The organism is Pleionea sp. CnH1-48 (assembly GCF_024124665.1).
Taxonomy (GTDB): Bacteria; Pseudomonadota; Gammaproteobacteria; order Enterobacterales; family Kangiellaceae; genus JAMXSB01.
The window spans coordinates 115,343-173,013 of the sequence record NZ_JAMXSB010000001.1 but is presented as its reverse complement, the minus strand read 5'-3'; the positions used below and the strand labels follow the sequence as shown (position 1 = coordinate 173,013).

At 42.2% G+C, this 57,671-nt stretch carries 51 protein-coding genes (1 of these 51 cut by a window edge); 26 read left to right on the top strand and 25 right to left on the bottom strand.

Going from position 1 to position 57,671, the window contains the following annotated elements; genetic code table 11:
• Nucleotides 1–118 precede the first annotated feature (118 nt).
• The 3 genes from NH399_RS00785 to NH399_RS00775 all read left to right on the top strand — a co-directional run bounded on the left by NH399_RS00785 (nucleotide 119) and on the right by NH399_RS00775 (nucleotide 3,361).
• Nucleotides 119–1,378 (top strand): threonine/serine exporter ThrE family protein, encoded by a 1,260-nt coding sequence (locus NH399_RS00785; protein WP_253036504.1) that lies wholly within the window; start codon nucleotides 119–121, stop codon nucleotides 1,376–1,378.
• Nucleotides 1,379–1,643: 265 nt separating this feature from the next.
• Complete coding sequence (locus NH399_RS00780) at nucleotides 1,644–2,174, top strand: hypothetical protein (RefSeq protein WP_253036503.1); 531 nt, start codon at nucleotides 1,644–1,646, stop codon at nucleotides 2,172–2,174.
• A 452-nt stretch (nucleotides 2,175–2,626) separates the two neighbouring features.
• A complete protein-coding gene (locus NH399_RS00775; RefSeq protein ID WP_253036502.1) occupies nucleotides 2,627–3,361 on the top strand; it encodes a PEP-CTERM sorting domain-containing protein in 735 nt (244 codons plus the stop codon).
• A gap of 66 nt (nucleotides 3,362–3,427) precedes the next feature.
• Here NH399_RS00775 and NH399_RS00770 read toward each other — a convergent pair whose 3' ends face one another.
• The gene (locus NH399_RS00770) at nucleotides 3,428–6,004 is read right to left on the bottom strand and encodes a hypothetical protein (protein ID WP_253036501.1); all 2,577 of its coding nucleotides are present in this window, start codon (nucleotides 6,002–6,004) and stop codon (nucleotides 3,428–3,430) included.
• A 494-nt stretch (nucleotides 6,005–6,498) separates the two neighbouring features.
• Here NH399_RS00770 and NH399_RS00765 point away from each other — a divergent pair, with 494 nt between their 5' ends.
• Complete coding sequence (locus tag NH399_RS00765; RefSeq protein ID WP_253036500.1) at nucleotides 6,499–6,840, top strand: DoxX family protein; 342 nt, start codon at nucleotides 6,499–6,501, stop codon at nucleotides 6,838–6,840.
• Nucleotides 6,841–7,151: 311 nt separating this feature from the next.
• Nucleotides 7,152–7,715, top strand: coding sequence for a Slp family lipoprotein (locus NH399_RS00760; protein WP_253036499.1), 564 nt, complete (start codon nucleotides 7,152–7,154; stop codon nucleotides 7,713–7,715).
• A 17-nt stretch (nucleotides 7,716–7,732) separates the two neighbouring features.
• Here the strand turns inward: NH399_RS00760 and NH399_RS00755 are convergent, their stop codons facing one another.
• The 3 genes from NH399_RS00755 to NH399_RS00745 form a co-directional block, all read right to left on the bottom strand.
• Nucleotides 7,733–9,079, bottom strand: coding sequence for an MATE family efflux transporter (locus NH399_RS00755; protein ID WP_253036498.1), 1,347 nt, complete (start codon nucleotides 9,077–9,079; stop codon nucleotides 7,733–7,735).
• Nucleotides 9,080–9,323: 244 nt separating this feature from the next.
• On the bottom strand, nucleotides 9,324–11,387 hold the full coding sequence (locus NH399_RS00750; protein ID WP_253036497.1) for a sensor histidine kinase KdpD: 2,064 nt from the start codon (nucleotides 11,385–11,387) through the stop codon (nucleotides 9,324–9,326).
• 9 nt (nucleotides 11,388–11,396) lie between these two features.
• Nucleotides 11,397–12,107, bottom strand: coding sequence for a response regulator transcription factor (locus NH399_RS00745; RefSeq protein ID WP_253036496.1), 711 nt, complete (start codon nucleotides 12,105–12,107; stop codon nucleotides 11,397–11,399).
• Between the two features lie 145 nt (nucleotides 12,108–12,252).
• Here NH399_RS00745 and NH399_RS00740 point away from each other — a divergent pair, with 145 nt between their 5' ends.
• The 5 genes from NH399_RS00740 to NH399_RS00720 all read left to right on the top strand — a co-directional run bounded on the left by NH399_RS00740 (nucleotide 12,253) and on the right by NH399_RS00720 (nucleotide 15,648).
• Nucleotides 12,253–12,783 (top strand): PspA/IM30 family protein, encoded by a 531-nt coding sequence (locus NH399_RS00740; protein WP_253036495.1) that lies wholly within the window; start codon nucleotides 12,253–12,255, stop codon nucleotides 12,781–12,783.
• Complete coding sequence (locus tag NH399_RS00735; protein WP_253036494.1) at nucleotides 12,780–13,343, top strand: hypothetical protein; 564 nt, start codon at nucleotides 12,780–12,782, stop codon at nucleotides 13,341–13,343. Before NH399_RS00740 ends, NH399_RS00735 begins: the two co-directional genes overlap by 4 nt.
• Before the next feature lie 11 nt (nucleotides 13,344–13,354).
• Nucleotides 13,355–13,960, top strand: a complete 606-nt coding sequence (locus NH399_RS00730; RefSeq protein ID WP_253036493.1) for a vWA domain-containing protein — start codon at nucleotides 13,355–13,357, stop codon at nucleotides 13,958–13,960.
• Nucleotides 13,961–14,109: 149 nt separating this feature from the next.
• The gene (locus NH399_RS00725) at nucleotides 14,110–14,670 is read left to right on the top strand and encodes a hypothetical protein (RefSeq protein ID WP_253036492.1); all 561 of its coding nucleotides are present in this window, start codon (nucleotides 14,110–14,112) and stop codon (nucleotides 14,668–14,670) included.
• 162 nt (nucleotides 14,671–14,832) lie between these two features.
• A complete protein-coding gene (locus tag NH399_RS00720) occupies nucleotides 14,833–15,648 on the top strand; it encodes a M48 family metallopeptidase (RefSeq protein ID WP_253036491.1) in 816 nt (271 codons plus the stop codon).
• A 55-nt stretch (nucleotides 15,649–15,703) separates the two neighbouring features.
• Here NH399_RS00720 and NH399_RS00715 read toward each other — a convergent pair whose 3' ends face one another.
• Nucleotides 15,704–16,378 (bottom strand): hypothetical protein, encoded by a 675-nt coding sequence (locus NH399_RS00715; protein ID WP_253036490.1) that lies wholly within the window; start codon nucleotides 16,376–16,378, stop codon nucleotides 15,704–15,706.
• A gap of 222 nt (nucleotides 16,379–16,600) precedes the next feature.
• On the opposite strand from NH399_RS00715, the gene NH399_RS00710 reads away from it, so the two are divergent.
• Both NH399_RS00710 and NH399_RS00705 read left to right on the top strand, forming a co-directional pair.
• A complete protein-coding gene (locus NH399_RS00710; protein ID WP_253036489.1) occupies nucleotides 16,601–17,146 on the top strand; it encodes a sigma-70 family RNA polymerase sigma factor in 546 nt (181 codons plus the stop codon).
• Nucleotides 17,143–17,658, top strand: coding sequence for a cupin domain-containing protein (locus NH399_RS00705; protein WP_253036488.1), 516 nt, complete (start codon nucleotides 17,143–17,145; stop codon nucleotides 17,656–17,658). The genes NH399_RS00710 and NH399_RS00705 overlap by 4 nt, the downstream gene beginning before the upstream one ends.
• A 291-nt stretch (nucleotides 17,659–17,949) precedes the next feature.
• Here the strand turns inward: NH399_RS00705 and NH399_RS00700 are convergent, their stop codons facing one another.
• Nucleotides 17,950–18,918 (bottom strand): transposase, encoded by a 969-nt coding sequence (locus NH399_RS00700; RefSeq protein ID WP_253036487.1) that lies wholly within the window; start codon nucleotides 18,916–18,918, stop codon nucleotides 17,950–17,952.
• Between the two features lie 297 nt (nucleotides 18,919–19,215).
• Between NH399_RS00700 and NH399_RS00695 the strand changes: the two genes are divergently transcribed.
• Nucleotides 19,216–20,232 carry a GGDEF domain-containing protein gene (locus tag NH399_RS00695; protein WP_253036486.1) on the top strand — a complete coding sequence of 339 codons (1,017 nt, stop codon included), beginning with the start codon at nucleotides 19,216–19,218 and terminating at the stop codon, nucleotides 20,230–20,232.
• Between the two features lie 42 nt (nucleotides 20,233–20,274).
• Here the strand turns inward: NH399_RS00695 and NH399_RS00690 are convergent, their stop codons facing one another.
• From NH399_RS00690 to NH399_RS00650, 9 genes are all read right to left on the bottom strand, one after another.
• Entirely contained in the window at nucleotides 20,275–20,898 is a 624-nt protein-coding gene (locus NH399_RS00690) for an imm11 family protein (protein ID WP_253036485.1), read from the bottom strand.
• Between the two features lie 55 nt (nucleotides 20,899–20,953).
• Nucleotides 20,954–21,880 carry a J domain-containing protein gene (locus tag NH399_RS00685; protein WP_253036484.1) on the bottom strand — a complete coding sequence of 309 codons (927 nt, stop codon included), beginning with the start codon at nucleotides 21,878–21,880 and terminating at the stop codon, nucleotides 20,954–20,956.
• Nucleotides 21,880–23,577, bottom strand: a complete 1,698-nt coding sequence (locus NH399_RS00680) for a molecular chaperone HscC (protein WP_253036483.1) — start codon at nucleotides 23,575–23,577, stop codon at nucleotides 21,880–21,882. Before NH399_RS00680 ends, NH399_RS00685 begins: the two co-directional genes overlap by 1 nt.
• A 175-nt stretch (nucleotides 23,578–23,752) precedes the next feature.
• The gene (locus NH399_RS00675; protein WP_253036482.1) at nucleotides 23,753–24,322 is read right to left on the bottom strand and encodes a DUF3365 domain-containing protein; all 570 of its coding nucleotides are present in this window, start codon (nucleotides 24,320–24,322) and stop codon (nucleotides 23,753–23,755) included.
• A 12-nt stretch (nucleotides 24,323–24,334) separates the two neighbouring features.
• Complete coding sequence (locus NH399_RS00670) at nucleotides 24,335–25,687, bottom strand: ammonia-forming cytochrome c nitrite reductase subunit c552 (protein WP_253036481.1); 1,353 nt, start codon at nucleotides 25,685–25,687, stop codon at nucleotides 24,335–24,337.
• Nucleotides 25,688–25,706: 19 nt separating this feature from the next.
• Nucleotides 25,707–27,686 carry an FAD-dependent oxidoreductase gene (locus NH399_RS00665; RefSeq protein ID WP_253036480.1) on the bottom strand — a complete coding sequence of 660 codons (1,980 nt, stop codon included), beginning with the start codon at nucleotides 27,684–27,686 and terminating at the stop codon, nucleotides 25,707–25,709.
• 317 nt (nucleotides 27,687–28,003) lie between these two features.
• Nucleotides 28,004–28,528 (bottom strand): hemerythrin domain-containing protein, encoded by a 525-nt coding sequence (locus tag NH399_RS00660; protein WP_253036479.1) that lies wholly within the window; start codon nucleotides 28,526–28,528, stop codon nucleotides 28,004–28,006.
• A 299-nt stretch (nucleotides 28,529–28,827) separates the two neighbouring features.
• Nucleotides 28,828–31,095, bottom strand: coding sequence for an RND family transporter (locus NH399_RS00655; RefSeq protein WP_253036478.1), 2,268 nt, complete (start codon nucleotides 31,093–31,095; stop codon nucleotides 28,828–28,830).
• Between the two features lie 162 nt (nucleotides 31,096–31,257).
• Nucleotides 31,258–32,475 carry an acyltransferase family protein gene (locus NH399_RS00650; RefSeq protein WP_253036477.1) on the bottom strand — a complete coding sequence of 406 codons (1,218 nt, stop codon included), beginning with the start codon at nucleotides 32,473–32,475 and terminating at the stop codon, nucleotides 31,258–31,260.
• A 168-nt stretch (nucleotides 32,476–32,643) separates the two neighbouring features.
• Here NH399_RS00650 and NH399_RS00645 point away from each other — a divergent pair, with 168 nt between their 5' ends.
• From NH399_RS00645 to NH399_RS00630, 4 genes are all read left to right on the top strand, one after another.
• The gene (locus NH399_RS00645) at nucleotides 32,644–33,510 is read left to right on the top strand and encodes a LytTR family DNA-binding domain-containing protein (protein WP_253036476.1); all 867 of its coding nucleotides are present in this window, start codon (nucleotides 32,644–32,646) and stop codon (nucleotides 33,508–33,510) included.
• 33 nt (nucleotides 33,511–33,543) lie between these two features.
• Complete coding sequence (locus NH399_RS00640; RefSeq protein WP_253036475.1) at nucleotides 33,544–34,053, top strand: GNAT family N-acetyltransferase; 510 nt, start codon at nucleotides 33,544–33,546, stop codon at nucleotides 34,051–34,053.
• 19 nt (nucleotides 34,054–34,072) lie between these two features.
• Complete coding sequence (locus NH399_RS00635) at nucleotides 34,073–35,116, top strand: mechanosensitive ion channel domain-containing protein (protein WP_253036474.1); 1,044 nt, start codon at nucleotides 34,073–34,075, stop codon at nucleotides 35,114–35,116.
• A gap of 105 nt (nucleotides 35,117–35,221) precedes the next feature.
• Nucleotides 35,222–35,986 carry an ABC transporter substrate-binding protein gene (locus NH399_RS00630; RefSeq protein ID WP_253036473.1) on the top strand — a complete coding sequence of 255 codons (765 nt, stop codon included), beginning with the start codon at nucleotides 35,222–35,224 and terminating at the stop codon, nucleotides 35,984–35,986.
• Nucleotides 35,987–36,009: 23 nt separating this feature from the next.
• Here the strand turns inward: NH399_RS00630 and NH399_RS00625 are convergent, their stop codons facing one another.
• From NH399_RS00625 to purB, 5 genes are read right to left on the bottom strand one after another with little or no spacing between them, the layout of a single operon-like run.
• Nucleotides 36,010–36,762, bottom strand: a complete 753-nt coding sequence (locus tag NH399_RS00625; RefSeq protein ID WP_253036472.1) for a hypothetical protein — start codon at nucleotides 36,760–36,762, stop codon at nucleotides 36,010–36,012.
• The gene (locus NH399_RS00620) at nucleotides 36,759–37,265 is read right to left on the bottom strand and encodes a hypothetical protein (RefSeq protein WP_253036471.1); all 507 of its coding nucleotides are present in this window, start codon (nucleotides 37,263–37,265) and stop codon (nucleotides 36,759–36,761) included. Before NH399_RS00620 ends, NH399_RS00625 begins: the two co-directional genes overlap by 4 nt.
• A 30-nt stretch (nucleotides 37,266–37,295) precedes the next feature.
• A complete protein-coding gene (locus tag NH399_RS00615) occupies nucleotides 37,296–37,751 on the bottom strand; it encodes a GNAT family N-acetyltransferase (RefSeq protein ID WP_253036470.1) in 456 nt (151 codons plus the stop codon).
• Between the two features lie 16 nt (nucleotides 37,752–37,767).
• Nucleotides 37,768–38,979: a cupin domain-containing protein gene (locus NH399_RS00610; protein ID WP_253036469.1), complete on the bottom strand. Its 1,212-nt coding sequence runs from the start codon at nucleotides 38,977–38,979 to the stop codon at nucleotides 37,768–37,770.
• A gap of 30 nt (nucleotides 38,980–39,009) precedes the next feature.
• Nucleotides 39,010–40,374 carry an adenylosuccinate lyase gene (purB, locus tag NH399_RS00605; RefSeq protein WP_253036468.1) on the bottom strand — a complete coding sequence of 455 codons (1,365 nt, stop codon included), beginning with the start codon at nucleotides 40,372–40,374 and terminating at the stop codon, nucleotides 39,010–39,012.
• Between the two features lie 546 nt (nucleotides 40,375–40,920).
• Here purB and acnB point away from each other — a divergent pair.
• The 8 genes from acnB to NH399_RS00565 all read left to right on the top strand — a co-directional run bounded on the left by acnB (nucleotide 40,921) and on the right by NH399_RS00565 (nucleotide 53,419).
• Complete coding sequence (acnB, locus tag NH399_RS00600) at nucleotides 40,921–43,515, top strand: bifunctional aconitate hydratase 2/2-methylisocitrate dehydratase (protein ID WP_253036467.1); 2,595 nt, start codon at nucleotides 40,921–40,923, stop codon at nucleotides 43,513–43,515.
• A gap of 121 nt (nucleotides 43,516–43,636) precedes the next feature.
• Nucleotides 43,637–43,996 (top strand): hypothetical protein, encoded by a 360-nt coding sequence (locus NH399_RS00595; RefSeq protein WP_253036466.1) that lies wholly within the window; start codon nucleotides 43,637–43,639, stop codon nucleotides 43,994–43,996.
• A gap of 21 nt (nucleotides 43,997–44,017) precedes the next feature.
• Nucleotides 44,018–44,455 (top strand): hypothetical protein, encoded by a 438-nt coding sequence (locus tag NH399_RS00590; protein ID WP_253036465.1) that lies wholly within the window; start codon nucleotides 44,018–44,020, stop codon nucleotides 44,453–44,455.
• 709 nt (nucleotides 44,456–45,164) lie between these two features.
• The gene (locus NH399_RS00585) at nucleotides 45,165–47,249 is read left to right on the top strand and encodes a winged helix-turn-helix domain-containing protein (protein ID WP_253036464.1); all 2,085 of its coding nucleotides are present in this window, start codon (nucleotides 45,165–45,167) and stop codon (nucleotides 47,247–47,249) included.
• Nucleotides 47,250–48,174: 925 nt separating this feature from the next.
• Complete coding sequence (locus NH399_RS00580) at nucleotides 48,175–50,304, top strand: winged helix-turn-helix domain-containing protein (protein ID WP_253036463.1); 2,130 nt, start codon at nucleotides 48,175–48,177, stop codon at nucleotides 50,302–50,304.
• Between the two features lie 106 nt (nucleotides 50,305–50,410).
• On the top strand, nucleotides 50,411–50,632 hold the full coding sequence (locus NH399_RS00575; RefSeq protein WP_253036462.1) for a hypothetical protein: 222 nt from the start codon (nucleotides 50,411–50,413) through the stop codon (nucleotides 50,630–50,632).
• Between the two features lie 387 nt (nucleotides 50,633–51,019).
• The gene (locus NH399_RS00570) at nucleotides 51,020–53,143 is read left to right on the top strand and encodes a winged helix-turn-helix domain-containing protein (RefSeq protein ID WP_253036461.1); all 2,124 of its coding nucleotides are present in this window, start codon (nucleotides 51,020–51,022) and stop codon (nucleotides 53,141–53,143) included.
• A 108-nt stretch (nucleotides 53,144–53,251) separates the two neighbouring features.
• Nucleotides 53,252–53,419, top strand: a complete 168-nt coding sequence (locus NH399_RS00565; RefSeq protein WP_253036460.1) for a hypothetical protein — start codon at nucleotides 53,252–53,254, stop codon at nucleotides 53,417–53,419.
• Between the two features lie 59 nt (nucleotides 53,420–53,478).
• Here NH399_RS00565 and fabR read toward each other — a convergent pair whose 3' ends face one another.
• Nucleotides 53,479–54,078: an HTH-type transcriptional repressor FabR gene (gene fabR, locus NH399_RS00560; RefSeq protein WP_253036459.1), complete on the bottom strand. Its 600-nt coding sequence runs from the start codon at nucleotides 54,076–54,078 to the stop codon at nucleotides 53,479–53,481.
• A 276-nt stretch (nucleotides 54,079–54,354) separates the two neighbouring features.
• On the opposite strand from fabR, the gene NH399_RS00555 reads away from it, so the two are divergent.
• Nucleotides 54,355–55,482 carry a fatty acid desaturase gene (locus NH399_RS00555; protein ID WP_253036458.1) on the top strand — a complete coding sequence of 376 codons (1,128 nt, stop codon included), beginning with the start codon at nucleotides 54,355–54,357 and terminating at the stop codon, nucleotides 55,480–55,482.
• 83 nt (nucleotides 55,483–55,565) lie between these two features.
• Here NH399_RS00555 and NH399_RS00550 read toward each other — a convergent pair whose 3' ends face one another.
• From NH399_RS00550 to mnmA, 4 genes are all read right to left on the bottom strand, one after another.
• On the bottom strand, nucleotides 55,566–55,733 hold the full coding sequence (locus NH399_RS00550; RefSeq protein ID WP_253036457.1) for a DUF3012 domain-containing protein: 168 nt from the start codon (nucleotides 55,731–55,733) through the stop codon (nucleotides 55,566–55,568).
• 49 nt (nucleotides 55,734–55,782) lie between these two features.
• Nucleotides 55,783–56,427, bottom strand: a complete 645-nt coding sequence (locus NH399_RS00545) for a lysoplasmalogenase (protein WP_253036456.1) — start codon at nucleotides 56,425–56,427, stop codon at nucleotides 55,783–55,785.
• A gap of 115 nt (nucleotides 56,428–56,542) precedes the next feature.
• On the bottom strand, nucleotides 56,543–57,157 hold the full coding sequence (hflD, locus tag NH399_RS00540) for a high frequency lysogenization protein HflD (protein ID WP_253036455.1): 615 nt from the start codon (nucleotides 57,155–57,157) through the stop codon (nucleotides 56,543–56,545).
• Between the two features lie 3 nt (nucleotides 57,158–57,160).
• Nucleotides 57,161–57,671 carry the end of a tRNA 2-thiouridine(34) synthase MnmA gene (gene mnmA, locus NH399_RS00535; RefSeq protein WP_253036454.1) on the bottom strand. 587 nt of this gene lie beyond the right edge of the window, so 511 of the gene's 1,098 nt are visible here — the last part of the coding sequence; its start codon lies off the right edge, out of view; it ends in the stop codon at nucleotides 57,161–57,163.

Genomic DNA, 57,671 nt, shown 5'->3' with positions numbered 1-57,671 from the left:
AGTCTGGCTCAAAGCGTTAGTCAGTTTTTGCTCCCTCTATTATATAAGTCAGTCTTATTTGCTTAATTATCTTAAAGTCGCTACTCTCTAATTTCTGATCTCTTCCCTTTTGTATTCTATGATTTCTGAATTATTCGATGCTCACTCTTTAGACGAGCAGCCTAATTTTCCTGATCGTTCTTTACCTATTGGATTTATGTTGCGTCTTGCTAAGGCGTTGCACACTTATGGTATGACGGCATACGAATTAGAAAAAGCCATGAAGCGTGTGGGGAACAAGCTGGGCTTTGGTGTTCAATGTTTGTCGCAGCCGACGAATATTATTATGAGCTTTTCTCATCCTCAAGAGCCTGAACCGAAAACCTATGTATTTCGTGTTGATCCCGGAGACATACATTTAGAACGACAAATTCAGGTATCCGAAGTTGTATCTGCTGTTTTGTCAGAACAAATGAGTGTTGAAGAGGGCGCCGATCAACTGAAGAAAATTGCCACCACACCATCACGTTATGGTGATGGATTAGTGACGCTAAGCTACGGTCTTGTTTCTGGCGCTATCGCTCGTGTATTCAATGGCGCGGGCGCAGAAATTATTGTCGCTTTTGTGATTGGTATTATCACAGGCTTTATGATTACCAAACTATTAAAGTCTGAGTCGGCTCAATTTTTGTTTCCTACACTGTCTTCTATGGTAGCGGCTTTATTAGCCTCTATTGCCAATCATCTGGGCTTTTTGTCATCGCCTTATATCGCGACCTTGGCGGGCGTTATTATTTTGGTGCCGGGATTGTTATTAACAACGGCGGTATCTGAGTTAGCACAAAATAATACGGTGTCGGGAACGGCTCGTTTGTTTTCTGCTGGCACTATTTTTATGCAAATTGGATTTGGTGTCGCTATTGGTAAAACATTGGGTCTTGCTTTATTTCCTGCGGCTCCAGAAATTCAAACCATTCCTTTTGCTGCTTGGACGGTCTGGTTGGCGATTGCTGTGGCCAGTTGCGGTTTGTTCGTGTTGTTTTATTCTCGACCCAAGGATCTACACTGGGTCATACTGGCTGGCATGATTGCTTATGGTTCTACTGCTTATAGCACTGAGCAGTTTGGTCCTATTTTTGGAGCTTTTGTTGGTGCGTTTATCATGGGAGTCGCGGCTAATGTTTTTGAACGTCTACTAAAGGTAACACGCTCTGTTATGTTATTACCGGGCATTATCTTGTTAGTTCCCGGTAGTGTGGGTTTCCACAGTTTGTCGTTGTTGGTCGAACATGATGTGGTGGCAGGACTCGATACGGCTTTTAAAATGGGATTTGTCTCTATTGGATTAGTGACTGGATTACTACTGGCTTCTATGTTTGTTCCCGCGAAAGATATATAAGCTCTAAACTTCGATTAACAGTGAAATCTTTTGGACGATAACGTAAAGGTAAAACAAGTGTATAAGATAATGGCTAAGTTAATTGGAGAGTTTTTTTTAGTCTCTTTGTGAAGATGTTTAGCCATTATCTATTTTGTTGTACGATGAGTTTTATTTTAGTAAAAGCTATTTTTCTTTGTATTTTGATATGAGATTTTTTCGGGCGGCAGATACATTTCTATGTGCTAGTATTAATGCTACTTATAAGCCAAAATAAAGGTAGCGGATGTCTCAGGCACGAGAGTTGATATACGAGTTGTATGAGCGTAGTTTTATTGAGCTTTTTGAAGATTTTGACTTTAAGGTTAGCCGAGTTCCAAGTGATATAAAAACCGTTAATCGCTGTTTTGTTGTTTCGATCGATGCTGGCTCGAGCGATATTGAGTTGGTCATTTATTTATATGTCACCACAACGATGTTGGCTTTTACTCATCCAGAAAAAGAAGATGTATTAGAAGTCGATGAAAAAAAATTAGAAGATTGGGCCATGGAACTGTCGAATCAATTGATGGGGCGGCTTAAAAATAAATTACTCAGTTATGATTGCACTTTGCAGATGGGATTGCCGGATAGTCATTTTGACGAGTCTTCTGAGAAACTATTAAAAGAGAATGCAGAGTTTTCTGAATGGGTTTTTATGATCGAGGACGAAATGGTTGGCAGTCAGTTGTCGGTTAATATGATCAATAGTATCGATTTGGTGAAGCAGGAAGAAAGTGGCGATGATGTCGATACAGGAGAGCTGGAGTTTTTCTAGTCGCAATTTACTAAGCTATTTATTTCTTAAATTTATTATTCTATTAAATGCTTGTCGGTGGATTTTACAGTAGAGTTATTGATGTATTGTACTTATTTATAGCTTAAGCGCGATAAAATCTCTTGTTTGCGATTAAATATAAAGAGTGTTATCAGGGCTGAAATTGATTGGGTTTTTATTATAAATCAATAGGTTAAATCGTTATGTAGCCTCCTTTCGTCTTAAAGAACATCCTTAAATTAACTATTTATAAATATCTCTTTTTGTGTAGTCAATCTGACAAATGTCTACCTCTTTTACATTATCTTTATTAGCTATGTCTTGAATTATTGCAAAAAGAGTATAAAAAGTGTCATAAACCGCCTTTTTTAGATGTTTTTTCTATCTGGCACGCTTCATGCTTGATGGAGAATTAAACCAATGTTAAAAAACACACACAGGAGTTAAGAAGGATGAATAAGTTTGTTAAAACCCTACTTGCGGCTTTTGCCCTGGTCTCTACAGCTGCGTTTGCTACGCCAGTTTATGTAAGTGACAGCCAGGGTAATTTAGGTACGGTTGAAGCTGACGGTACTGTTAATTTAATAGGGAATTTAGGCGTTACTATGTTTGATATCGCTGTGGATAGCAGCGGCGGTCTTTGGGGTATCACTCCTAGCCACCTTTACTCTATTGACGCAAACAACGGTAATACAACTTTAGTTGGAGCGCTGGGTTCATTCGCTAATGCATTAGTGTTTGCTGATGACGGTACTTTGTATGCAGCCGGTGGTACTAATTTATTTACTATCGACACAAACTCTGGTCTGGCTTCATTAGTGGGTAATACTGGTTTTGGTTCTGGTGGTGACTTGGCCTTTGATGGTTCTGGTCAGCTTTACCTAAGTGATGGTTCAGGTAACCTGATTGCTGTTGATGAAAATACAGGTGCAGGTACTCTGGTTGGTGCGACGGGTATCAACAGTGTTTATGGTTTGGGTTTTGCCGATGGCAACATGTATGCTTACTCAGGCACTAACATTTATGATTTAGATTTAAACACAGGTAACGCAACTTTCTTGGCGAGCTATGCGGGTCAAGGTTTAGGTGCTGCTTATGGTGCTGCAGTTAATGTTCCAGAGCCTGCAGCCATTCTTATATTTGGTTTGGGTTTGTTAGGTTTGGTTCGTCGTCAGCGCCGCGCTTAATAATAAACCTTTTAAGGAAAGGCCATTTTCTCCCGGAAATGGCCTTTTTCTTTTGCTAGTTCTTAACTATTGGCGTGGCACAATCGCGTAGTTAGGATAGTAAGAATAATCTGGTTTTGCACTCCTGCCCAAAAACCTCTTCCATGCATCTTCGGCGTTTGGAATGCCTGAATTAACGGCAGCGGCTAACGCAATTTGTAAGTTCGATGGGAACCCTGTCGGCGAACTTGAGTAACCGATCATTTCTCCTGCTTGTAGTCCTAATGCTATCGCTTGCTCTTCGCTAGCACACTCTGTTCCTGCATCGTCAAAGCCTCCGCCCCAGGGAATGTCCTGACCATTGGTATTTTGGTAAACATCAGCAATGCTATTGAACATCTGTGCGTTTTCGGCAGGTGCAATTAAAACATGGTAGGCCGAAGCAAAGATCCAGCAATAGTCACCATTGTTCTGTGAACCAAAGCCCATACGTTGAACAGAAAACTGTGCTTTCCAATCCAGCAGCGGTTTAGCTTCGGTAAAGTCGAGATCAACCAGCGAGCTGATGGCCCAGGTAAAAAAATCATCCATCCACGGAGATGCAGTAGGATGAGAATAGTTAGGAATCAAAGCGCCATAGGCGTTAGGGTTTCCGATAACGTAATTGAAGGTGTAGTTACGAATATTGTTATCCAGAATTTGAGAAAAGTAGACTTTCATTGGATGATTATCTGGCGTAATAAATGCAGTTTGCCCCAGCGTTCTCATTGACCAGGCTTGAGCACGATCTTGCATATCAACACTGAACAACCCTTGAGCATAACGACGATAGACTGGATTCATTTCGAGTAAGTTATAGTTGGCCCAGAAGTGAAGTTCTTCTAGAAAATAATGATCACCAGTCACCAGATAAGGAACATAAGCCAAAGAAGGTTGGTGTGCTGTATCTGGAAGATAGGGAACAACACAATCCTCGGGAGTCGAAGTGCAAAGGGCGGTGTGTTCGTTCATACCCGTGTCTGGATTATAAGACAAAAAGGTATTCCAGAAAGACGATGCATAAGGATAATCAATAATGGATAAAGGTAGTCCTGTATTCTTGTCGCGGTAATGGATGGGCCAGGAGGCTGCTTGATTACCCATGCCTATGGCGGCTTTCTTCGCATGGCGATCCTGGCTTAATAAATAAGTGGCGGCCCAACGTGGAAGTGGACCTATGTCGGGTCTTGCTCCGGTGTTTGGCATATCAGGATCGGCCAGGCCAATTCCCATAGGACCAATTTTATTGTAGGTAAACTCGTAACCGCCATTGTCAACAAAGGTTCGATAGCCATCGGCATTCACCGCCAGAGTGATGTTTTCGTCTTGCCATTCATCGGCGTAATAATCTAAATGAAATTGCGCGATGCCATTAATGAGTGCTGAATCATAGTTAGGTACAGCTCCGGTTGTGAGTAAGTAATGAGTGTCATGTGCAATATGCAGTTGAGGAGTTGAGGCTGTCCAGAATTGTTTTCTCCAACGTGCATTGCGCAAGTGGGTCAGTTGTTCTTCACTGTGAACTATTTGGTTATTAATAGAAATGGTTGCATCATAGGTGATGTTTTTGGGGCCTTCTTGGTAAGCCCAGTTGTTTTCAATGGATGCGCTGACCCAGATATTATCCAGATTTCCATAGCTTCGAATGTTGAAGGTAGCAGCCAGATGAGGATGTTCGTTATGGCCATTATTAAAACTTCCATTAACGTACCATTCGTTGGCAATTGGACCGGCTAACCAAGTGTGCGCCTGAGTTTGCAAAAACTCTTTTGCAGAAGCGGTATAAGTAACACCGTCAAGTTGCAATGAAATTTTGGCGTCAAAGTTACTCGACAATAAATCAGTCAAGCTAACCGCTGCTGTGGTGGAGGGCGTCGCGGCTGGGATGAGTTCTGCATGAATGGTTTCGTTAGCATTCAGTTGAGGAATGATTGTCGAAAAAACAGCATGACGTAAAGAGCCATCTTTGTAAGTTGCTTTAACGTCGGTTTGAAGATTGACTGTTTGCCCATTAGCAAGTGCTAAAGCAAAGGCTTGACCCGCTTCGAATTCGCCTTTTGCAAATACCTGGGCGAAGGTCGTTGGTATTGAACTCTGTGCTGAGTTTTTTAAGTGAGTGAATGTGAGTTGAATACCAGGTTCTGCTTGTGTGATTTGAATGCTCTGACGATTAACAGAGCTGTTGTTGCGACCATCGTTGACGACTAACAGTAAATCATATTGACCGGATTTATCTGGCGTAAAATGAGTGATAGCGGTGTTGGTTTTTGTCAGCTGACTGCGAGAACCAGAAGGCGTTATTAGTTGCCATCGATAACTTAAATCTTTGCGTTCAGGATCAAAGCTTGGTGTTGCATTGGCAACAACGGCTTTGTTCGTGTTGTCTGAATAGTGCATTGAAAAAATGGCTTTGGGAGGTGAGTCGATAGTCATTCCTCCACCTAAACCGCTAACACCTCCGGGGCTTAGATATCGACCTCCTGGACTCGTCGCTGAGCCAGAGGGGGTGAATCTTTCGCCTCCAATTTGGTGGTTATGGGCATCCGTTCCACGAGCCGAGTTTGAGAACGTTATTGTTGAACTCAGGAATACAACTGCAAATACTGCAAAACCTTTATTGAACATAGTTAACCTCGTTTCGTTACTTCTTGGTGAATACCGAAAGGGGTTATCGACCAGCTTCGAATTATTTAACTGCTCAAAATGTCAGCTTGTGCGCTACAGCACGATTTTCCCAAAGTCATCTCGCAAGCGAGAACTGGGTCACAATTTGCTTGGATTTTGATAAAAATAAGATAATTGAAGGCATTTTTATAGAACCTTTGCTTCTATAGGCCCTCTTTGGGTTAATTATTTATGCTATAGAATCAAAAGGTTTGTGAGAGTGTTCACATTATGTCTAGGTTGGTAACAAGGGGATATTTTTGTTGAAAGTTCAACAAGGCGTCACTTAAATGCCTCATTTGCCAGCGCCAATCCCATTTTTTGCTTTGCTGCGTTAGAATGAGGCTTAAGAGGGTAACAAAGCTTGTGCATTTTGCCTTAAAAATAGGGCTGGGTGGTGGCTTTAAACTAAAGGCCGACAGACTTTAATTACTGTTTGCCAAAAGGTGTTTTTTATGTGGCTTGATAAGATACTGCTAGGAATTGTTGGTCTGATCTTTTTGCTGTCTGGTGGTGCTAAACTGGCTGGATTGGATTTTGAATTGGCTGCATTTGAACGCTGGGGCTACCCCTTATGGTTTATGTATCTAACAGGGGGGTTAGAAGTGGTTGGTGCCGCCGGGTTAATGCATAACAAGCTACAGAAGCTGGCTGCTCCAGGGCTCGCATTATTAATGGTTGGCGCCATGGCGACCCATATTAAGTTTGGCGAATGGCCCGCTTTAGCGGTTGCTGGCGTTATTTTTCTAGTAACCTGCGTGCTTTGTTATCGACTGTTAACCCTTTCTAAGCACTAAATTTATTAGGGGCAGCGTCAACAATTTATTGTTTTCTGCGTTGTTAGATAGAGAAACTGAGTCATTGTTATCACATTCAATGCTGTTCTGAACGAAGAGTATATTTGTGGTAAAAAAAGAGCGCTAATCGGGTGACGTGGCAGTAGGCGATACCTTTTATTTGAGCGTTTCTTCTGCTCAGTTTATCCGTTAGACTGGGCATAATGGTTCAGTAGAAGTTTAAAAATAATGAAGTAACCCATGATGGTGGTGAGCAAAACAATCAACAACAATGGGTTTTAAGAAAAAGGTTATTAGAGTAGGTGGTCTATATGAAAAATAAATGCTGGATGCTGGTTCCTATGATGTTGTTGCTATCGGCATGCAACACTATCCCTAAAGCTGTGCAAGGAGATGTGACGGCGGTTGCTGTCGCAGAAGGGCGAAGTGCTACCAACGCGCAAAAAGTTCGTTGGGGCGGGGTGATCGCACGAGTAGAAAATAAAGAAAACCAAAGTGTCATAGAAGTGGTGGCTAAACCTCTGGGATCGTCAAGTCGCCCTCAAAGTGTGGACTCAACAGGCGGTCGTTTTTTAGCTATTTTGCCACAGTTTATTGATCCGGTTGTTTATGAGAAAGGCAGAGAAATTACCGTACTAGGTGATTTGAAAGCACCGCTGGAAGGAAAGATAGGTGAAATGAAATATATTTTCCCTGTTGTTGAAGTGGCTGGTCATCACTTATGGAAGAAAAGATCAGAATACAAAGATCGTTATGTTTATCCAGTCGGTTATTGGCACTTCCCTTATCATTATTATCACTACCCGCACTACTGGCGTTACCATCCAAAGAAGAAAACTTCTGGACCCAAAAAAACGTCTTCCTCAGGTAAATAAATTCCGTCAACCGCTCCTTATGAAAGAGGAGCGGTTTGCGGCAACTTACTAATACGATAAAAACGTACGCTTAACAGCAAAGCAGAAGCTGATAATCCCGCAATTAATCCAATCCAGTAACCTTGTGCTGACATCTGTTGCCATTCTGCCAGATAGTACCCGAGAGGGAAGCCTATTCCCCAGTAAGCGATGACGGTAATGATCATAGGGATCTGGGTATCCTTAACTCCTCGCAAAGCGCCCATCATTGATACTTGAGTACCATCAGAAAGCTGGAAGATCGCGGCCAATAAGATCAAGCTGGTCGCATGAGCAATCACATCGGGATCTTTCGTGTAAAAACCTGTGAGGAGTTCCGGCAAAGTAAACATTGCCAGAGCCGAAAAGCAGGCAAAAACCAATGCCATCCACACACCATGATAACCTGCGGTTCGTATGCCTAGTGGTTCATTAGCACCGGCATAAAAACCAACGCGAGCAGTAATTGCGATAGAAAGCCCTAAAGGCACCATAAAGGCCAGAGACGCAATGTTCATCGCAATTTGATGGGCAGCGATGATTGCAATCGGGTAACTTGCTATAGAAAGACCAACCACGGCAAAAATACCTACTTCCATGCCGACACTGACCGCCATAGGCAAACCGATTTTAAAAATTTCTTTCAGGTGCGGCCAATCCAGCCCGTGCCAGCGAGAGAGAATATTAAGATCGGCAAAACGTTTGGCGAAGGCTGTGTGTAATAGCATGCAGCTAAACATCACAAACCACACCAAACTGGTTGCATAGCCAACGCCAACAGCACCCATGGCAGGTATGCCTAGTCCACCCCAGATAAACCAATAGTTACACACTACATTAAAGGGTAAAGCCGCGAGTGAAGCTACCATTACGATCTTGGTCGAAAACAATCCTTCATTGCAAAAACGCAGGGCCAGAAAGCCAAAGAAGAAAACCAAACCCCAGGTGCAGGCTGTCAGATAGCCGTGGGCAAGTGGGATAATGGAGCTTTGAATATCGAGCATTTCCATAAAATCGGCAGTGTTTCTCAGCAAGATGATGCAGGGGATCGCAAATAAGACGGCAAGCAGTAACCCTTGCTGGAACAGCGATGAAATCTTGTCTTTCTGATTGGCTCCCGCTAGGTGAGCGACCATTGGGTTGAGTGCCAGAAAAATGCCCATGATAAAAACTTGCACGGGATTAAGCAGGTTGGTTCCGACTGCAATGGCTGCCAAGGATTCGGCATTAACACTACCGGCCATCATGGTGTCAATAACACCCAGTGCCATTTGTGCCAATTGAGCGGCAATAGCGGGTAATCCCAACTTTAATAACTCGCGCCATTCGGGAGTGGTAGACTTCATTAACGATCTCAAAAATTTCAACTAGGTAAACAAACGTCTGGAGAATGAAAATAGGGTTCTTCTCCACCGATCCGTCGGGAGTAAGGGCGGCAAGCCCTGTTCAGTAAGACACTGTACCGATGGTTGGATATTATAGGATGATTTTGGGTACAGCGCCTATAGATTAATAGAACAATTTGTTGTTATCGCCATAGTGCATCGTTTTGAATGCTGCCAACATCGGAACCGATTGAGCGGGCATGGCTTACTTCTCGTTTGAGGCTGAATGCGTAGGCAGCGTGATGCGAAACTCAGCCCCAGGCGAATGGTTATAGGGTTGAATCGTACCATCCATTGCGTCCAGCAATTGTTTAACCAGAGCTAAACCAATACCTGTACCAACGGTTTCTCGGGTGAGTTCGTTTTCTGACCGGTAGAACAGTTGGAAGATTTTCTTCATTTGATTTTTGGCAATACCGGCACCATAGTCTCGCACCGAAAAGCAGAGATTTTTTTGACTCAGCGAAAGGTGAAGTTCAATGATCTTGTTGTCGCTCTTGGCGCTGAATTTTAACGCATTGTCTATCAAGTTAATGAATACTTGAATCAGACCGTCTTCGTCGATGTTAACCATTTGCTCAAGTGCTGCTGGTTCGTAGCTTTGTTTAAGTTGAAAGCCTGCCGTTTCGACCTGAGAACTGATACGTGATTCAATATTGTGCATTAAAGTTTGAACTGACAAGGGTTTTAAGTTCACTTGAATATCATTGCGACTCATTTTGGCCAGCTTTAAAACGTTTGATATCAAACGCGATAATCGTTCGCTTTCGCTGCAGATAAAATCGTAGTACTCCGTTTTCTTTTGTTGATTAACCCAGTCTTCTTTGAGGAGCTCGCCATACATTCGTATGGATGTGAGTGGTGTTTTTAATTCATGGCTAACGGCAGAGACAAAGTTTTGTTGTTGCAGATTGACTGAACGCTGATAGAGAGCCAGACGGTACATTAGATAAGTACCCACGATAAGAACCAGAACTAAAATCATGACGATCATGTCGACAATGTCACTTGCGGCAGAGTCAGGGATATGAGTAGCCTTGTAGTTAAGTTTGAGTTGACTAAGTGGTGGAGATAAACGGCTTTCATATAAAGCTATACTGGCTATTTTCTGTTCTCGGGGCCTTACAATCTTTCGACTGGACCAAGGACTGTCGTCAGATCTTAGGTATTGCAATGTATCTTTGCCATGGGTGACAGAAAGGTGACTCATAGTCGATAACTGTGACCCTGAAAATTGTGCTTCCAATGCAGCGGCTAGCATCTCACTGGTATCAATGAGTACACCCTGAAAATAGATTTTGCCTTCGCGCCAAACTTTACGAAACAGAATAGAATGTCCACTTTTTAACAAGCTAAATTCAAAAGGCGATACTTCGCTTTCAAAAATCTTAATGGTAGCGGGCGCACCTTCTTGTTTGCTTTCTCTTTGACTGTCTTGTGATCGCGCCGGGCTTGCTGCCAGAGCGCGTCTTTCTAACAGCGCATTTTGTTCTTTTCGAACGGCTCGTTTTTTTGCTGCTTGTTTTGATAAGTTTGATATGGCTTGTTGAGCCATTGAGTCGGCTGACATTAATTCTTCTTCGAGGGCTGGGGTGTTACTGCTGGCAACTGAAGAGTCCTCCTTATCATATTCTTGATCATAACTTTGTTGAATCAAGGCCTCAAAAGACTGAGCAGAAGATTTGGCTTTTTGCCTGGGTGATGAAAAATAGTCGGACTCCTTAGCAACGGCGGCCGGTTGTTCTGCTACTTCAGACAGGGTATCTGCAAGTTGAGGTTCAATCAGCTGGTTTGCACTTAGAATGTCATACAAAGATTGCTGTAAATCCTCTCTCTGTTGTTGCTCTGATGGGCTAATACCGTAACGGGAAGACGTTGCCGGATTACTCGGCAATAGCGGGGTAGTAAACTGTCCCTGATTATCAACCTGAAAATAGCCTAAGGCACCAGGGATAGGTGAGCTAACCGGAAATTGAGACAGCGGCGAGGGTTGTTGGTATCGTGCAGAAGGATCGCCTGATACAACCAGAAAACGATAATCCGTAAATTGACGTTGCTCTTCTTGCTCGATCCATTGATACAGTTGTTGATCGATGCGCTGAGTAATTTCGGCGGCATCGGACTGATACTGGTGAAAGTTCTCCCACTGGATTTGACGATAGGTATGCCAGGCTAGTAAGGCTACTGGAATAATGATCGCCGCAAAAAAGGTGAGGAAAATAAGACGTAGACGCAGTGTGCTGTGATGATTAAGCCATTCGTTTAGCATCAAAGGGTCCTAGTCATCATGGCAACAAAGACGATAGCCAGCACCTCGAACAGTGATCAAGCGCTGAGGATCTTTGGGGTTGTCTTCTATCTTTCGGCGTATTTTGGCAATGTGGATATCGACGGTGCGGGTTTCTAAATCCAGTTGCTTGTCGTACCCCCAAACTTTATTGAGCAGTTCTTCTCGTGGTACAGGACGCTCTTTGTGTTGATAAAGGTATTGCAGTACTTCGACTTCTCGTCGGGTAAATACCTGTGTGTTATCACCTTTTGTGAGGGCCAGGTTTTGGATATCGATGACGGTTTCTTTATCGATTTCTAATTGGTTGCTGTCGTTATCTAGTTGACGTGAACGACGTAATACAGCTTCGACACGCAGCTTAAGCTGAGCCACACTAAAAGGCTTGGCTATATAGTCATCGGCACCCAACGTTAATCCTTGTACGATTTCTTCATCGCTGTTTTTGGCGGTGAGCATAATGATGGGTTGCTCTTTATCCTGCTGCCTGATGTTTTCGCAAATATCGTAGCCGTTCATGCCAGGAAGCATCACATCCAGCAAAATAAGGTGGTACTGGCCTGATAGCGCTTTGCGCAAACCTTCGTTGCCATCACCGGCAGCATCAACCTCGTAACCATGGTAAACAAACAGGTCAATAAGGCCGGTTCTGATGGCCACTTCGTCTTCAACAATAAGGAGCTTGGCTTTTTTAGTCGTCATGGTGACAGTTTATCAATCCATACAGTGTTAAAAGTAAACTTAATGTAAATTATCCGAATGGGGTTTTACGCTTTTTAGTCTACAGCAGCTATGCCGACTTATCTATAGTGAAGTCTACTCATGACTATTTAAGGAACTACCACTTATGACGCTGTTACGACGAATATCAACGCTCTTTAAGGCCGACATGCATGCCATGCTTGACCACATTGAAGATCCTCAAGCTTTATTGCAACAATCGTTAAGAGAGATGGACGCTGTTATACAAGAACAGCTGCATAAACAGCAATCTTTAGAGAAAGATTGCCTGCGTTTGAACAAACAAATTGAAGCAACGCGAAGTGAATTGTCTCGATATGAGGAGGAATTAGATCTTTGCTTTGCTCAACAGCAAGATGAACTGGCGAAGAACATTGTTGCGCGTAAGTTGACTGCAGAACTGCGCTTACAAACTGGCTTACGGCAACTAGAAGAGAGTGAAGCCCAGCAGGAAGAACTGGTTAAGCGCCTTGCTGAGATGCAGCAGCAGTATCGTCAACTGCAACAACAGGCTGAGGTGTTTGTCGATGAAGCTGCCAAAGAAACTGTTACCTCGGAGAACCTTGGCGTTGCACTCGATGCTCATGCTATTGAAGTCGCATTTTTGAAAGAGAAACAAAAGAGGGCAAACTCATGAGTTCATCTCAATTTATGACCCATGCTCTTGTGGGATTTGTGTTGGCTATTGTTGCACAACTCAGTGTATGGACACTCAAAGTATTTGTTCCTCCTTTGTTGGTTTATGAAACGACATTTTGTTTGTTGGCATTATTTTATTTGTTGTATCTAATCAGTCAGTCTCGACATCGTTCGGGTAGTCTGATTGTACTGTCAGCTTGGTTAGTAATCTGTCTTGTTTGTTGGGGCTGGAATGATACTTTTGCTTTGGTACTAGGATTAACAGGGCTGGTTTCTTTTACGCGATTCTTGTTTTTTCATCGACGCTGGCTCGCGTTTTGTGCTGATATTTTATTGTCGATTACAGCTCTTGCTCTAGCGGTTGCAACGCTCGCTCATACTCAGCAAATATCACTCGCTGTTTGGTGTTTCTTTATCGTGCAGGCTTTGTTCTTATTTATTCCTGGTCAAAAAGGTTTAGCGAGAAATGGAGCACTAGGTAATACGTCTGATGAAGCGTTTGATAAAGCTCGAGTGCGAGCTGAGCAGTCTTTGCTTGCGATTATGCGACGTTCATAGGAGTGATGAGTATGTCAAAGCCAATAAAAAAAGCCGTTCTATTATTGATGATGACCTTTGTTGTTATCGTTGCTTATCCTTACGCGGACTCATGGCTTTCGGTGCGTCAATCAGTGCCTGTGATACCGAACACTCAACTACCACTTTCTTACAAAGGAAGTAGAGATATTGTTTTTGTTCTTGATGCCAACAGCGCTTCTCAAAGTCAACTGAATCAAGTTAAAGAACAGATTAAGCAGTATCAATTGGCATTCCCTCTGTCGCGTATTGGTTTGGTTGCTTATCGGAGTTCGCAAGATCAGTTTGCGACATTGGCTTTTGACTTTTCTTCGGAATCTAATTTGTTGGAATCTCAATTGGCACGTATTGCGGCCAGTGGTAGGAGAGGCATCACTTCAAGTATTGACGAGGCTTTGTTTGATGCACTTTATACGCTGAGTTGGCGTAAAAACTTAAGTGTTCAGCATAACATTGTGTTGGTATCTGATAATCAACATGATGTGCAACAAGTGAAGTTAAGCGCGCAAAGAGAGCAACGGCCTTTGTTATCGCATCCCGTAAAATATCATACTTTTGCACTAAAAGAGTTCATGTCCTTGTCGTTCATAGGGAGGTAGTTTGGGATTTTATTAGGCCAATCTGGATGGTGAATTGCATATTGAAATGTAATGAGAAAAAAGTGGCATATTTCCTTGTTCCATTTAACTCCAATTAAGTAGACTTCCATTGGGTCAGACGACCTTAACTATCATACAAGGAGAATCACATGATAATACGTTGGAAACGATATGTAATGTTAACTATGGGACTACTGATGAGCTTGCCTGGTTTGGCAACACCTATTGACCCTTCTGAGTTTAATACAACGGGGGGAGGCAGTTATGCTAATGGTGTATTTACTCTAGATGGAAACAGCGCGCCTGTTGCCAGTTTGTATTTGGATACTTTTAGTATCGGAACTGGGGCTACATTATCTTTTGACTTATTTTTTCAGGGGGATGATGGCAATCCGTTCTTTGGTAGGAACATCTTAAGCTTTAGAGTATTTACTGATAACCAATGGCAAGATTTGTGGTTGAGCTCAAGCCAGTATGATGAGTGGGTGGCCTACGAGCATCAGGGAACAAGCTATTTTGGCAGTTATACCATTGATCTCAGTGCATTTGCTAATGATGTTGTTGCAATGGGTTGGAGCTATATTTCTGACGGCCCAGAGACCTCTTATGTTGAGCTTTCTAATTTCCAATATACTGCTGTGCCAGAGCCTTCTTTGTGGATTCTGTTTGTATTAATGTTGGGTTGGATGTATCAGCGTCGTTTGGCGTAATTGAGTGAAGCAATAGCAATCTTACTTATAAGGTTGCTATTGTCCTTGATGTCTTCTAGTTTTTGCACTTCAGATAATTCTTATTTCATAAAACACTTTTAAATTGCCACCAGTTTCAATATCCTTTCACTCAGATTTATTGATTATTTGGGTGCTTATTTTATGAGTCATAAAGTTTACACAATAATAACCATTGCGATTTTGTCTTTACTGATAGCCAGTTGTGCTGTTTCTCCTACAGGTAGGAAGCAGATGCTTATTTACTCTAAGGGGCAGATGTCTCAAATGGGTATAACGGCTTACGATTCTATGAAAAACGAAGGCAAGCTGGTTAAAGATGCACGCGTTAACCAGTATGTTCGCTGCGTCACAGATGCGTTATTGCAACATATTCCAGCGGGATTAAGTGGCGAAAACTGGGAAGTCTCAGTGTTTTCTGACGATACGCCCAACGCCTTTGCCTTGCCGGGTGCAAAAATAGGTATTCATACCGGGATGCTTAAGGTTGCAGAAAAGTCTGGTCAGCTGGCGGCGGTCGTGGGTCATGAAATTGGCCACGTATGGGCCGATCATGGTAATGAGCGCATGAGCCAACAGACCTTAGCACAAGCTGGGCTACAGATGGTGGCGGTATTGGCGGGTGAGCCAAGCACTCAGAAGAATATGGCCATGAGCGCGCTCGGTATTGCTACACAAGGGGTGGTGTTAAAGTTTAGTCGTGACCAAGAGAGCGAGGCTGACACCATTGGATTAGAAATGATGGCTAAAGCAGGATTTAATCCTCAAGAGGCGGTTAACTTGTGGCGTCGTATGGCTGAGCAGTCTCAAGGCTCTAATGTGCCTGAATTTATGTCTACTCACCCGTCAGAGGCAACGCGTATTGAGCGTTTGAGCCAGCAGCTTTCTAAAGTTATGCCACTGTACCACCAGGCAAGAGGCGTGGGCGCTAACCCTCAGTGTCGTCCTCCTAAAGTTTAGTTTGAGTAAGATGGCTATTCCCTCGGCCTGAAACTCTAGCCGAGGGATGCTTCTATTATGCCGCTTTCTTTGAAACCTTCTTTTTACATCCAATAATAGCTGCTGCCGTTGCAGGCCCTGCGCAGAGCAAAAAGGCTGCTACGCCGACCCCTGGCGCGATTAGTAATCCTCCGCAGGATAGAAACGTTAACCCCAAGGTTGCAAACAAACAGGCTTTGTTATATTCCTGCTTCTCGTTGGATGCCAGAAAAACCATGGTTGAAATGGGATCAAGTTTTGCCACCTCCTCGTCAGGAATCTCCAGAATATTTGGGCAGGATTTTACAACGGCATTCTTTTCGAGATCCAAAGTAAATGAGATGTTTGGTGTGTCGGGGATCTCGGGTTGGCGAATAGTGGTACTGACCTCTACCTGATTACCATGTCGTTTAACAGCAATGGTGTAGTCAAACATTTCTTGATTAATTTGCCCCACAAATTTGCGCTCACTCCAATCCTCTGTGGATGCGTTTTCACTAAAAGAAACCATTTTAAAATGATCGAAAGAAGCGCCGTTAACATCTCCTATCAAGCGATGAACTACTGGATCTTTGTCACCGAAATTCATTTGATTGCCCCAACTGAAATCGGGCAGGTTGGCAGCGAGTTCACCCATAATATCAGAGGCCGGGATGGATACCGTTTTTACGTTAGGTAATTTAAGTTGAGAGCCGCAGCATAGAGTTTCCATGGTATTTCTCCTTAGTGGATGCTTAAAGTTTGGTGTTGCGAAAAACGGTGGCTACCAAAGTCAGATTGTTTAGGCACCGGTGTTATTGATACGGGGCAGCTTTAAAAAAAGTTCGAATAATTTATTTTTGTTTAGAAGCTCTGTATTGAAAACATGGACGTAATAACAAAGAAAGGAAGATATCGATGCGAAAGATAATGCATCAGCCTACGGAGACACTAAATGATTGATTCAGTTATTGTGATGGAAAGGGTAAAGCAAGGGGATAAACAGGCATTAAGCCAATTATACGATATATATGCTGAGCGATTGTTTTCTGTTGCATGTTCAATTTTACGTGATAGAGAAGATTCTGAAGACCTTATTCATGATGTTTTTTTGGAAGTCTGGAATAAAGCCAGGCATTATGATGCAAAACGTGGCAGTCTTAACAGTTGGCTAGTAATGCTCACTAAAAGCCGTGCCATTGACCGGTATCGAGCATTGAAGCATTTACGAGAAAGTAAACGAGAGCCTTCCGATTTTTCTATGCCGATAGTTGACAAAAACATGAACTCATTACTTGAAAATAGAGAAGTATCCAAAGCACTTAGAAAATTAACAGTAAGTCAACAAAAGATGATTGAGCTAAGTTATTTAAAAGGACTCACTCATCAAGAAATTGCCTCGCAATGTAACTTACCTGTAGGAACCGTTAAGTCTCGGCTATCTGCTGCTCTAAATGGTCTGCGTCGATTAATGAAAGTAATGGTGGAGGTGAAGTCATGACACATTCCTCTTGGCAAGAAAACAAAAATATGTCGATTAGTCATAAAATGACTTCTGGCAAAAAAGTTAAAGAGAGACTGCTGAGTTCTATCACTGAGCCTGCGACCTATTTTGCTTATTTACATCGACTGGCTTCCTTGTTCGAACTGTCAGAAGAAAAGATGCAGCAAGTGTTGAATTCTATTGAGTCCATAAGTCAGTCGTTAGCGCCCGTTGGAGATTGGCGTAAGCTTGGGAGTCATCCTATTTTTTATCGACATTTTCAGGGTGGGGATGCAAGTAAAGAGTGTGGTTTGGTTTATCTTAAGTGCGGCTGCGAATTCCCTCATCATCACCATATTGGACGAGAAGTGTCGATCTTAATTCAAGGAGAGTTAGAAGAAGACAGCGGTACACGATATCAAGCTGGGGACTTGATTGTTAAGCTGCCCGGCAGTCAGCATGCATTTCGCTGTTGTGGTGAACAGGATGCCATACTATGTGTGCTACTGGATGAATCTGTTCGCTTTTAATTGTCAAAACAATAAACTCCGGACACCCAACAAGACAATAAAATCCAGACACCCAAGTTAGCAGAGGCGGTAATAGCTATCTTCCAAAGGAACTTCGATGTAAATTGAACCCTATGGAACTGATTGTTGAATCGAGGGCCACTTAAAGCTGAGTCAGTTTGATACTTTAAGTATCATTGAGACCAGAAGTCATTTTTTGGGAGGTTCGAAGTTCTTTTTAGTCAGATTGCAGGCAGGTTGTTGCTTCATGGAGCATGATGACTGAGTTAAGAGTGCTCGAGAGTTAGCTCGTTAAGCATTAAATAAGATGCTGGCTGCCCTAATTCCCTTCATCCAGTATTGCGAGAGTTGCTTCGCTCTTCGTCGAAGACTTTTTACACTCCCAATGGCTCGATAGAATCGTGAAGGGCTATGTCCAACTTGAGGTATCCATCTATCAGGATGGATATTAAGCCTGTCAAAAAGGGGAATAATGTCTTTGGGGATCACGGCTTTGTCAGGATGTGTGATGGCTTGTCCTGTCCATTCTACCAGCCGTAGGTAGTCTTTCAGTGAAGTACTAAGTAGAGGGAGTTTTTCTGATTGAAAGACAGGAGGTAAGGGTTGGTCGAGACAAGGATTACTACCCCTGCTTGCCATTTTTATTTGCTGCAAGCGATACCGAATGGAAGTATGCAGAGAGTCTTCCAGTTTTTCAGTAAGTCCCGCTCGAATGGGGTTGAGGTCGACATAGGCGAGACAAGCCAGAATAGCGCCTTCGTCTAAAAGCGCTTGAGACTTAAATCTTCCCTCCCAAAACCGTCCTGTACAGAAGTCTTCTTTGTTAGAACGACGGGCCAGAGGTTCGTTGATGGCTGCCATGAGCCAGGAGAGATTGCCCAGCCGTTCCCGGTAGGTTTTGAGTTTGACTTTATCTGCGAGAATCATATTGAAGCGAAGCTCTTGATGTTTTTCTTTTCCTGGATACAACAATAGCCATCGTTGAGCTACTTCTTCGTCAGACCATTGTAGAGGGCGTTGAGGGTCCATATGGACGACTAAGTGATAGTGGTTAGACATGACAGCATAACCGTAGATGTCGGCAGCGAAAATGGAAGAGAGATTGTGAATGCGTTGTTCAATCCAGTGTTTGCGATGGTCGAAGGATTGTTGAGTGACGGGGTCTTGGCCACAGAGGTAAGCCCGACGGACGCATCGACTGATGCAATGATAGAAGCCTGGATTGTGAAAATCGACGATATGCTGTCTAGCAGTTGGCATGTTACTTCCTTGCTGTTGGTTTTAATGCGCTGCATTCCTTGCAGTGGTGGATACTTTATCAAAGTAGGGTGGTTAAATATTTAAGATATATACAGATGTTGGTGTGAGTGTTTGGCTATGTTGTGGGTGTCTGTGGTTTTCATCTGTGGTTTTCTCTAATTGTGAAGTGTATCTGGTATTACCTTTGGGATTTAAGGGTTTTATCTCAATTAGGCTATACTTTCTTAGCAGGCTAAAGGGCCCTGACCACCCAATAAATATTTTGCTGTATCAATTAGACGATGAAGATGTAACCTATTGAATGAAATAGAAAAATATCGGTTAAAAATACGCACTTACTTGACCTCTGTCGCTGTGCTGGCAGCGTTGGTTTTCACATGGATAAAATTTTTTGACCGTGAGTACCTCGGCAGTTTTATATCGTTAATGTGCGCAATTCACTTTGCAGCGGTTGTTTATCTCTTGGTTAAGGAGCAGCGATATTTGTGGCATGGACGTGGGTATGCTGTTGTTCTGTCTCTTGCCTTGCTAAATACCATAGCAAATGATCCTGACTATGGTGTTTTCTGGGCCTATGTGATGATTACCTATATCTTCGTTTTAATGAAGTGCAAAGAGGCGTTGGTTGTTTCATGCATTTTTGTGGCCTTCACTTTTTACTTCGTTAGTTCCTATTACACGACTCAAGTGCTTATTCGAATATTCGCTACCGTCATCTTGGCGGGTATGTTTGGATTTTTATTTTCTTCCCTCATTGAGAAGCTGCTTATAAAAGTAGACACACTGATTACAAAAGATCCTCTCACTAAAGCACTTAACCGAAATACTTTTCATGCATCAATTGACAGTGCTTTGAGTTCTTATCATCGTTATAAAGCTCCTGCCACTTTGTTTATTTTCGATTTGGACTTCTTTAAAAACGTCAACGACACCTATGGCCATCAAACAGGCGACAGAGTTCTTAAAGCCGTTTCAAATATTGTTCTAAAACGATTACGAGATTCTGATCAGTTATTCCGATATGGAGGAGAGGAATTTGCTGTTCTCCTTAGCCAGACGAATCAAGAAAGTGCGTTAAGGTTAGCAGAGGAGTTACGCCAGCTAATCAAAAGGCATAACTATGAATTAGAGCAAGATATTACTATCAGCGGAGGACTCGCACAAGTCGATAAGTCTGACACTTCTTCATCTTGGATTGAACGTTGCGACAAGGCTCTTTATAAAGCTAAGAAGAGTGGCAGAGATAGGATTATTGCTTGTGACGAGAGGTCTGCGGATAATGATAAGTTAGAATTATCAAAACTTTTAAGTTAACTAAGAACTTTTTAAGCTTATAGTTAGTCAGTTTTACCTGACTTAGATATTGTGCTGATCGCCCTCAGTAAACTCTGAAACTTTAAAAAACTGAATGCCTGTATAGTCGCTATCTAACAAATGACTAACAATCTTTTGATGAACGAAAATATAAGCGCTGGAGCTTCCTCCGATTTTAAAGATCAATCTTTTCTCTTCAGGTATGGCCTCGAGTATCGCAGCGTTGAGTGAAAATTTATCTACAATAGCCTCTGCTTCTTCGTCTTCTTCATCAAGTTCATATTCTGAGGTGCTCCTGTCCCAGCAGTCCAGGCGATTATAGATATTTAAATACCAGTAGTGGTTATGCCTGCTTTCGTTGTCATCGATAATCTCGGCAGGGTAGAGCTGGAGTGATTCTATATCGAATGTTGATAAATAATCTCTTATTTCTTTTGTGACGACAAAGCTTGCTCCATCAGACATAGTATCCGTTAACTTTCGTTGGTTTCCTGTCTGTAAATCTCGCTCTTTGAAAGCATTGCTGAAGACTAACGCTGGTCCATCGGTATTAAGTTTTCTATATCGATAGCGTCTGTCGGCTGCTTTTTGGTCTGGTTGCAAATGAAACTGACTAGAGTCGAATGATGCATGAGCGATGTAGTATTCGTTATTAAATGGATTCATCCTGTTTCCTTTGATGGCTATTTATCCTTAAGTAAGTTTTTCAAGCCTCAAGTATTTAAATGTCAGATTGTGGTGATCGTTCGATGTCTTTTCGCTGATAAACCCACTGAGTTTTATTGTCTAGTGTATAGTACTCACTACTAAATTTCGGATCATCGCGAGTTAAAAATTGCATAAATTTTACCAGCGCAAAAATGAGTATGAACCAGAATAAAAAACCGTAACGGGTAGATCCGTCTTTTTCTTCGGCTTGTGTTTGGTTCGCATTTTCTAGCCTTTGAGAATTTCGAGAACCTACAGATGCTAGTACGGCTTCGATTTGATCAAATTGAAAATGCCGAGTCAGCGACACTTCGTCATCTTTCCAGCCAAAAAAGTCAGAGTAGGTATGGCGGGCTTTTTCGGGAATGGTAATAGGGCGAATTTGCTGTTGATCGTACAAAATGCTCTGGCTGAAAAAATAGAACACTTCATAGCGTAGAACTTCTTTCACCTCAAGGTAGTCCAGCATAGGATCTTCAAGCAACTGAACCCATTGCTCGCTGTTGGTGCGGCGCTGCTCGTCATTAGCAAGGGTTTCTAATGCACTCATAAAGGATTCGATAAAACGATCAATGTTAGCCTCTTCTGAGTTTTCTTCTTCAACTTGAACATCGTTAGAAGAAAGAGTGATTGCTTCTGCTTCTTCTGAGGTTGTTTTTGTAGTTGCCAGATTACTCTCGGATTCTTCGGAAGTATGAGTGGACGCTTCCGAAAACAGAGTTTCATTGGTATCCTCGGCGGTTACTGCTTCGAGTGGTTCGGCTTCTTCTAGCTCAATATAGTGGCTTAGGGTGAGTGCTTCTTTGTAGGCTTCTGATAATTGCTGGAAAGCCTCGGGATCTTGTTCGGGATGCGTTACTTTTAGTTTTTTTGCATAAGCTCGTTTTATGTCGCGCCGATTGTTGGTGGCTTCAATTTCCAATACATCCCAGCATTGCATCAAAAAACATCCTCATCCAGACTGTCTATGACTTTTTCGAACTCGTCTTTAAAGGATTCAATTTCTTTCGGGTTTTGACGATCTAATACAGCTTCATACTGAGCAATGATACTGGCCAGGTAATGACGCTTATCGCCAAGAGATTCTTCATAAAGGCGTTCTGCTTTAGCCAGCAATAGGCGGTTTTCTGCATTGTCGCGAGGATGAATTTTTAATGCGTCGAGTTTGTTAAAACTTGCGGCGATTTCGTCATCGCTTAAGATACAGTCGTTGTTTTTGATGATCTGTCGTTTCTCTTCGCCGGAAGAATTCACTTTAACAATAATCTCTAAGATGCCATTGATATCGTAGGTAAAACGCACATCGACAGTTTCTTTTCCAGCCTCATTTTTGGGAACCTTAACATCCAGACTGCCCAACATAATATTGTTATTCACCAAACGGCTTTCACCTTGATAAACGACACAGTTCATCTGAGTCTGGTTTTTCGATATGGTTTGTAGTGTTTCTACCCGGCTAACTGGAATGGTAGAGTTTCGCTCAATAATGGGTAAGAAGTAACCGCTTTGATGTTGATTACCGTCAATTTCTTGCGCGATTTCGACGCCCAGAGTATAAGGGCAGATGTCCGTCATAACCACGTCTTTCAAAGCTTGGTTGCGAGATTTTAGAGCGGCTTGAACCGCTGTGCCGCGAGCAACCACTTCATCAGGATTGATAGTGCAAGAGGGCAGGCGACGGAACATTTTGCTGATAATAGAACGAATGATTGGCATCCGTGTGGCACCACCCACTAACAATACGTCATCAAGCTCAGCAGGTCTTAAATGACTGTCTCTAATGGCACGTTCTATAGGGGTTTTGATTCGTTCAATCAAAGGGGCTGCTAGTTTTTCAAACTGGGAGCGCTGAAGCGGCCAGTCATAGCTTTTATCATTGAGAGAGAACTGAAAACTCACAACATTTTGATTGGTGAGTTGATGCTTGGCTTCTTCGGCTGTTTTGTATAGTCGATTGGCGTCATGAGTAGACAATTTAGCTGCATCTAATTGGTGCATGGACAAAAACTCATTGACTAATAGCTGGGTGAAGTCTTCGCCGCCGAGAAAGTTATCGCCCGCAGAGGCATGCACTTCCATCACGCCATCGAAAAGTTCCAGCACGGAAACATCGAAGGTACCACCACCCAGATCCACCACCAAAAAATGGCATTCGTCGTCTCTATCATGTACACCATAGGCAATGGCGGCGGCTGTTGGCTCGTTGATTAGACGCTCTACTTTGAGTCCTGCTAGCTCACCAGCGATTTTAGTAGCTCGGCGTTGAGCATCATTAAAATAGGCTGGTACGCTAATTACGGCTTCAGTCACGGGTTCGTCTAAATAGGCTTCTGCGTCTTGTTTTAGCTGCCGTAGGATAAGTGCTGACAGCTCTTCGGGGCGGAAACTCTTATCACCAAGTTGAGTGGTGGCTTTGCTGCCCATTTTACGCTTGAACGCTGCAACGGTATGTTGTGGGTGAGAAATCAACCGTTCTTTAGCGGTTTCTCCGACTAATATATCACCATTGGTATCGACGCTGACCACGGAGGGCGTCGTGTTTTTGCCTAAAGCATTAGGGATAAGGTGAGGTGTGTCGTCCTTCCAATAGGCCACCAGACTGTGGGTTGTGCCCAAATCTATACCGATCGTGGTCATATTTGTACTCAAATTTCTAAATTCTTGTGCCTAGAATAACACAATCCATCCTAGGATCGATGCCCACCCGTTTATCGAGTTGGATTTTTGTGAAGAGATATTGCAGCAGAAAAACAACGCCAACTGACGAAAAATCAAGCAGATGGCGTTGTATAAGGGATCTAGAGCTTAGCAGCTAATCCAGAGGAATGCGGATGACCACGCCGCCCATCACATCGCCAAGCTTAAAATCTTTGCGCGGCGTATCAATATGTTCGTTGTGACATTTCACGCAAGCTTCTGATACAGCGACATCTGGATAAACAGCGGTAAAGTAAGTTTTCTTACCTAATTTTTCTTCACCGTAAAAGTTCTTGCCATTTTTGGCTGCATGTTCCAGGCCTTTTTTCTCAAGTTCTGTTTTTGGTTTATTTTGTTTGTTGATTGGCCATAGTGAAAGTAGGGCATAAGTAAACCCAGCATCTTTTTCGTTAACACGCTCAGCACCCATGCGAAGCATCTGTGCTGGCAGAGGCAGTGCCTGCTCTTCTTGCCAATGTTCTTCGGCCGTTAATACTTCTTCTTCATTTTGTAAGCGGTTAACTACATTACGAGTGTACACCGTACGATCCGATTCGATGACGGCAAAAATAGCATCTGCCATTTTTTGTGGGGTAATGTTTTTTTGTGCAAAAACCGAAACCGGAACAGCGAACAGTGATACGACTAGCGTTGTCCATAATGCAGTGAGTTTGTTCTGTTTCATGGTGGCTCCTTGTTAGTTTGATTGCTGTTGCAATCGTTGTTGTAAACGCTTTTTTATTAGCTCAAAGGTCGGGTGTGATTTGTCTGGCTTGCTGTTGAAGTTTGTCTCAATCAAGACTTCGTCACTGAGAGCCGCGACAGAAAACTCCAGACCATGGCATTTCATGCAAACGGGTTTGAGCATTTTAGTATTCGGTTCTAAATAACGGTTTTGATTGTGTTCAACCGTTACTTTTTTTCCTTTCTTTATACGAGGCATGTGACAACTGGCACAACTTACACCAGTACCAGGAGCACCGTCACCAGCGACCTCATTTAACCAAAGTTGATAGTGAGAGGACTGCTTATAGTTAACAGAGTGCTGATCCTGATGGCAGCTAAGACAAGATTCTACCGCTGCTTGTTGCATGTCCAGTGTGTGAGGGTTGTGACAACTTTGGCAGGTAACCTGGCTGTGTGGCAATTGAGGCTTCATTGGTTGGCGCGCATCAACGGGAGACATAGCAGGCAGCCCCGAAGCTATCCGCATACCATGTTTGCCTAGCGTAAAGCGTTCAAATTGTTTTTCGTGACAGCTCCGGCAAGTGTCTATCGCTTGTTTTAAATGAGGTACTTCTGACGATTGCTCTTTACTAATTTGATGACAGCCAGAACAGTTAACCGCTGCCTGAGCATGCTGGCTCTTTGCCCACTGGTGAGCTTCTATTGCATCTTTACCAAATAATTTATCCCCATCATGGTCATGAAATTGTAAAGGATCTACTTCTGGATTTTTTTTCTGCCATCGGCGCATGGAGTTACGTTTGGGTAGTTTGGGCTTTTTCTTAACGTCCGCTTGTTTCATGTTTCGCATAAGAAACTTTTCGTACAACATGCTGTTGTCATGATAGTTGTGACAGCCTGAGGTTGCGCAAGTGTCAAACTTAAAGTCTGCGTGGCTTGGGCGTTCTTCGGTGACTTCTTCGTGACAATGGAAGCAAAAGTCATCAGCAATGGTGACGCCGTATTGACGAGTGATTTCTGGCTTGTGTTCTTTGTGACAGCTGACGCAAAAGCGAGCATCCAGCATTTCTAGCATTTCAGCGTTACGTGGGTCGGTAAATTTCTTTTTTGGATGAGAGTCATTGACGCGTTTTAGTTCTTGTTGGTGACAGTTTTCGCAAGCTTCTTGCATATCGTCTTCGGTTGCAAAAGGTGTTTGATGGCAACTGTTGCATGCTAACTCAATTTGATAGTGACCGTGTGTGGCATCACCTGCTAAAAAATAAGATTGATCACCAGACAAAAGGTTGTAACCAAGAACGGCACTGAGTAGTAAGGTCACTGTAATGCCGTAAATAATAAAACCAGTTTTTTTCAAAGTCATAATTATTATTTTTATTGTTCTAATAATAATATACTGACACGATATGGTATGTCAGTAAAGTCGGTAATAGCCATAGTAAACCGTAATGAATACGAGACCACCACTTACGATACTCACGTAGCTTTAAATCTGTCCAGTGATGACTTTTAGACATAAATATGCCGACAAGAGAACCCGTTAATGTTGCCGCAAGAAACACCGCCATTAATACAAAGTTCAAATTAGAACCAAGACGTAAACCAGTATGAATCATCAGTATAATAAGCGCTAAGACACCAACAACTGAATGAAAGTAACGCCAGTTATCCAGATTGCCCACTGAAAATTTACTAAATCGTTTACGCAGGGATAAAGCACCACCTAAGGCACATAAACCGAGTAATGTGTAGCCGCTGACTTGTTTCCAAAAATTATCAAACCAAAGCATTTCTATTTTCCAATTAACTTGTACGCTTGGCGATATTGAAAGAGGCTCAAATATAATAGTAAGAATAATTAACAAAAGTGCTAAAAGAGACGCCGTATAAATGGACTTGGAATGCCGCATGACCAAGTTAGGAACGGGCGTATCTAACATCTCTGCCAGTAGCGGTTTACATGAGCCGCATACTGTACCCGCACCTGTTCTATCACAAAGAGTACCCAGTGTTCGGTTCCCTTGATTCATTGCACAGGTCAGTTCGCCACGAGTAACATTTTCACAGAGGCAAACGACGTAATCTTCTGGTTGTTGGCGAATATTAGAGGTTTTCGAGGTATCCCATAATAACCCTTCGTTAGCAAACTTTTTAAACAGGCTGGGTTTTACTTTGGTTTGTTTGTCCACATAGGTTTGAACTTTTCCTGCTTCTTCCCATATACCTATGTGAATGAAACCAATGACGCGGTTTTTTTTGACCAGTAGTTTTCGGTAAATACCTTTTAGACGATTACTAAACACGAAGACTTCGCAGTCGCTGGCGTCGAGTTCTCCATAAAAACCTGAGGAGTAGTTACCCAGTTTCACTTGAATGTTATTCGGACTACCTTGATAAGCTTGACGAATGCCTTGAATATGATTGGCTGTGATAGCGGCCTGCTCTAACCCTGGTGCAACAACGCCATAGGTAATACCGTTGTATTCTGAACATTCTCCAATGGCGTAGACGTCGGGATCACTGGTTTGCATGTATTGATTAACAATGACGCCTTTATTGGTTGCAAGCCCTGCTTGAAGGGCAAGACCGACATTGGGTTTTATACCAGTGCAAAAAATAACGTTATCACATTCGATCACTTTGCCACTGGTTAATTGAACAGCGCTTACTGTCCCGTTTCCAATAAGCTTAATCACCGGATCTTTACTGACGATTTTAATGCCGGAAGATAAAATACATTCTTTTAATACCGAGTAGGCTTGGGCGTCGGTTTGCCCTGCTAGCAAACCTTTTCTGGCTTCAATAAATACTTCATTGTCGGGCGTTTTCATTGCAACAGCGGTTTCTAGCCCTAATGCACCGCTGCCTATTACATAAATTCTTTTATTCGCTTGTTTACAACGTTGTAAGCGATAAGCGTCTGCCAGTGAACGAAAGGTGAGAACGCCTAGCATATCCTGACCAGGCACATCAGGCACATAAGCCGTTGAGCCTGTGGCTAGGATTAGTTTTGAGTATTCGTAAATATTGCCTTGATCATCTTTGATGCAGTAAGCATCGCGATCAATGAAAACGATGCGCTTACCGATATACTGAGTGACACGAGAATCTTCAGTGCTGTCAATAGGAGTAAACAAGTCATCAATATCTAAGCGACCAGATAAAAAATTGGACAGTTGTACGCGATTGTAAGGATCGACTTTTTCATCACCAAAAATCAGTATGGGTACATCACTTTTTTGCTGAAGAAGAAGTTTTGCGGCTCTAACCCCAATGGGGCCATTACCAACAATAATGATAGGACTTTCTTGCGCTACTTGTTTTGTTTTGAACCCTGAATAATCTTTTAATACTTGTGCCATAGACTATTACCTAAATGTGACGCTTTAGACAAAATCTCGCTCTTTTTCTAAAGAGCAAAACTCTACGAGTCCTCGTGGAAATTTTGTTTTTATTGTTATTGTTAGTATGCGTGAAGTTAAGGCTTTTTATTTTTATTGTTTGATGCAAGCAATCCATTGCTCGCATTGCATTTTATTATTGGGATCGATACTAGACGAAAAATATTTCGGTGACAATAAGTGTGTTATCCACTTTTCGACTTTCACCAATATTTAACATCTTGACAAGCTGCATTATAGTTTTCTTGTAAGTGATATGAGTTTTAATGACTTACAAATTATGGGCGGTAAAGTGTATAAAGTTCATTCTCTTCGAGAGTAACACGTCGTGTTAATACTTCACCGATGGTTTTGTACTCTGCTTCAAAGTCTCTTTCCATGTCGGCAGTGTAGACGTCGTGCTGGTAACGCTTACAAAATTGAATGACGGCATTGGCGATGTCGTTCATATCAACGCGGAAGTCTTTGATGACTTGAAGCGTATGATGATCATCAGCCAAAGACTGCTCCAGATAAACGTAAAATTTAACGTTCTCTTTAAGCAGGTGAGACTGAAACAAACTTTTAAAGTCGGCAAGAATTGATGACAGTCTGCGATAGTCCTGTCTCTCAAAGCCTTCACTCCACATGCGGCCATAGTACTCAACCAACTTTGAGTGATCGTCTTTTAACCCTTGAATCAGTGTTGCATCAAAAGTGATAGTACGGTTGTTGTTAGGCTTTGCGGTTGAAACAACCGTCGCCGATTTTTTGTTTTCTTTTTTCGGTCGTTCTTTAAAAAAATCAGTAATGAAAGCAAACATAAGAAATCCTCTTACATCTCTAATAGATATATTCGCTCAGTGATTACAAAAAACACTAATGTAGTAACATGGTTGGTCATTGTAACCGCTAACTATTAATCTTATTTGAAAAATTACAATATAAAACTTGTTTCATAATTTGTCTTTAAAAATTCGTGAAATCTTTCAAGAAAGTGATGTCCGAAATTCAAATGGAGATATCTCTATTTGTTAAGAAATCTGATTGTGAGATTGAAGTTGCTTGTTTTGCCAAATTCAAACAACTTTGGGCTTTTTTAAGATCAATTATTTATTGTTTATTATTTTTTTTGATTTGCAAAAATCATAAGCAGTGCTGGCAAAATAATGAAGTCAATGATTAAAGCACAGACCAACAAAAGTGATAATAAACTTCCCGTATGGTGTGTAGGTGTTAAAGGAGAAAAAATTAAAATAGAAAAACCTGCGGTTAAAATAACCGTTGTTGTTAACAAAGCTTTACCCACAATACTGAAGGCGTATTCGATGGATTCTTGAGTAGAGCGACCGGATTTGCTGGCACGATGATATTTAGAAATAAAGTGAATCGTGTCATCAACTACGATGCCCATTCCCATGCAAATAACAACAGTTAGTGCAAGGTCAATATTACCAATGGTTGCTGACCAGATCCCATACGCCATGATAGCGGGTGCCAGATTGGGAATGAAAGCGATGAGTCCGAGTTTTATTGAACGAAAAATAAAAATCATCAGCACACTGATCACAAAGAGTGCGGTAATACTTCCTGATAACATACTATGAATATTGTGCTCAGCCAGATAAGCAAAAATAAGATCGAATCCAGTCAGGTCGAGCGCTAGCCCTTGGTTTTCTTGCTGAGAGAACCAATGTTTGACTCGTTGTTCAAATTCAATGATTTTTTGTGAGTCAGTTTTCTTTAAATTAATTGTAATGTGACTGACACGATGATCTTGGCTGAGCATCAGACTTTGATTTGAGGATAGTTCGTAAAGTAAAAGATACTGAGCCGCTAACGCCTGTGTTGTTGGCAGTTGGTAGAAAGTCTGTTGGTTAGCGTGCATATTTTTGTTCATTTGCTTTAACAAACCCACATAGCTCTGTGTCTTGGTCACTTCTGGCTGATTTGCTAAAAATTCTTCGAGAGCATCCAGTGTCTGCAAGTGTTTTAGCTGATTGATGCTATCGTCTGTTTTGTTTGTGGTTAAGATGACTTCTAATCGGTGGAGACGATCAAACTCCGAGTTGATGAGATCAATCGTTTGCCTCAACGCAAAAGATTTTGAAAAATAATCAGACCAAGACTCAGTAATCTTTAGCTGACTGACACTAAAGAGGCATAAAGTGATTAAAATGATTCCAGAAACCAGAAATATCTTTGTATGACCCGTAACAAAGCGGGCGAGTCTTATAACATTGTCATTGGAAGCTTTGGTTTGTTGTGGATAGTGAGGAGGCCAATGAGTCAGCGCAAAAGGCACCATGATCAAAGACAGTAACCAGGCGATAAGAACACCAATGGCTATCATATTACCAAGATCTTGGTAGGGCGGTGAGTCACTTAAATTTAAAAATAACACGCCCACTGCCGTTGTGAAGCTAGTGAGCGTAATGGGCAAGGCATTAATTTTAAAGCTGTATAGAGAAGCCTGTTCGGGTGACTTATGGAGCTCTCGTAACGCATGTTGATAACTGGTATAGATATGAACACAGTCAGCGACGGCTAACGTTAGAATAACACTGGGTACAAAACCTGCGACAGGTGTGAGTTCCCATTTAAACAAACTATACACTTCGAAGGTCATCAACATTGATAGAGTTATAACCACTAAGGTCACGATGGCTGCTCGAATACTGCGTAACAATACCATCAGCCCTATAACAATAATGAGGTAACTGATAGGGATTAAAGTGATCAAATCTTGAGTGACTGCCTGCTCCAAAGTGATATTGGACATAATAGAGCCTGCCAATTGAAAGGACAGATCAGGATATTTTTGTTGGAAAGGTTTTAGCCAGTTGAGTGCCGCTTGATAGAGTTGCTTGGGTGTCTCGCGTTCTTTTATGTTAACCGTGGCGTGAACGAAGGCGGTGGTTTCTGAAGGGGATAGCCAAGTGGCATACAGTTGGTGATCATCTTGTAAGGCGTGTTGTGTGAAGCGAACGTTCTGCGCTGTTACGGGTAGCTCGCCAATCAAAGGTGCGATCTTTAGTTCATCTTCACTGGCTTGAGTGTATTCATAATGAGTGAGTGATAGGCTGTCTTGTATGTGTGGTAATTGGCGGATTTGCTCCGTTAATTCATAGATCGCGGTGAGTCCTTGTTGTGATAACAAGGATTCTGAAGAGTGTACAACAATAACCAGATTATCCTGGCTGTTGAACGTTTGCTCAAATTGTCTGAGAGTTTTCAGCTGAGGATTATCGTTGCCAAAGTAGACTTTAAAATCGTTGCTGATGTAAAAACGGGTGAGATTAGGCAAACCAAGCAAAGCGAGTATCAGAATCGCTAAGCTTAGTATTCCGCCATAACGGAGGTTTAACTTAAAGAGAGTTGGCAGATTCAAGATTTCCTTTGCCTTTTGTTGCGTGTTGTTTATTTAAAATTATTCAGCCAAAAATTAGCAGCCCCCCACACGTTGATATTAGATGTAAATCCTGACTTATTAAAGACCTTGTATGGGTTCTTGTGACTCACGGATACCCATGAAGCCACAAGAGAATGAGCGCTAAGATGTGGTCAGTTGATTATGACAGTGTTGTCTGGGTGGAAGCATTTTAAGACCAAAGAGTAGCCGCAGGAGATTCACTCGGCGAATCACTTCAAACAGAATCGCACAGCCTGCAATGGTAATGAACAGAACCGCAGCAAATTCTGTCAACCCTCCCAGTTTGAGTTGAATAAGTGGGTAAGCTGCGATGATCATAATGCTCTGATGCAGTATGAAATACGGATAGACAGCATCATTAAAGTAATCGCGCCATCGTCCGGGGTGATTCAGATAAGTTGCACCATAACCCAGCACAGCCAACACCCAACTCCAGCGATTTAGATAGGCTCCCAGGGCTTCCAGAGCTTTCCCCCACCAAGGGAAGTCCGTTGTCCCCGGTAACCAGAAGCTGTGGTAATAGAAAAGCACTAAACCATAACTCAGCAGAGCAATGACTAAAGCAACACGACGGGTGGCTTTTATTAACTCCCACAATTGATGATGCCAGCCGATTAAGTAACCAAAAATCAGAAAGCTAAAACCGAGTGCTTCGCGATAGCCGTCGGAATCACTGGGGAATAGACTGACACCCAGTATCGATAGTATCACTACAGGAACAAGAATTAGCGCGGTTTTACTGCCGCTAGCTGCTAGTGAGTCAACCGCTGACTGTACCCAACGAGCGTTGAGCAGGGGAGTGATGATTAAGAGTACGATGGAGAACTTCCATAGCTCTCGTATGTACCAAAGATGATTCACATCCATGTGAGGTAAGATGCCTGATTGATAGTTTTCGAACAAAGGATGGTCAAGATCAAAGAAGGCCTGATAGAACTCCCAATAAGATAGAGCCAGATCTCCCTTTTGTGTCATCTCGAAATAGAGTTGAGGAGGCACAACCACCAGAACACCAAACATCAGGGGAATTAACAGCCGCAGACTGCGTTGGCCGACAAACTTTAGCCCACTCATTTTATTGAGTGCAAAGCGGATGGCTATGCCTGATATTAAAAACAGAATGGGTAACCGCCAGCGATTGACCAGCAACATCAGATTTTCCAGAGATTCGCTGAGGTAGCTACTCTTAATATGGAAGCCCCAGTTTTGTGTGTATAGCATCCCGATGTGGTACAAAATTAGAACACCAAATACCAGGATTCTGAGCCAGTCCAGATCATAGCGACGCTGGGGAGGTGTCGGTGTGCTGATGGTGTTTTCCTGAACGATTGCAGTCATTAAAAATTCCTTGCTTATGGTCATTATTGAATGAGTGACATGTGTTCAGGTTGCTGATTAAATAGCACTTTATCAATGGCTAAGTGATTGATATTATGGAAGTTGGTGTAAGCGGCATAATAGAGTGACAAGCGGTTTGGTTAAGAAAACTTATACAAGTGAAGTATTATGAACAGTGACGCAAAAACGCCACTTTTTGCTGCGTTCGAACGCCATCAACGAGCCTGGGAAGTCACTTTTTGGGTGTTTATCGGCGTGATTAATGCCGTCATCAATGCGACTTCTGTACTGATGGAGTATGCCCGTCGCGGAGATTCTATTGGCAGCTGGGAACCTTTTGTATGGGAGTTTTCTAGCACCGTCGTTGGGCTGATTCTGATAGGCTTTATTTTGTTGGTTGACCGCCATTATCCATTGCACTATGGAGTGATTCGACGACACCTTAGCTATCACTTATTAGCCACATTGGTTTATGCATTGCTGCATGTGAGTGGCATGGTGGCGTTACGACAGTTGGCCTATTGGTGGGCAGGTTCTGAGTATGATTTTGGACATTGGGGACGTGAGTTTTTTTATGAGTATCGTAAAGACTTGCTAACCTACGGTTCAATTATGCTGGTGCTGTACAGCTATCGGTTTATTTTAAGTCGCTTAAAAGGCGAAGCTCGAGTGATTCAGGAGGGAGAAGAGACAGAACAGTCTGAAAAACCGACTCGCTTATTGATCAAAAAGCTGGGAAAAGAGTTTATCATTCGGGTAGAAGATATCGACTGGATTGAGGCGGCGGGCAATTACATGAATCTGCACGTTGGCAATAAGATGTATCCGTTACGAGAAACCATGACGGGAATGGAGGCCAAATTGAACGCCGAGCAGTTTGTTCGCATCCATCGTTCGCATATTGTTAATCTGGATCGTATTGTCGAGATAGTGCCTTTAGAAAGTGGTGATCACAGCGTCATATTGTCGACGGGACAAGCGTTAAACTTTTCGCGTCGGTATCGGGCCAAGGTGAAGGATCGTTTGTCTATTTAGTTTAAGAGCTGCTGGTAGAAAAAGGGGAGCATTGTGGGTGATAGAATAGAAGGTGTTCAAGAATATCAAATTGGCTTAGCGGAACCCTCCGATCTGGCGGCGATAACCGAGCTCATGCTTAAGGTGTTTCGAGCCGTGCAAGGTAAAACTTTCTCCAGTGAAGGACAAAATCATTTCGATAACCTTTTTACGTTAGAACGAAACCAACAACGTTGGGAACAAGGACAAAAATTCTGGATTGCTAAAAATGCCCAGCGGCAAGTGATAGGGGTAATAGCGTTGCGAGAGGCTTCCCATATTTTTGCGTTGTATGTTGATCGCGATTATCAACGTCAGGGGATCGCTAATGCTTTGTGGCAAACGTGTCTTAATTTTGTAATGAACGAATCAATTCCAGCCGAAAAGGTTACTGTCTATGCCTCTGAGTATGCGCTAGAAGTTTACGAAAAGTGGGGATTTGTCCGTATGGGGGAATTGCAGGTGTCTGATGGCCTGGAATTTATTCCTATGGCTTATTCTACGCCAGTCTCAGCCGTACAATAACATATAGAAGGTTACTATCATGCCAGTCTGGTTACAGTCATTACCTTTTACCTCGTTGGACTTAATGGTTATTGTGGTTAATCTAACGACGTTTCTTGCTGCCAGTGTTTTTATTCGTTGGTCGGCAAATAATCGTTCCGAAAAAGTGATTCAACGCCGAGTGGTGGGCTTGCGCCTGATTAACTTAATATTTTTGAGCGTTTATTTGGTGGCCGGTGTATTGCAGTTCCGCCTGGCGCAACAGTTCTCGCAAATTGGTTTAAGTTTGCTGGTGGCCTACGGCATTAATCACTGGATTCAGTTGTGGATCTTAAATCGTTTTGGTGCCGAAAGAACGGTGAATGACGAAGTTGTGATGGCTAAGTCTTACACCAGTGGCATGATTGGTTTGTTGGCGTTAATGATAGTCATAGCACTGACTATGGTAACGCTGTTAAATATTCTAGACTTAGACAATTGGTTACAAGCTTCCTCCGTTGTTGGGGCGTTTATATTAATTCTATACGCCAGTAAGGATTATTTGCTTAGCGATATTATTAGTAGCTTAACGATGCACTACAGCCGCACTATTGAGCCCGGTGCTGTGATTCGAGTAAAGGAATTAAATATTCTGGGAGTGGTGCAAAAGGTGAGTTTGTTGCAAACAACATTGAGAGATCTGGTCCACAACTCTGATGTAGTTCTGGACAATTCCAAACTAAGAAGTGCTGTGATTGAAAACTTATCTAGCTGTCATCGACTGACTGATTATGTGGACTTTAAGATTGGTTATTCAACGTCAAAAGCTGAAGTTGAGCAGTTGTGTGCCGAAATTTGGCAAGCTTTAATAAAAAAAGAACCTTCTATGGCTCCCATAGTACCTGATGTTTTTGTCGTTAATAATGATGATCATGCGGTTGTCTGGCGTTTGCGTTATGTGGTGCCTAATCCTTATAAACTCATTGCTATTAAACATCATATCAATACCATTGCCTTTGAGCTTTCCAGGCAACATGATATTGGTTTAAACACACCTTTTACACTTGTTTTTGATGCCCCGGTGGATGCAAATCTAAATACTTAACTTTTATAAGGTGTTGCAGAGAGTATCAACGAAAGAGCAACAGGCCTATACTCATGTTGGTTTTTATCTATACTGATAAGAGAAACGTGATAATTAAGAGATAATATGAAGGTTCTGGGGCTCTTTTTCATTGGCATGCTATGGATGCTGACTGCTCAGGCTAAAGGGCAGAAGATAAAAGTCGGGGTAGAGGATATAGATTACTTTCCTTACTACGCTTCGGAAGATGGCTCAGTTAAAGGCTTTTATAAGTCACTTATGGAAGCTTTTGAGAAGCAGTCCGGTTATTCGTTTGAATTTTCTTTTTATCCTCCCACCGATGTAGTGCAAGCGCTTATTGATAACAAAGTGGATGTTATTTTTCCTGACAACGAATATTGGGCAAAAGATAAAAAGCTTAATGCGGGCATTCGTTATAGTCAGCCTGTGACGGATTATATTGACGGTGTTTTTGTCATGTATGCTAATAGAGCATTGCCATTAGAGAAGCTATCAACTCTGGGGATTATTAAAGGGTTTAATCCTTATCCTTACTATACTCGAATAGACGATGGACATATTCAGCTTAAAGTTTATGAAAATCTTGAACAGTTAATTCTTGCTCTTTTTAACAAAGAGATCCAGGGAGCCTATTTTAATAAAGTACTGATTGAACACTTTCTCAGTAATTTTAGTTTAGAAAGTTTGATTCAGGTGCCTCTTAACCAGAAAATTATTTTTCGATCTGACTTTCCTATGATTCAGTCAAACTACAAAGCTTCAACGATCAAACAACAAGAATTTCTCAAGTCTTTTAATGAGTTTTTAAGTAAAAAGGAGCCATTAGAAACCTTGAAACGCCAATACAATATTCAGCTAAAACTGCCTTAGTATAAGCATATTACCGTATCGGGTTATTTCTTTATTAGTCGAATATAAACGTCGGTTGCTTCAAATTTGCGATCGCGAGTGCTTAAGCTTTTATGACTGCCCGATTGTCGATTACTGCCAATGAGGCTCCAGGTATCTTCTGTTAACCAAAGTTCGGTAGATAGCTGCTGCTGTTCGTTTATAGCGCGTTGTTTGGTTTGGGATTGATGCTTTAAAGACAAAGAGACTCGCACTTGATCGTCTCTGGCAATAACGGGTGTGATATAGAAACCATCGGTAATGGTTTGAAATAATGTAATGGTTTGGCCTTGGCCGTAGAGTAGAAAGCCACCAGGGAGCAATTGACTGGTTCCGATAAATGCAGATTTACCCTGCATCACTCTAACTGAACGAAACTCTTGATTATTGCCTCTATCGCGAGTGGAATGGGCGTCTACACGGATACCACTGTTATGAGGCCCGACGGTAACCGTCGTTTCATGTTGATTAGCTTTGCGGCGATGGTGTTTTTCTGACTTGATTTGCACCAGCCATTGACCAGGTGCTTTATCCAACTCGTTAATCAAGGGCTTAAGATCTTCGTAGCGTTTGGGTGACACATTTAAAATGAGTTGAAATCGGCTAGCGCTGATCTTTTCGTTGTATTTCAGGTGAGGCTCAATGAGTGCTTTTACTTCATCAGCAGAGCGGTGGTTCAGTTGATGAATGTAGAGTTTGGCAACCAGATCACTGGAGCAGAGTAGCAAAAGAACTATGAGGCTGATTCGAGTTATCATATTCCTAGCACTCGTAGTTCGCTGGCGATCTCACTTTGTTGCCATAGTTCATCAAAAAACTGCCGCCGTTCTTTAACTTCTAGTGGTGCGTCTAAACGACCTTCGCCCTCTGTTTGGGTATAAAAAGGGCGATACACAAGGCTACGCTCATCAGCTAGATAAAAAGCATAAGGTGCCTGCTGCAGTTGTGCGGGTACAACACGAATATGTACATAGCTCGATAGTGATTGATACAAAGTAATGAGTCGGTGTTGGCACTGAAGCATTGGACGTATGGTGTAAACCAGTAGGCGTATTTGAGAGTAACGGCTACGTCGGGCCAGATCCGATAAGGCTTTCTCTATTGACCGATCATTTAATACCTGTGGATCCAGATCGGCACTGAATATATCCACAGTCCGCTTGGCCTGCTTAAACATATCTAGCGCAAATGTTTGATGTTGTGCCCAGGTTTGCAGCAGCTGTCGCTCGGACAGATCCTGAGGGTTATCTGTATCGGTCATAGAGGTGGCGAGAGTGAGCTTAGTGTAAGTCTATGTTCTCATTTGGTGGGCAATGGGGTCAAGGTGCCGCAACATTGGACGGTGCGGGATGCCTGCTTCCATAAAAACAGGCCCGTCGGCAACGAACGCATGGCGCTCATAAAAAGGTTGAGCCTTGATTTGGGCATTCAAATGGAGACAGAGAATACTTTGTTCTTGCGCAATTTCGGTGAGTTTTTGCAGTATTTCGGAACCCAGTCCTTTGCCACGAAAGGGCAATAACACGGCAACTCGACCTATTTTTCCTTTCTTGGTAATGCGGCCAGTGCCAATGGCTTCACCTTCGAGGGTGGTTACCAGTACGTGAAAACAATCCTGATCTTTTCCGTCTTGCTCAATATGAGGGTCAACACGTTGTTCACAAATAAAAACTTTTTGGCGAATTTGGATCAATTCTTGTTGCGCATCAGACCAGTTTACCTGGCGAATAATATAATCGTTTGTCATGTCACCCTCAGGCTCATTAATCCTGCTTAATAATTATACAGCCTCTATTTATAAGACTAGCAATCTCATTAAGAAAATCAATGTCTTGAAATGAATTTTCTAATTCTTTTGAGGGTAGAATATTATTATTGGAGATATTTTCTATCAAGACGCCATATTGCCCTTGAAATTTATGGTTTTCTCCGTCTGCCATAAGTATTAAAAAAGCGTCGCTGGTTTGTTCTTGCTCATAAAAATAAGTGAAGGTGCTGTCACCATTTTTGACTAATGAAAACTCGGAAGTTTGTAGCTGATAACGCAGTTCTTCACCCGTAATAGAAGCTTGGGGCTCTTGTTCATATTTAGGACGGGTCACCAGTTGACCGAAGGCTGTCAAAAGCTGGGTGTCCGTCATCGATGTTAATGCCTGACGGCACCAGGTAACTATGTCCTGATCGAGCTGGGCTGACGTAGGGGTGAACTGGCGATCTTTGTCGGAGTAGCGTGATTGATGATTTTCTTCACTGTCCATCAAGTTGAGCAACAGTTGGCTTAACAGAGCGTTATGGTCGGGCGCGCGAAAACCGATGGAATAGGTCATGGAGGCATCGATAGCAATGCCGTCGTGCGCTGTTTGTGGTGGAATATAAAGGAGATCACCGGGTTCCAGAACCACATCGATGATAGCGTCAAAATCTGCTATTTGTTTAAGATCAGGGTGAGGCCTGATTTCTTGTATCGACGCTTTGGGCTCTCCCACACGCCAGTGACGCTTGCCTTGTCCTTGAATCAAAAACACATCGTATTGGTCTATATGAGGACCAACACCACCACCCTGAGTGGCATAACTCACCATGACATCGTCGTGGCGCCAATCGGGCAAAAAGCTAAAGGCCTGTTGCAACTCTTTAACTTCTGGTAGCCAATGTTCCAGAGTTTGTACAAGCAAGGTCCAGTGAGATTCTGGCAGAGTCAGAAAATCTTCTTCTTCCAGCGGACCGCATTGAACCTGCCACTGATCGTCTTCTTGCTGGATCAGACGAGCTTCTACGTCTTCTTCCAATGCGAGACCAGCGAGTTCTTCGGGTGACAAAAAATCTTTAAAGCCAGAGAATGCCTGACGTATGACTAAGGGCTTTTTTTGCCAGTATTCGTTAAGAAATTGTTGAGGGCTTAGTGAGCCCAGAGCATGGACGGTCATGACAAGGTATCGGATAGGCTGAAGAAAAGAGAAGAGCTCAGGTGCCAATTATTGGCACCTGAGTAACGAAAGAACGGGTTAAATCTTGTTTGCTTGCTCAATCGCGTTGCCAATATAGTTGGCTGGTGTGAGTTGTTTGAGTTCTGCTTTTACGGCATCTGGCAGTTCCAGGCTATCGATAAATACGTGCATGCCTGCTTCGTCAACACGCTTACCGCGAGTTAACTCTTTTAGCTTCTCGTAGGGTTTTTCGATGCCATAACGACGCATGACGGTCTGGATTGGCTCGGCCAACAGCTCCCAGTTTGCATTCAGTTCGTCAAGTAGCGACTGTGCATTGACTTCGAGTTTGCTAATGCCTTTAAGAGATGCTTTGTAAGCAATCAGAGAGTGAGCAACTCCCATACCTAACGCACGTAATGCCGTTGAGTCTGATAAGTCTCGCTGCCAACGTGACACAGGAAGTTTTTGACCCAGATGAGTAAAGAGCGCATTGGCGATGCCCAGGTTACCTTCTGAGTTTTCAAAGTCGATAGGGTTAACTTTGTGTGGCATGGTTGAAGAGCCGATTTCGCCAGCAACGGTTTTTTGCTTAAAGTGACCTAAAGCAATGTAACCCCAAACATCACGGTCGAAATCGATCAAGATGGTGTTAAATCGGGTGATGGCATCGAAGTATTCTGCAATGTAATCGTGTGGCTCAATTTGAGTGGTGTAGGGGTTCCAGGTTAAACCCAGGCTGGTAACAAACTCTTCGGCAAAAACGACCCAGTCTACTTGAGGATAAGCCGACAAGTGAGCGTTGTAGTTACCAACAGCACCGTTGATTTTTCCTAGCAGTTCTACTTTCTTAAACTGATCCAGCTGGCGGCGTAAGCGTGCAACCACGTTGGCCATTTCTTTACCCATAGTCGAAGGGCTGGCTGGTTGGCCGTGAGTACGTGACATCATTGGAACCGATGCGTGCTCATGAGCCAGACTGCGGATAGCGTCGATCACTTGAGTTTGCTGAGCATCAATCACATCAGCTGCGTCTTTTAGCATTAAGCCATAAGATAAGTTGTTAATGTCTTCTGAAGTACAAGCAAAGTGGATGAACTCACTGACTGCTGAAACTTCTGCATTGTCTGCGGTTTTTTCTTTGAGGAAGTATTCTACGGCTTTAACGTCGTGATTGGTTGTTGCTTCGATGGTTTTAACACGCTGAGCATCGGCTTCAGAAAAGTTAGCAACAATGCTATCTAATAATGCATTAGCTTCATCAGAGAAGGCGGGCACTTCGGCGATATCTGCGGTTGCCGCCAGCTTTTGTAACCAGCGTACTTCAACGGTAGTACGATATTTGATTAAGCCAAATTCACTAAAGATTTCTCTAAGCTCAGCAGCTTTTGAGCCATAACGGCCGTCGACAGGAGAGATTGCAGTAAGTGCAGACAGTTCCATGAATCATCCTCAAAAGGGGTTATAAAATAAACAACACAATATTTTAGGCGCGCTATTCTAGCATTGTTGAATGGTATTTTAGTACTTTTAGTTCTTGCGTAGCACTTTTAGAGCTATTTTGAGGCCCTAAGTAGCACTGACCTTTGTACCGTAACTGGAACTGTTACTTTATAAAGAGGCAACGGATGGGTAATAAAAATGCTGCATACTTATTCATAAAGGAAGTGCCATATTGTTTCCAGAGGTGGAAGCGTCTTTGCGCCAAAACTTCACCCAAGGCTTAATTTTATTGATGAGGTTTAGCGGGAAGCAGGACGTTCACCAACTTCTGAGGTTGGATAAAAAGCATTCATAAACCCTTGAATCCCTTATCAAAGAAAGCTCGAGATGCAATCTTATTCGTCCTTAGGTGATTTATTTTGCAGTGCATATAAGCTATAATTTGGTCCCAAATTTTCAGGAACTGGTCGAGAAAAGCAAGTATTCTCGCCTAAACTTATCTACATTCTTACCTAGAGTTGTAGCGACAATTACGAGGACCAAAGCGTGTTAGAAGCGTATAGAAAACATGTCGAAGAACGTGCCGCTCAAGGCATCCCTCCTAAACCTCTTGATGCCGATCAGGTTAATGAACTTGTTGAACTAGTCAAAAATCCTCCTGCGGGAGAAGAAGAGTTTTTGATCGAGTTGTTAACTCACCGTGTGCCACCAGGTGTAGACGAAGCGGCGTATGTTAAGGCGGGTTTTCTAGCTGCGGTTGCCAAAGGCGAGGTGACTTCTCCACTGCTTGATAAAACTCATGCGACCGAGTTATTGGGCACCATGTTAGGCGGCTATAACATTGCAACTCTGGTTGAGTTATTGGACGATGCCGAGCTGGCTGAGCTAGTTGGTGAAAAACTAAAGCATACATTATTAATGTTTGATGCATTCCATGATGTAGCTGACAAAGCCAAAGCGGGTAACGCAGTTGCTGAAGCCGTAGTTAAGTCTTGGGCAGAAGCTGAATGGTTTACCAGCAAGCCTGAAGTTGCCAAGAAAACCACAGTAACGGTATTTAAAGTACCAGGTGAAACCAACACTGACGATTTATCACCTGCTCAAGATGCCTGGTCACGTCCTGATATTCCTCTTCACTCTCTTGCGATGTTGAAAAACCCTCGTGAAGGTATCGACGGTAATCCTTTAGAAATCATCGAAGATTTAAAAAAGAAAGGCCATCCTGTTGCCTACGTTGGTGATGTTGTTGGTACTGGGTCTTCACGTAAATCAGCCACCAACTCTGTATTGTGGTTGATGGGTGACGACATTCCTTATGTTCCTAACAAGCGTGCCGGTGGCTTCTGTTTTGGTGGCAAAATTGCTCCTATCTTCTTCAATACTATGGAAGACGCGGGGGCATTACCCATTGAGTTTGATGTCACTCAATTAGAGATGGGTGATGTGATTGATGTTTATCCTTACGAGGGTAAAGTTGAGAAAAATGGTGAGTTATTAACCACCTTCGAATTAAAAACAGATGTGTTGCTCGACGAAGTTCGTGCTGGCGGACGTATTCCACTGATCGTTGGCCGTGGTTTAACCACTCGTGCTCGAGAGCATTTAGGTCTACCAGAAACCGACATTTTTGCTAAGCCTGCAGCGGTTGCTGATAGTGGCAAAGGCTTCACATTAGCACAGAAAATGGTCGGTAAAGCCTGTGGCGTTGAGGGCGTACGTCCTGGTCAATATTGCGAGCCACGCATGACAACCGTAGGTTCTCAGGATACTACCGGGCCTATGACTCGTGATGAGTTGAAAGATTTGGCTTGTCTTGGCTTCTCAGCTGATTTAGTGATGCAGTCTTTCTGTCACACGGCGGCTTATCCTAAGCCTGTTGATATTGATACACAACACACACTGCCTGATTTCATTATGAATCGTGGTGGTGTATCTCTGCGTCCTGGTGACGGGATTATCCACTCATGGTTAAACCGTATGTTATTGCCTGATACTGTTGGTACGGGTGGTGATTCGCATACTCGTTTTCCGATGGGTATTTCTTTCCCTGCGGGTTCTGGCTTGGTGGCGTTTGCGGCGGCTACAGGCGTTATGCCTCTGGACATGCCAGAGTCAGTATTAGTGCGCTTTAAAGGCGAAATGCAACCAGGCATCACATTACGTGATTTGGTTCATGCCATTCCTTATTACGCTATTCAACAAGGCTTGTTGACGGTTGAAAAAGCGGGCAAGAAAAACATCTTCTCTGGTCGTGTACTGGAAATCGAAGGTTTGACCGATTTGACTGTTGAGCAGGCGTTTGAGTTATCGGATGCTTCTGCTGAGCGTTCAGCGGCAGGTTGTACGATTCAATTAAGCGAAGATTCTGTTTCTGAATACCTGCAGTCAAACATCGTCTTGTTGAAGTGGATGATTGCTAACGGTTACGGTGATGTTCGTACGATCAGTCGTCGTATTGAAAAGATGGAAGAATGGTTAGCGAAACCAGAATTGATGGCTGCTGACGCCGACGCCGAGTACGCTGCGGTTATCGAGATTGATTTGGCAGAGGTGAATGAGCCTATTTTGTGTGCGCCTAACGATCCAGACGATGCGCGTAAATTAAGCGACGTTGAAGGCGATACCATTGATGAGGTGTTCATCGGTTCATGTATGACCAATATTGGTCATTTCCGTGCGGCTGGTAAGCTGTTAGATCAGGTTGACGCGGGTACATTAAAAACTCGCTTGTGGTTGGCACCGCCCACCAAGATGGACGAGCATCAGCTGATGGAAGAAGGTTACTACAACATCTTTGGCCGTTCTGGCGCTCGTATGGAGATGCCTGGATGTTCGTTGTGTATGGGTAACCAGGCTCGTGTGGCACCTAAGTCAACGGTTGTGTCGACTTCTACACGTAACTTCCCTAACCGTCTGGGGCAGGGAGCTAATGTCTATCTGGCATCAGCAGAACTGGCTGCGGTTGCCTCGGTAATGGGTAAGTTACCGACGCCTGCAGAGTACCTGGAGTATGCTAAGAGCATCGACTCTATGGCCGATGACATCTATGTGTACATGAACTTCCACCAGATGGAAGAATACAAAGAGAAAGCCGCAGCGGTGACGATTCCAGTAGAAAATCTGGTAACCGTTGAGTCTTAAAAATCTCTTTGCTTGACTCAAAATAAGAAGCCCGCTTTGCGGGCTTTTTTACTTTTCACGTCGTCATAAACTTTTGTTATGATGCGTGCGCGACCACTTGCTTGATACTGAGAATGTAAAAATGGCTGATACCGAAGTATATATTGAAAGCGTTGATCTGGATGAACTGGTCACTTGGATCGAAGATAAAATTGGTACTGTAAAGAAAATTGCAGAAGACGATGAACTGCTGGTTTATCATGGCAAAGCAGGCGGAGAGGTTTTGCCTATCTTCATCCAGAAGAATGTTGAAGACGGTGCTTTTGTTGGAGTTTGGTTTAACTCAATTTACGCGCCTTGGGAGACCGACGCAGAATGTGCCAGAGAGCTGCATCAACGTTTTGGTAAGAGTGTGCAGTGCGATCCAGGGGATGAGGTTAAGGGACAGGATATGTTTCTTGAAATCAGTGCCGATGGTGAGCAATTAGTTAAGCTGAGTTAAGTATTTTTTGGAGAACAATCTGTGAGTGATCTTCGGCAAGAATGGACGATTCTACAAAACCAGCACGAACAACTGGAGCGCAGCGGTCTCTGGATTAAGTTGCTGGCATTTGTGATTGCATTGGTGGGTATCGCAGTTCCTTTTGTAGCGTGGGGAGCTGTCTTACTGGTAGCCGGCTTATGGTTACAGGAAGCTATTTATAAAACCTTTCAAAACCGATTGGGTGAGCGTTTATTGACTATTGAACAGGCCATATCGTCAGGTAACGAACTAACGCCTTTTCAGCTTCACAGCGCCTGGGAGGCACAGCGTCCTGGTGTTGTAGGACTATTTTTAGAGTATTTTAAAAACTCTCTGCGACCCACGGTCGCCTTTCCTTATGTTTTTTTGATTGCAACAACGCTTATCTTTTTAAATTTTTATCAATCGACCTTTGCTCAGGCATTCGGTGCTGCTTAGTAAAAAGCAACAGACTTTATAAGGCGCGTCAATCTGGATTAATTAAAGACGCGCATTGCTTTCTTTTTTTTAACTCTCTATGAGATTTTTTGGTCGGTAAATTCTTGCTTTTTATCTTCTTTATCAGTCTTAGGTAGAAATTTGTCTCCAGTTAAGTATGATGGGCTGCACAATGAGATGTTAGGCTGCTCAAGTTTTTTTTGTCGACCTAATTGATAAATAGAAAGTCGAAGGCCGGACTAATGCAGCGGGCTTTGGCGAATTACTGAATGCTTTGTGTTAGCTTTGCTCGAATACTAAACAATCTTGCCTTCGATATAGAATAAGGGCATAAAGTAAAGGGGTTAAGCTTCTGTTTTTGCAATATTTTGTTATAAATATTGCTAGCTGTAATTGTCGCTTTTCTGTAGTCTTTGAAGATTCATAAAAAATGCTTGTTCAACTGATTTAAGTCATTAGAAAAGATGAAGCGATTTTTTTTGTGCAGTGCTAACTCAAGCAGATAAAGGCATCTCACTTGTTTTGCGGTTAGGTAGATGGCGATACTTTAGAATGTTATTGCGTTCAAAAATTATCCCATAGAGGTAGAGTTTAGTGTTGAGTGTTGAAGCTCATTGAGTCATTTGACAGGTGTAACTGGATGTCATCCGAACAGGATAATCAAAAAGAACATTACTTAGAAGAGTTGAGAAAACTTCAGTCTCGTCGCATGAAAGTGGGAGACTATATCGTTGACTTTGAAAAGAATGTTATCTACGCGCCTGACCTGACTGAGACCTTATGCACAGAGAAATTGCTGTCTCTGCTCGCTTTATTTATTATTAAAGATGGTGGTGTTGTTACTCGCGAAGATGCCTTTGAGATTGTGTATAAAGGTCAGCATGTTGTTGAGTCTTCTTTTCGTCATCGGGTGAAAGATCTCCGGCAGATATTTGCCGATACGCCTCCTTATGAATATATCGAAAATATCAAAGGTAAAGGCTACTACCTGAAAGCCGATGTCTCTGAAATCAAACACGAAGATCTTTTTTATGATCCTGAGCAGTACACTAACAAAAAGACCTTCAGGCTGACTTTAATCGTTGCTATTTTATTAAGCGTATTTGCTACTAGCTTAATTCTATATTACAACATGGATAAGTTGGTGGAGCCTCCCGTCACTGGTGAGAATTCATTAAAAGAATTAACTCCGTTAACTTATTCAAAAGGTCATGAATTTTACAAAGCCCCTTCACCTAATGGTAAGTATCTTATATATAGCTACAAACCCGTGGGTAAGAAAAATTGGACCCTGAAATTATTAGATCTTGAGAATAATCACACGACTAATTTAACAGACTCTGCGGCTTCTGATACTCGTCCTCGCTGGTCAGCGGATGGAAAGTTTATAACTTTTAGTCGTAGAGATGATAATAAGTGCCAGTTTATAAAAGCGAGCTTTAATAGCGAGACAAAAAACATTGAAGCTTTTGAGGATATTATAGGCTGTGAGCACAACTCACCTGCAGGCTACAGCCATTTATGGAAGAATAATCGTTCGGTTCTTTATTCAAATGCAAAATCTTTTTCTGATCCCATTAGAATTTATTCTTACTCTTTTGAAACTGCTCAAGGTTGGCCTGTGACTTCACCGCCACCTGACGGTCGTGGTGATTATTACTATTCGCTTTCTTATGATGAAAAGCAGTTAGTTGTATTAAGAAATCGTTTTTGGTATGAAACAGAGATTTGGTTATATAAAACAGATACTTGGGAAGGTAAGTTACTCGATACGGTAGCTATCCCTTTGTACACCATTTCTTGGACATTGGATAATAATTCCCTGGTTTATAAAACAGAAAAAAACGAAATTATTGAGCGCAATATCCAAACTGGAGAAAGCAGTGTTGTTGCCAAGTTATCACTTCCCTTTAGGGCGCCTATTTTAAGCGGCCAAGATAAAGAGGATATTTCTGTAACGATTGGGGTTATGACGGATAGTGATATCAGTCGGGTATCTATTGATACAGGAGAAGTCGAAGTTGTTGAAAGTTCATCGTTTCGAGAAGTTTGGCCTATTGTTTCTGGTGATAATGAATATCTGGCATGGGTGTCAGATCGAAGTGGTGTCAATCAATTATGGGTAAAGAAAATTGGAGGCCGCGCTAAGCAGATCACTCATCTTAATGTTTATAAAAGTTTCGATGCTATTTCTTTTAGTCCAGGTGGTACAAGGCTAGTTGGTGCGGCTGGCGGGGACTGGTTTATTGTTTCACAGAATTTTGAAGATGTTCAGTTCTATACTTTAGAAGAAGGGAGGGTTGCTTCAGTTCATTGGGTTGATGAACAAACGCTTATTATTGTCAAAATTATTGATAGCAACAAAATTGCGACGCAAATGGATTTAGTCTCAGGCAATGAACAAACCCTTGAAATTAGTAATGTTAATGTTGTGCTTCCTGGTTTCAAACCGGGGGAATTCTTTTACGTAAAATCCAATGAGACGGGGATATGGTACTACTCAGGCAAGAAGGAACAAAACGAAGAACAGGAAGACAAGGGACAGCTGCTTGTAGAAACGGATAGTAAAATATATAACTCACATAATTGGACTCTGAGTGAAAAGGGAATCTACTTTGTTCAATTTATCAACAATAAAAGTGTTCTTAAGCTTTATGATTTCTCTTCCAAAAGTGTCCTGGATGTTTTTCCTGGATTAGAGGCCGGTGCTATTTCTGTTGATAAAAAGAACCAATGGCTTTATTACGTTGATAAAGTAGAGGGAAACTTAGATTCTTATCTCATAAAGAGGTGAAAGTGGCTCTGGTCACAAGGCAATCACATCCATATCACGTACACCACAACTAATTCGCGATAGTCTTATAGCTACCGATCAGGCTCGCAAATAATGAGCGTTTTATTATTGGAGAGAGTTTATGTTAGTCAATTATGTGTTTTTTTTCGTTTTATCCTTATTCTCACAAGAAGACCAAGAAGCTTCTCAGGTCTTAGAGCTTGAGCTTGAATCTCGTCCAGTTACTTATAGAGCTTGTCATCCACATTCTGAAGATTACCCTTTGTGCGTTGAAGAGCCTAGTAATCGTTAAGATGATTATGAATAAGCTATAGCTCCTACTAGATTGTAATTGAAGCAAAATAAGTCGTATGTTTCGTATGAACTGAGAAGCTTCCCGAGTTTATAAGATTTGAGGTTTGTAGTCGTATAGGATTGGCGTTTATTGTAACCATATACCTAAGTGTCTAGTGCTTCATAAATTTGGGAGTTTCTATATCCTCTCTATTGAGGGTATGCTGCATGTGCGTCATTCTTGTATAGTTTTGTATCTAAAGACAAAGCTTCTGCTATTTTTGAGTCTTAATTTCCTAACGTTAGAGTGTTTTTTGTTGGTTTTATTTTACGAATTCTGTCAGCTTAATATTTCTTTTAATTTGACAACCAGCTAATTACATTAATCTGAAAACAATATAAGATCTTAGTTTGGGTTTGATAAACAGCTCAACGCAAGCATGGGCATTTTTTTACTTCGTTGTGCCCGAATTATGATAGTTTGTTGGTGCTTTTGCGTGTAATGATTACAAGACATTTCTGTTTTATAATTGTATCCTAGATGAATAATACTACTTATTTAAGTATGCTATCTTAAATAGGAGCTGCAATTTAAGTCTCTAAAATGAAACATAAGTTGCGTAATCAGATGAGTTTTGACGGATTTTTTTGAATGCTACATGAGCAAGACGATAATATTAACCTCTACCAAAAGGAGCTGAAGAAGCTTCAAAATAAGAGCATTAGGGTGGGGAGTTATATTGTTCATTTTGAAAAAAACATTATCGTTGCTCCGGATTCCAGCGAAACGCAGTGTTCAGAAAAACTTTTATCACTGCTAGGACTATTTATAATCAAGCAGGGCAAGGTGGTGACACGGGATGATGCTTTTGATATTGTTTATAAAGGCCAGCACGTTGTTGAGTCTTCTTTTCGCCACAGAGTCAAAGATCTCCGTCAGATTTTTAATGATGACCCCCCCTATCGATACATAGAGAATATAAAAGGTAAAGGCTATTTTCTTAAAGTTGGGACTACAGAGTATGTGGAAATTGCGCCGCCTCAAAAAACTGAAGTTAAAAGCTCTAATAGACTTTTTGCCACAGCGTTGTCATTGGCATTCGTCTTTATTTTGTTGAGTGTTCTTCTGATAAAGTTCTTAACACCAGTGCAAGTTGTAAAGGATAGTAAAATAGCAAGTGTAAGTAATCTCGTCCCTGTTACTTTCAGCAAGGGCCATGAATATGATGTCGCTGCATCTCCTAATGGACGGTACTTATTGTATAGTTACAGAAAACAAAATTCTGAAAACTGGCAAATTCGACTATTGGATCTAGAGACAAGAAATGATGTGGCGTTAACGGGGTTGGAAAACATTGACTTCTTCCCCAAGTGGTCGCGAAATAGTCAATATATAACCTTCCATCGTCGTTCTAAAAACACCTGTCAGTATATAAAAGCTAAACTTGACCTTGAAAGCAAAACATTAACAGAGTTTGAAAATTTACCAGGATGTAAGTACGGAGGAGCACAAGGCTACAGCTTGCTATGGAATAATAATCGTTCTCTTATCTACTCTAACTCAAATTCCTTTTCTTCTCCTATGCGGATCTATGCTCGAAAGTTAAGTGGTGCCACTGAGTGGCCTATCACATCACCACCTCCGGATGGGAGAGGTGATTATCTGTTCGTATTATCTCCTGATGAGCAGGAGCTGGTCGTACTAAGAAATCGAAATTGGAGTCACACTGAAATATGGCTTTACAATACCAAAACTTGGGAAGGCAAAAAAATCGATGAGACTGATTATATTTTGTTTAATATTTCGTGGAACGCTGATGGCAGCAAGCTTTTGTATCGTTCAAACCAAAATAGTATTGTTGAGTTTGAGGTAGAAACTCAAAAAAAGCATGTAGTTAGGCATTTGTCGGTTCCTTTTAGGGCGCCTTTGTTAGTAGGTAAGGATTTCTCTCAGATTTTGGTGCGTGTAGGCGCTATATTGACGACTGATATTATGCGTATGCCTTTGGATGGTACAGGAAATGAGCTGGTAGTGTCGTCTTCATTTAACGATATAAAGCCTAGGGTGAGTTTTGATAACAAATTGCTGGCGTGGGTTTCTGATCGTAGTGGTTTGTATCAACTTTGGCTTAAACCTCTTGATGGTGATAGATCTCCGCTTCAAGTAACACAACTGACAAAAGCTCAAAAGTTTGAGTCGATTGCCTTTAGCCCGAATCACAAACGGCTTTCTGGAACCTTAGGAGGAAAATGGTTTATTGCAGATATTAATGCAGATAAAGTCACTGTCCAGTACTACAAGTTAAAAGAAGGCTGGGCGCATTTGCTTGTCTGGAAGGACGAAAAGACCCTTATATTTATTAAGACACTTGACGGAACTCGCTACGCGGTGGAATTTAATATCGAAGAGGGCGTCGAAAAACGTCTAAATATTGACGATGTTAATCTTATTCTTCCTGGGGTGAAAAAAGATCAGTTCTTTTTTATTAAAAAAGAAATTAATGGAATTTGGGAATTCTCTAATGGTAATGAGCGCCTGCTGGTCGAATTAGAGGGAGCAATACTCAATACTCATAATTGGAATGTAACTTCTGATGGCATTTATTTTAGAACAGAAAAAAACAAAGATGGCGAACTCCAGTTTTATGAATTTCAAACTAAGGATGTCAAAACCTTAAAGACGCCTAATTTTCTCAGTTTTGAACACAACGAGCTATCAAATTCTATTTATTTTGTTAGCGAAGAAGATGGCAATCCGGATCTATATCTGCTAAACGACTGATTAAATAGAAGATAATCACAGGACTATCACGTTCGTATCACATTGAACACGCAAAATTCAGATAATCTCCAACTCCAATAAAGCAACGTTTTTGGAGATAATTCTTATGTTGACTAGCTATATGTTTGTATTAATGACAATGTTGATGGGTGATGAAGCGAAGCAAAACGCAAACCTTATCGAAGTAAAGGGAGCGGAGAGAGTTGACGCTCAACTTGTTGTGAAAGAATCTTTCCCTGCGCCACAAAAGTATCAATCGTGTGATAGCAATAGATGGCCCAGCTGCAAGGGAAATTCGTTTTCTGACGATCACTTTGCATCGCGTTAAATCACTATTACTATCTAACCGATGATGCTGGCTACTTTGTTGCTAATATTTCAGCAAAGGGAGCTAGCTTCTCCCCGTTTTTCCTCTAAATTTATCAATACACTTGGCTGAAGATTGAGCATTGCTCCGATCACTTTGCTGAATGGGTGTACCTCTTCTAACATATTGAATGTTTTAATTTTTTTGTCTTCTTTAATTAGGGTACACTAGCGCTCTATAATTATGATGAATACTATGTTGTACCACTCTGGTGATTAACTTTTATGTGGTATTCCTTATATACTATTATAAAGCACGTTTTTTATGTTGTTGTAATGAGCGCATTGCTCATTCCTGGAACTGAAGATTGATAAGTGACGTTTCGGCTCTCTTTACGGGTTTTGATGGATGTTGTCTGAGCAAGAAAAAAACATTGATTTCTACATCAAAGAAATAAAAAAGCTGAGCTCTAAGCACGTTAAAGTCGGTGATTACCTAGTCGATTTCGAAAAAAATCTGATCACGGCTCCCAATGGCGAAGAAACACTCTGTTCTGAGAAGTTGCTATCTTTATTAGCGCTTTTTCTGGTGAAGGATGGTGGAGTTGTCAGCCGTGATGAAGCTTTCGAAATTGTTTATAAAGGACAGCATGTTGTCGAATCTTCCTTTCGGCATCGAATTAAAGACCTGAGAGGCATCTTTGGTGATCAGCCTCCTTATCGATACATCGAAAACATCAAAGGAAAAGGGTATTTTCTAAAAGCCGACATTGAGGAAGTCGAGAAGTCTAAGGTGCAGCCATTAGAGGCCAAAGAGGTTTTGCCGCCAAGGTATAACTACTGGTTTGCCATTGCCATTGTTTTTATTTTGAGCAATGTGGTGTTAATAGCCTTGTACTTTATGACGAGGCAAGAGGTTGTTGTCAATACGACCGTTCAAGCGCCAGCAGAGCTGGTACCCCTGACTTATCATAAGGGGCACGAGATCGATCTCATTGCTTCACCTAATGGTCAGTATTTAATCTATAGCCATAAAGCCAAGGGGAGCCCTTATTGGAATCTCTATTTGAAGGACCATGCATCAGGGCAAATCAAACAACTGACGCGGGGCGAATTTTCGGATATGACGCCACGTTGGTCTACTGATGGACAATACATCACTTTTCAGCGTCGACGAGAAGCCAGTTGTGAGTATTTTAAAGCCAGATTTGATTTCGAGAATTTGACCGTTAATGACCTGAGTGTTATCGAGGGCTGCAAATTTACTTCGCCCGGAGGTTACGCTTTATTATGGAAGAATAACAACTCTGTACTATTCTCGAGCGCTGATTCTCTTTCAAAACCCATCGTCATTCATTCTAAAACCATTGGCTCTGCTCAAGAGCGATTGATTGCTGCGCCTCCGCCCGATGGCAGGGGAGATTACTTTTTCGCCCTGTCTCATGACGAAAAATCACTGGTTGTATTACGCAGTCGCCATTGGTTTGAAACCGAGCTATGGCTTTACCGAACAGATACCTGGGAAGGGCAGCTTGTGGACGCCTTTGATTTCGCTTTGTTTACTGTGGCTTGGAGTAAAGATGACACCAAGCTCATTTATCGAAATGCCGCCAATGAGATCACAGAATACAATCTTATTGATCGCAGCAAAAAGCGCCTACTCAAGCTCTCGGTCCCGTTTAAAGCGCCTTTTTTGTTAGGGCCTGATAAATCAGAAATTGGCGTTATGCTGGGGTCTATGTTTGACTCTGATATCGCTCGTATATCGGCAGACGAAACCATCGTTGAGGATATTGAGTACTCGAGTTTTAGCGAAGCCAGCCCGATTGTCTCGAATGATGGTAAGCATTTGGCCTGGCTGTCGAATCGAAGCGGCCTTTTCCAATTGTGGTACAAAGAGGCTAATGGCACACCGGTTCAGGTTACTCAGTTAGAAACTCAGAAAAAGTTTGAATCTCTTGAGTTCAGCCCTGACAGCCGTCGCATAGCAGGGACCGTTGATGGGCAATGGTTTATTGTCAATATTGATGATGTTCAATCGCTTCAGTCCTATGGATTAGACACTGGGAGAGTGCACACTCTAAGTTGGGTTGATAATGAGACTTTGTTGTTTATCAAGGTCATCGATAGTACTCGAGTGGCTGTACTCTACGATGTGACATCTGGGGCCCAACATTTTCTCAATCTGGCCGATATTCGATTTGCTCGAGCGGGTCTAAATGCAGGAGAGTTCTATTTTGTAAAAAACGAGCAGTCAGGCGTTTGGCGACATTACCAAGGAAAGGAAGAGCGGGTGTTTGAAACCAGAAGCATTATCCTGAGCCAGTTCAGCTGGACGATTTCTAATAAAGGAATTTATTTTGTTGATGATGAAAATGGGGTCGGTGTTGTACGTTTTTTTGACTTCTCAAATAAAGTGCTGACAACAACCTCAATCAAAAGTGGTTATATCGCATCCAACTTAGAAGCAGACTGGTTATATTTTGTTAAATCATCTGAGGGTAATTTTGATAATTATCTCATCAAGAGGTGATTTCTTCACGTATATATCACGACTAAGTCACACATCCCACGAAAAAATAAGATAATCTCTGGTCAAGATATGTTATTTATCTTCCTTTAAACTGACTTGGAGAGCATCATGTTTCTTAACTACTTGTTTTATATAGCCCTTTCTTTAGTATCTTCTGACTACCAAGAAGAAAAGCCAGAAAAAGAGATTGTTGCACCTGGAGATAAAACTCCTGTTATCGTGCCACTAAATAACTGTCCAACAGGGGGCAAATACCCCTATTGTGAGCATAACTAAGATATTATGCTTAAAAGCCAAGGTTTATCTTTGATAATGAAGATAAATTTTGGCTTTTGCTAGTCCCGAACAACGGCTCCTCGAACAATAAACCAGAGCTGCTGCACGACGCGTTCTTTAAGCTGTTCACGCTCGTTTTTGGTGCAATCCAAAGCTTCTGCTCCGGCATTGAAAACGATGGTCACCATGGCTTCTGCTTGCAAAAAAGCATGTTGTTCATCGACATTGTCAGTTTCGATAATGTAAGCCGTCAATTCGTCAGTAAAATGTCTGATTTCCCTTGCAACGGCATTTCGAAATGCCTTGGAAGTTCCTGAGCGCTCACGCAAAAGTAAGCGAAAAATTTGTGCGTTGTTTTCGACAAACTCCATAAACGTATCAACGGATATTTGAATCACGCCATCCTCGGTGTCTATTCGCTTACGTGCTTTACGCATTAATTGGCGCAGAGTCACACCGCATTCGTCTACCAGTGTTAATCCGAGTTCTTCCATGTCTTTAAAGTGACGATAAAAAGAGGTCGGAGCAATGCCTGCTTCTCGTGCCACTTCTCGTAAACTCAGTCCGCTAAAACTGGTTTCTGCACTCAGTTGTTTGAGTGCGGCTCGCATTATGGTTTGTCGAGTTTTTTCTTTTTGTTGTGCTCGAATACCCGTCATTGACGATTCCGTTATTCTGTTGTGTGGGTCTTTTGACCTTTTCTATTAGGGACCTCAGTATGGGCTTTCGACAAGAGAATTAAGAGGCCCAAGATAAATTCTCTCATGTTCAGACTATAGTAACAAATAGAGTTTAAGCTAACAGCTGTTCGCTCGATTGCTGATCCCTCGACAATCATCTATAATCTCGTGCAAGTGAGCTTACACGTGTTAGCTTAAACCATATAAGCTAACCGCTGCGTATAATTTTTAAACTAAAAAACGAGTTGTTCTCTGATGAAAAAGCCAAAGTTGATTTGGACCAACATATTACTCTTTTCTATTACTTCTCTGGTTGCTGTTATTGGCGTACCACTTTACGGATATCTGGTGGGCTACGATAAATATCACTGGATCGCAACCATCCTATGTTTAGGATATTGTGGTATTTCTATTACTGCGGGTTATCATCGCATGTGGTCTCATAAAGCTTACGAAGGGCATGCCATCGTACGAGTGATATGGGCTATAGGCGGTGCTTTTGCACTCCAGAACAGCGCTTTGCATTGGGCTTCGGATCACCGCATTCACCATCGTCATGTTGATGACAACGATAAAGATCCTTATTCAGCCAAAAGAGGTTTCTGGTTCTCTCATATTGGTTGGATGTTACGTGAGTATCAGGCACATCGTTATGACAACTATGACAACGTACCGGATATGCTGCGCGACCCGATTGTGATGTGGCAACACCGCCACTACCTGACATTAGCGCTTATTACCAACTTAGGCATTCCTTTATTGATTGGTATTATTCATGGCGATGTGATTGGCATGTTGTTAACGGCTGGTGTATTACGTTTAGTGATAAGCCATCATGCCACTTTCTTTATCAATTCTTTGGCGCATATCTGGGGCAATCAGCCCTATACCGATCAAAATACTGCGCGAGATAATGGTTTTCTGGCCTTTTTGACTTACGGTGAGGGTTATCATAATTTTCATCATCTGTTTCAGTTTGATTATCGTAATGGCATTCGCTGGTGGCACTTTGATCCTACCAAGTGGTTGATCAAATCCATGAGTTGGGTTGGGTTGGCTAAAAACTTGCGACGTTGTGATGATATTCGTATCGAAAAAGCGAAAGCGGCCAGACTGTTTGAAATTTCATCAAAAAAATTGACTCAACTTCCTGATAAAGAAGAGCTACTACAACGTTTAAAAGATGAGTACGAAAACTACACAGCGCATTTGTCTGAGTTTTATACCGTCAAAAAACAATGGCTTGAAGTTAAGAAAGACGAGTTAGTTAAAAACTACGAAAAAACCAAAGTTATGCAGCAATATATGGAACTTAAGCGACGACTCCAGGAAGAGCGTGAAAATTGGCGCTTGTTGCACCAACAAATACAGGTTGCGGCTTAGAGCCTTAAGATAGTAACGACCGTTTTTATTCAACGAGGATAAAAACGGTCGCTAAAAATATCGGTTACAGAAGGACTATCTGCTTATTTAAAAACACAATGCTTGGCAAAATCTTTTCCTTCGTTTAGTGTCCATTCGCCTTTTGGTTTTTCTTTCATTTTCTTACACCACTTTTCGCTACCTACTTCAGGTTCGCAAGCTGCAAGCAAAAACAGACTCGCAATAACGCTGATGACTTTTATTGATTTCATTTTATATCCTTGTTAATTGGCAATTAATTATGATGTGATTATACGCTGTTCAAGTCGACACAGAAAAGAGGTTAATCGAGTAGGCTAAAGTGAACTGACTCACATAATACAAAGGTAATCCAATGACTCGGTAATACCAGCGTGGTGGTTTAAATCGGTTGAGCGCGACAAACATATCCGACACTGCAAAGGTAATGGCCGCGATAGCAATAATGATTTGTTCGCTCTTAACAGAGCCTGAGGCTGTGGCCACCATTAAGGCAAGAACCGCCATGTAAATACCAACAGGAATTTTTAAAGAGTTTGATAAATCGGGCAATAACCAGCGATAAAAGGGTAGAAAAACTATCAGTGCAACAAGAACACTAATGGTCAAATGCATGAGTGTAGGGGTTAATTGAACAAAGGCATAGATATAGGCCAGATGCCCCAGTAGAAAAGCCAACATGCCTGCCATAAAAGCCAGTTTATGTTTTATGCTCAGGCACACATCTCCGATGGTTCCCAAGATGAGTGCAGCTATAACCCAATGGCCGTATTCTGATGGTGCAAGGTTCAGCTGTTCTAAGCCGAAGCCAATCATGGTGAGCGACGCGGCAGCTTTTGTCACAGCTGCCCATATCGTTTTTTGGCGGTAAGATAAAAATAAAGTCGCAATGACTAAAACAATGGCAGCAAGAGGCCAGTAACTCATGAAAATACCATCCTATAACCGGAACTATAAGCCAGATAAATGATGTGATAAAAGGTCGTTCATCCGGCTCTTTATTATTATATCGGCAGCCTGTTACTACGCTTTTTTTAGCTGATTACATCGGAGCATTCAGTAGACTGGTTGTCTCTTCGAGTAATTGCTTACGTTTAAAGATGAAGTGTCGTTTACGTCCGCCAACCTGGCGCCATAAAACGATGCCACGAACCGCAGCTAACAAAATAGCCCGAATTTTATTTTGGTGAGATTGAGCCTGAAGTATCGAAGGCTCTCCCTTTACCTGGATCCGTAAGGGTAACGTCGAAATGCTTTGGCTATAGGCATCTGCCATTGAGGCCAAAACGGCGGGTGAACCAATCGATTCAAACTCTGCCAGACGCTTAACTTGAGTGATACGAGTGCCAAGTATTTCTTGAACTTCTCGATTGCGTGAGAACGCTTTTTCGATAGATACCAGACTGGCCAGATAACGGCCTAACTCCAGTTGTTGGTTATTACCTGGATTACCTAACTGTGCCGCCAGCAGGTTGAGCCCTGTGGTTAAGTTAGCAGGCCCTTTATAAATGGTGTTGACGTTATCTGAGTCAATGACCAGAACACTTTCTAACAGGGGAAGGTATTCGGCTTCGTCAGATTGGCCTGTCCAGGCAATTTTATTAACTTGGTGAATGGCCTGGGCTGTCGCTGCCAGTGCCAATACAATTGCTTCCATAAATTAACTTTCTTTTATAATCGATTCGATAATACCGCCACCCAGGCAGAATTCATTGTGATAAAAAACCACTGATTGGCCTGGTGTCACGGCTCTTTGTGGATCATCAAAATCCACTTGCCATTCGGTCTCATTTATCTGGGTAACACGGCAAGGAACATCCTGCTGGCGATAGCGAACTTTTGCGGTACAGTTCATTGGGCTCTCTGGTGCTTTACGAGCTACCCAGTCAAGTTGCGAGCATATTAGCCCTTTGCTCATTAAACGCGGATGCGCATGTCCTTGACCCACAATCAGGGTATTTTTTTCGACGTCTTTATCGACCACATACCAAGGCTCGTCAGACGCATCTTTCTTACCGCCTATACCAATGCCTTTACGTTGTCCCAAGGTGTGGAACATAAGCCCTTGGTGCTCACCAATAACAGCGCCTGTATCATCTTCGATAGGGCCTGGCTGTGCTGGCAAAAAACGCTCCAGAAAATCTTTGAATTTACGCTCTCCGATAAAGCAG

Coding starts and splice junctions, on each gene's coding strand:
- NH399_RS00785 (WP_253036504.1), top strand. CDS start 119: ATGATTTCTGAATTATTCGATGCTCACTCTTTAGACGAGCAGCCTAAT.
- NH399_RS00780 (WP_253036503.1), top strand. CDS start 1,644: ATGTCTCAGGCACGAGAGTTGATATACGAGTTGTATGAGCGTAGTTTT.
- NH399_RS00775 (WP_253036502.1), top strand. CDS start 2,627: ATGAATAAGTTTGTTAAAACCCTACTTGCGGCTTTTGCCCTGGTCTCT.
- NH399_RS00770 (WP_253036501.1), bottom strand. CDS start 6,004: ATGTTCAATAAAGGTTTTGCAGTATTTGCAGTTGTATTCCTGAGTTCA.
- NH399_RS00765 (WP_253036500.1), top strand. CDS start 6,499: ATGTGGCTTGATAAGATACTGCTAGGAATTGTTGGTCTGATCTTTTTG.
- NH399_RS00760 (WP_253036499.1), top strand. CDS start 7,152: ATGAAAAATAAATGCTGGATGCTGGTTCCTATGATGTTGTTGCTATCG.
- NH399_RS00755 (WP_253036498.1), bottom strand. CDS start 9,079: ATGAAGTCTACCACTCCCGAATGGCGCGAGTTATTAAAGTTGGGATTA.
- NH399_RS00750 (WP_253036497.1), bottom strand. CDS start 11,387: ATGCTAAACGAATGGCTTAATCATCACAGCACACTGCGTCTACGTCTT.
- NH399_RS00745 (WP_253036496.1), bottom strand. CDS start 12,107: ATGACGACTAAAAAAGCCAAGCTCCTTATTGTTGAAGACGAAGTGGCC.
- NH399_RS00740 (WP_253036495.1), top strand. CDS start 12,253: ATGACGCTGTTACGACGAATATCAACGCTCTTTAAGGCCGACATGCAT.
- NH399_RS00735 (WP_253036494.1), top strand. CDS start 12,780: ATGAGTTCATCTCAATTTATGACCCATGCTCTTGTGGGATTTGTGTTG.
- NH399_RS00730 (WP_253036493.1), top strand. CDS start 13,355: ATGTCAAAGCCAATAAAAAAAGCCGTTCTATTATTGATGATGACCTTT.
- NH399_RS00725 (WP_253036492.1), top strand. CDS start 14,110: ATGATAATACGTTGGAAACGATATGTAATGTTAACTATGGGACTACTG.
- NH399_RS00720 (WP_253036491.1), top strand. CDS start 14,833: ATGAGTCATAAAGTTTACACAATAATAACCATTGCGATTTTGTCTTTA.
- NH399_RS00715 (WP_253036490.1), bottom strand. CDS start 16,378: ATGGAAACTCTATGCTGCGGCTCTCAACTTAAATTACCTAACGTAAAA.
- NH399_RS00710 (WP_253036489.1), top strand. CDS start 16,601: ATGATTGATTCAGTTATTGTGATGGAAAGGGTAAAGCAAGGGGATAAA.
- NH399_RS00705 (WP_253036488.1), top strand. CDS start 17,143: ATGACACATTCCTCTTGGCAAGAAAACAAAAATATGTCGATTAGTCAT.
- NH399_RS00700 (WP_253036487.1), bottom strand. CDS start 18,918: ATGCCAACTGCTAGACAGCATATCGTCGATTTTCACAATCCAGGCTTC.
- NH399_RS00690 (WP_253036485.1), bottom strand. CDS start 20,898: ATGAATCCATTTAATAACGAATACTACATCGCTCATGCATCATTCGAC.
- NH399_RS00685 (WP_253036484.1), bottom strand. CDS start 21,880: ATGCAATGCTGGGATGTATTGGAAATTGAAGCCACCAACAATCGGCGC.
- NH399_RS00680 (WP_253036483.1), bottom strand. CDS start 23,577: ATGACCACGATCGGTATAGATTTGGGCACAACCCACAGTCTGGTGGCC.
- NH399_RS00675 (WP_253036482.1), bottom strand. CDS start 24,322: ATGAAACAGAACAAACTCACTGCATTATGGACAACGCTAGTCGTATCA.
- NH399_RS00670 (WP_253036481.1), bottom strand. CDS start 25,687: ATGACTTTGAAAAAAACTGGTTTTATTATTTACGGCATTACAGTGACC.
- NH399_RS00665 (WP_253036480.1), bottom strand. CDS start 27,686: ATGGCACAAGTATTAAAAGATTATTCAGGGTTCAAAACAAAACAAGTA.
- NH399_RS00660 (WP_253036479.1), bottom strand. CDS start 28,528: ATGTTTGCTTTCATTACTGATTTTTTTAAAGAACGACCGAAAAAAGAA.
- NH399_RS00650 (WP_253036477.1), bottom strand. CDS start 32,475: ATGACTGCAATCGTTCAGGAAAACACCATCAGCACACCGACACCTCCC.
- NH399_RS00645 (WP_253036476.1), top strand. CDS start 32,644: ATGAACAGTGACGCAAAAACGCCACTTTTTGCTGCGTTCGAACGCCAT.
- NH399_RS00635 (WP_253036474.1), top strand. CDS start 34,073: ATGCCAGTCTGGTTACAGTCATTACCTTTTACCTCGTTGGACTTAATG.
- NH399_RS00630 (WP_253036473.1), top strand. CDS start 35,222: ATGAAGGTTCTGGGGCTCTTTTTCATTGGCATGCTATGGATGCTGACT.
- NH399_RS00625 (WP_253036472.1), bottom strand. CDS start 36,762: ATGATAACTCGAATCAGCCTCATAGTTCTTTTGCTACTCTGCTCCAGT.
- NH399_RS00620 (WP_253036471.1), bottom strand. CDS start 37,265: ATGACCGATACAGATAACCCTCAGGATCTGTCCGAGCGACAGCTGCTG.
- NH399_RS00615 (WP_253036470.1), bottom strand. CDS start 37,751: ATGACAAACGATTATATTATTCGCCAGGTAAACTGGTCTGATGCGCAA.
- purB (WP_253036468.1), bottom strand. CDS start 40,374: ATGGAACTGTCTGCACTTACTGCAATCTCTCCTGTCGACGGCCGTTAT.
- NH399_RS00595 (WP_253036466.1), top strand. CDS start 43,637: ATGGCTGATACCGAAGTATATATTGAAAGCGTTGATCTGGATGAACTG.
- NH399_RS00585 (WP_253036464.1), top strand. CDS start 45,165: ATGAAAGTGGGAGACTATATCGTTGACTTTGAAAAGAATGTTATCTAC.
- NH399_RS00580 (WP_253036463.1), top strand. CDS start 48,175: ATGCTACATGAGCAAGACGATAATATTAACCTCTACCAAAAGGAGCTG.
- NH399_RS00575 (WP_253036462.1), top strand. CDS start 50,411: ATGTTGACTAGCTATATGTTTGTATTAATGACAATGTTGATGGGTGAT.
- NH399_RS00570 (WP_253036461.1), top strand. CDS start 51,020: ATGTTGTCTGAGCAAGAAAAAAACATTGATTTCTACATCAAAGAAATA.
- NH399_RS00565 (WP_253036460.1), top strand. CDS start 53,252: ATGTTTCTTAACTACTTGTTTTATATAGCCCTTTCTTTAGTATCTTCT.
- fabR (WP_253036459.1), bottom strand. CDS start 54,078: ATGACGGGTATTCGAGCACAACAAAAAGAAAAAACTCGACAAACCATA.
- NH399_RS00555 (WP_253036458.1), top strand. CDS start 54,355: ATGAAAAAGCCAAAGTTGATTTGGACCAACATATTACTCTTTTCTATT.
- NH399_RS00550 (WP_253036457.1), bottom strand. CDS start 55,733: ATGAAATCAATAAAAGTCATCAGCGTTATTGCGAGTCTGTTTTTGCTT.
- NH399_RS00545 (WP_253036456.1), bottom strand. CDS start 56,427: ATGAGTTACTGGCCTCTTGCTGCCATTGTTTTAGTCATTGCGACTTTA.
- hflD (WP_253036455.1), bottom strand. CDS start 57,157: ATGGAAGCAATTGTATTGGCACTGGCAGCGACAGCCCAGGCCATTCAC.